The sequence below is a fragment of the Acinetobacter parvus DSM 16617 = CIP 108168 genome (assembly GCF_000368025.1).
In the GTDB taxonomy this organism is placed as follows: domain Bacteria; phylum Pseudomonadota; class Gammaproteobacteria; order Pseudomonadales; family Moraxellaceae; genus Acinetobacter; species Acinetobacter parvus.
Genome location: NZ_KB849211.1, coordinates 705,798 through 749,731 on the forward strand (window position 1 = coordinate 705,798; position 43,934 = coordinate 749,731).

The 43,934-nt window shown below is 41.3% G+C and carries 38 protein-coding genes, 1 tRNA gene and 2 pseudogenes; 17 read left to right on the forward strand and 24 right to left on the reverse strand.

Annotated features, from left to right (window positions below; translation table 11 throughout):
* Positions 1–314 precede the first annotated feature (314 nt).
* Positions 315–791, forward strand: a complete 477-nt coding sequence (locus tag F988_RS05365) for a hypothetical protein (RefSeq protein ID WP_004681591.1) — start codon at positions 315–317, stop codon at positions 789–791.
* 25 nt (positions 792–816) lie between these two features.
* On the opposite strand, the gene F988_RS05370 is transcribed toward F988_RS05365, so the two are convergent.
* The 5 genes from F988_RS05370 to F988_RS05390 all read right to left on the reverse strand — a co-directional run bounded on the left by F988_RS05370 (position 817) and on the right by F988_RS05390 (position 5,766).
* On the reverse strand, positions 817–1,377 hold the full coding sequence (locus F988_RS05370) for a hypothetical protein (protein ID WP_004681592.1): 561 nt from the start codon (positions 1,375–1,377) through the stop codon (positions 817–819).
* Positions 1,378–1,379: 2 nt separating this feature from the next.
* A complete protein-coding gene (locus F988_RS05375) occupies positions 1,380–1,958 on the reverse strand; it encodes a ComF family protein (RefSeq protein WP_004681593.1) in 579 nt (192 codons plus the stop codon).
* Between the two features lie 251 nt (positions 1,959–2,209).
* Positions 2,210–3,175 carry a YagK/YfjJ domain-containing protein gene (locus tag F988_RS05380; protein ID WP_004681595.1) on the reverse strand — a complete coding sequence of 322 codons (966 nt, stop codon included), beginning with the start codon at positions 3,173–3,175 and terminating at the stop codon, positions 2,210–2,212.
* A gap of 264 nt (positions 3,176–3,439) precedes the next feature.
* Positions 3,440–4,897 carry a hypothetical protein gene (locus tag F988_RS05385; RefSeq protein ID WP_228127115.1) on the reverse strand — a complete coding sequence of 486 codons (1,458 nt, stop codon included), beginning with the start codon at positions 4,895–4,897 and terminating at the stop codon, positions 3,440–3,442.
* A 272-nt stretch (positions 4,898–5,169) separates the two neighbouring features.
* Positions 5,170–5,766, reverse strand: coding sequence for a hypothetical protein (locus tag F988_RS05390; RefSeq protein WP_004681597.1), 597 nt, complete (start codon positions 5,764–5,766; stop codon positions 5,170–5,172).
* A 487-nt stretch (positions 5,767–6,253) separates the two neighbouring features.
* Between F988_RS05390 and F988_RS05395 the strand changes: the two genes are divergently transcribed.
* Complete coding sequence (locus F988_RS05395) at positions 6,254–7,372, forward strand: Fic family protein (protein WP_004681598.1); 1,119 nt, start codon at positions 6,254–6,256, stop codon at positions 7,370–7,372.
* A 289-nt stretch (positions 7,373–7,661) separates the two neighbouring features.
* Positions 7,662–7,736, forward strand: a pseudogene (locus F988_RS15750) (integrase arm-type DNA-binding domain-containing protein); the annotation flags it as partial.
* Between the two features lie 244 nt (positions 7,737–7,980).
* Here the strand turns inward: F988_RS15750 and F988_RS05400 are convergent.
* The 3 genes and pseudogenes from F988_RS05400 to F988_RS05410 all read right to left on the reverse strand — a co-directional run.
* Positions 7,981–9,714, reverse strand: coding sequence for a bifunctional protein-serine/threonine kinase/phosphatase (locus F988_RS05400; RefSeq protein ID WP_004681601.1), 1,734 nt, complete (start codon positions 9,712–9,714; stop codon positions 7,981–7,983).
* Between the two features lie 63 nt (positions 9,715–9,777).
* Positions 9,778–10,587 (reverse strand): formate/nitrite transporter family protein, encoded by an 810-nt coding sequence (locus F988_RS05405; protein WP_004681602.1) that lies wholly within the window; start codon positions 10,585–10,587, stop codon positions 9,778–9,780.
* Between the two features lie 179 nt (positions 10,588–10,766).
* Positions 10,767–11,125: pseudogene (locus tag F988_RS05410) on the reverse strand (DUF6607 family protein); the annotation flags it as partial.
* A gap of 436 nt (positions 11,126–11,561) precedes the next feature.
* Here F988_RS05410 and F988_RS05415 point away from each other — a divergent pair.
* Both F988_RS05415 and F988_RS05420 read left to right on the forward strand, forming a co-directional pair.
* Positions 11,562–13,052 (forward strand): long-chain fatty acid transporter, encoded by a 1,491-nt coding sequence (locus tag F988_RS05415; protein ID WP_004681604.1) that lies wholly within the window; start codon positions 11,562–11,564, stop codon positions 13,050–13,052.
* A gap of 252 nt (positions 13,053–13,304) precedes the next feature.
* Positions 13,305–14,531 carry an OmpP1/FadL family transporter gene (locus F988_RS05420; protein ID WP_004681605.1) on the forward strand — a complete coding sequence of 409 codons (1,227 nt, stop codon included), beginning with the start codon at positions 13,305–13,307 and terminating at the stop codon, positions 14,529–14,531.
* 89 nt (positions 14,532–14,620) lie between these two features.
* On the opposite strand, the gene thrH is transcribed toward F988_RS05420, so the two are convergent.
* Entirely contained in the window at positions 14,621–15,238 is a 618-nt protein-coding gene (gene thrH / locus F988_RS05425) for a bifunctional phosphoserine phosphatase/homoserine phosphotransferase ThrH (RefSeq protein ID WP_004678194.1), read from the reverse strand.
* Positions 15,239–15,409: 171 nt separating this feature from the next.
* Between thrH and F988_RS05430 the strand changes: the two genes are divergently transcribed.
* Together F988_RS05430 and F988_RS05435 are read left to right on the forward strand one after the other, a co-directional pair.
* Entirely contained in the window at positions 15,410–16,138 is a 729-nt protein-coding gene (locus F988_RS05430) for a phosphoadenylyl-sulfate reductase (protein WP_004681607.1), read from the forward strand.
* Between the two features lie 279 nt (positions 16,139–16,417).
* Positions 16,418–17,803, forward strand: coding sequence for a WS/DGAT/MGAT family O-acyltransferase (locus F988_RS05435; RefSeq protein WP_004681608.1), 1,386 nt, complete (start codon positions 16,418–16,420; stop codon positions 17,801–17,803).
* 36 nt (positions 17,804–17,839) lie between these two features.
* Here F988_RS05435 and F988_RS15050 read toward each other — a convergent pair whose 3' ends face one another.
* The 6 genes from F988_RS15050 to F988_RS05460 form a co-directional block, all read right to left on the reverse strand.
* Positions 17,840–18,013: a PA1571 family protein gene (locus F988_RS15050; protein ID WP_004681609.1), complete on the reverse strand. Its 174-nt coding sequence runs from the start codon at positions 18,011–18,013 to the stop codon at positions 17,840–17,842.
* 135 nt (positions 18,014–18,148) lie between these two features.
* Complete coding sequence (gene rng, locus F988_RS05440) at positions 18,149–19,603, reverse strand: ribonuclease G (RefSeq protein ID WP_004681611.1); 1,455 nt, start codon at positions 19,601–19,603, stop codon at positions 18,149–18,151.
* A gap of 56 nt (positions 19,604–19,659) precedes the next feature.
* Entirely contained in the window at positions 19,660–20,226 is a 567-nt protein-coding gene (locus F988_RS05445) for a Maf-like protein (protein WP_004681613.1), read from the reverse strand.
* Complete coding sequence (gene mreD, locus F988_RS05450; protein ID WP_004681615.1) at positions 20,214–20,705, reverse strand: rod shape-determining protein MreD; 492 nt, start codon at positions 20,703–20,705, stop codon at positions 20,214–20,216. Before mreD ends, F988_RS05445 begins: the two co-directional genes overlap by 13 nt.
* Positions 20,692–21,549, reverse strand: a complete 858-nt coding sequence (mreC, locus tag F988_RS05455) for a rod shape-determining protein MreC (RefSeq protein ID WP_004681616.1) — start codon at positions 21,547–21,549, stop codon at positions 20,692–20,694. Before mreC ends, mreD begins: the two co-directional genes overlap by 14 nt.
* A gap of 17 nt (positions 21,550–21,566) precedes the next feature.
* Entirely contained in the window at positions 21,567–22,607 is a 1,041-nt protein-coding gene (locus F988_RS05460) for a rod shape-determining protein (protein ID WP_004678210.1), read from the reverse strand.
* 133 nt (positions 22,608–22,740) lie between these two features.
* Here F988_RS05460 and gatC point away from each other — a divergent pair, with 133 nt between their 5' ends.
* The 4 genes from gatC to F988_RS05480 all read left to right on the forward strand — a co-directional run bounded on the left by gatC (position 22,741) and on the right by F988_RS05480 (position 27,083).
* Positions 22,741–23,058: an Asp-tRNA(Asn)/Glu-tRNA(Gln) amidotransferase subunit GatC gene (gene gatC / locus F988_RS05465; protein ID WP_004678212.1), complete on the forward strand. Its 318-nt coding sequence runs from the start codon at positions 22,741–22,743 to the stop codon at positions 23,056–23,058.
* A gap of 53 nt (positions 23,059–23,111) precedes the next feature.
* A complete protein-coding gene (gene gatA, locus F988_RS05470; protein ID WP_004681619.1) occupies positions 23,112–24,590 on the forward strand; it encodes an Asp-tRNA(Asn)/Glu-tRNA(Gln) amidotransferase subunit GatA in 1,479 nt (492 codons plus the stop codon).
* Positions 24,590–26,059 carry an Asp-tRNA(Asn)/Glu-tRNA(Gln) amidotransferase subunit GatB gene (gatB, locus tag F988_RS05475; protein WP_004681620.1) on the forward strand — a complete coding sequence of 490 codons (1,470 nt, stop codon included), beginning with the start codon at positions 24,590–24,592 and terminating at the stop codon, positions 26,057–26,059. The genes gatA and gatB overlap by 1 nt, the downstream gene beginning before the upstream one ends.
* Positions 26,060–26,141: 82 nt before the next feature.
* The gene (locus F988_RS05480) at positions 26,142–27,083 is read left to right on the forward strand and encodes a DUF5655 domain-containing protein (protein ID WP_004681623.1); all 942 of its coding nucleotides are present in this window, start codon (positions 26,142–26,144) and stop codon (positions 27,081–27,083) included.
* Between the two features lie 230 nt (positions 27,084–27,313).
* Here F988_RS05480 and F988_RS05485 read toward each other — a convergent pair whose 3' ends face one another.
* Positions 27,314–28,390, reverse strand: coding sequence for a DUF1176 domain-containing protein (locus F988_RS05485; RefSeq protein ID WP_004681624.1), 1,077 nt, complete (start codon positions 28,388–28,390; stop codon positions 27,314–27,316).
* Between the two features lie 125 nt (positions 28,391–28,515).
* Between F988_RS05485 and F988_RS05490 the strand changes: the two genes are divergently transcribed.
* Complete coding sequence (locus F988_RS05490; RefSeq protein WP_010589284.1) at positions 28,516–29,265, forward strand: DUF4850 domain-containing protein; 750 nt, start codon at positions 28,516–28,518, stop codon at positions 29,263–29,265.
* Between the two features lie 52 nt (positions 29,266–29,317).
* Here F988_RS05490 and sbmA read toward each other — a convergent pair whose 3' ends face one another.
* The 5 genes from sbmA to F988_RS15195 all read right to left on the reverse strand — a co-directional run bounded on the left by sbmA (position 29,318) and on the right by F988_RS15195 (position 34,813).
* Positions 29,318–30,514 (reverse strand): peptide antibiotic transporter SbmA, encoded by a 1,197-nt coding sequence (gene sbmA, locus F988_RS05495; RefSeq protein ID WP_004681629.1) that lies wholly within the window; start codon positions 30,512–30,514, stop codon positions 29,318–29,320.
* Positions 30,515–30,724: 210 nt separating this feature from the next.
* Complete coding sequence (locus F988_RS05500; protein ID WP_004681630.1) at positions 30,725–31,702, reverse strand: patatin-like phospholipase family protein; 978 nt, start codon at positions 31,700–31,702, stop codon at positions 30,725–30,727.
* 135 nt (positions 31,703–31,837) lie between these two features.
* Entirely contained in the window at positions 31,838–33,313 is a 1,476-nt protein-coding gene (locus F988_RS05505) for an alanine/glycine:cation symporter family protein (protein WP_004681632.1), read from the reverse strand.
* Between the two features lie 91 nt (positions 33,314–33,404).
* Positions 33,405–34,640: a sodium/glutamate symporter gene (gltS, locus tag F988_RS05510; RefSeq protein ID WP_004681633.1), complete on the reverse strand. Its 1,236-nt coding sequence runs from the start codon at positions 34,638–34,640 to the stop codon at positions 33,405–33,407.
* 17 nt (positions 34,641–34,657) lie between these two features.
* On the reverse strand, positions 34,658–34,813 hold the full coding sequence (locus tag F988_RS15195) for a hypothetical protein (RefSeq protein WP_004681636.1): 156 nt from the start codon (positions 34,811–34,813) through the stop codon (positions 34,658–34,660).
* A 422-nt stretch (positions 34,814–35,235) separates the two neighbouring features.
* On the opposite strand from F988_RS15195, the gene F988_RS05515 reads away from it, so the two are divergent.
* Positions 35,236–35,943, forward strand: coding sequence for a nitroreductase (locus tag F988_RS05515; protein ID WP_004678233.1), 708 nt, complete (start codon positions 35,236–35,238; stop codon positions 35,941–35,943).
* Positions 35,944–35,964: 21 nt separating this feature from the next.
* Here the strand turns inward: F988_RS05515 and F988_RS05520 are convergent, their stop codons facing one another.
* Positions 35,965–36,585, reverse strand: a complete 621-nt coding sequence (locus F988_RS05520; protein WP_004678235.1) for an MFS transporter — start codon at positions 36,583–36,585, stop codon at positions 35,965–35,967.
* Between the two features lie 149 nt (positions 36,586–36,734).
* Between F988_RS05520 and yccS the strand changes: the two genes are divergently transcribed.
* The 4 genes from yccS (at position 36,735) to F988_RS05540 (ending at position 43,260) form a co-directional block, all read left to right on the forward strand.
* Complete coding sequence (gene yccS, locus F988_RS05525; protein WP_004681637.1) at positions 36,735–38,909, forward strand: YccS family putative transporter; 2,175 nt, start codon at positions 36,735–36,737, stop codon at positions 38,907–38,909.
* A 105-nt stretch (positions 38,910–39,014) separates the two neighbouring features.
* Positions 39,015–39,599, forward strand: a complete 585-nt coding sequence (locus F988_RS05530) for a YcxB family protein (protein WP_004681639.1) — start codon at positions 39,015–39,017, stop codon at positions 39,597–39,599.
* A 207-nt stretch (positions 39,600–39,806) separates the two neighbouring features.
* Positions 39,807–42,344 carry a PepSY domain-containing protein gene (locus tag F988_RS05535; protein WP_004681641.1) on the forward strand — a complete coding sequence of 846 codons (2,538 nt, stop codon included), beginning with the start codon at positions 39,807–39,809 and terminating at the stop codon, positions 42,342–42,344.
* A 130-nt stretch (positions 42,345–42,474) separates the two neighbouring features.
* Positions 42,475–43,260 (forward strand): YdcF family protein, encoded by a 786-nt coding sequence (locus tag F988_RS05540; RefSeq protein ID WP_004681642.1) that lies wholly within the window; start codon positions 42,475–42,477, stop codon positions 43,258–43,260.
* Between the two features lie 32 nt (positions 43,261–43,292).
* Here F988_RS05540 and F988_RS05545 read toward each other — a convergent pair whose 3' ends face one another.
* Together F988_RS05545 and F988_RS05550 are read right to left on the reverse strand one after the other, a co-directional pair.
* Positions 43,293–43,763 carry a DUF2750 domain-containing protein gene (locus tag F988_RS05545; RefSeq protein ID WP_004678249.1) on the reverse strand — a complete coding sequence of 157 codons (471 nt, stop codon included), beginning with the start codon at positions 43,761–43,763 and terminating at the stop codon, positions 43,293–43,295.
* 94 nt (positions 43,764–43,857) lie between these two features.
* A tRNA-Val gene (locus tag F988_RS05550) sits at positions 43,858–43,933 on the reverse strand.
* Position 43,934 lies beyond the last annotated feature (1 nt).

The following is a 43,934-nucleotide window of genomic DNA, read 5'->3' on the forward strand; positions in this document are numbered from 1 at the left end:
TGACCAGCTACCACAACAAAATAAGGTAGCTTAACTAGAGCAGAATATCACTTATAAATAAGCTTTTAGTTGTTCAAACATGTGGGACCACCTCTATATCTCTTTTAAAGGATGTAATTTCCAAAACAAATAATAAAACTATTAAGACTGAAGATGTTCTAGAGTACCTAGAAAAAGCGACAAAATACTTCTCAATTGCAGAGAGTTATTCACATAAGATTCTTAATGACAAAGCTGCGCTAAAAGGTTTTGCTGTTAGTAGTTTTGCAGATGATTGCTTTGCAATCTTAGAAACTTATTTACTGCATATTACATTGTTAAAACAATTATTTAACTCTCATATCTCTCATATTGATCTTAGCAAAGCAATTTCGGAGAAAGCACTAACTAACACTCAGAGAATAACAGTACAATATTCAAAAAAAGGGGTTCCTGAATTAAAGCAACGCTTTAAAGATTTAGAACTAAGCACAAATGGCTTTGATACCAAAGCAACAAAAAGTGAGTTTAATCTAAGCATGTCTGATCGTTTATCACTTATTATTGGCGGTGTTGGGCTAGCACTCATACTTATCATTTCTTTATTCATTCCAAGCCCTACTAACTGGCAACAGGTAGTACTAAGAGCTATACTCTCTTTAACTATAGGAATACTTATTTCAACTGTTCCAGGTTTTTTACATATTAATTTAACGGGGAAAATACTTGATAATAGATATAAAATTATAGCAACGGGATCTATCGCTGCATTTGTTATTATTTATATGTTCAACCCAGCATTTGTAAGTTAATTTTTATAGGGCTAACTATTGAGCCCTATAAAAAACTTGGTTGCATATTGCTCTTTCTAAGTAATTCAATATTTTTAGAAATATTAATTTTTTTATCTGCATTTTTCAGGGATAACTCTGACATTTTTTGAGTAATTAATAAGAACTCATCAACATTATAAACACGTTGGAATTTCTTTTCTTGTTGAAGAAAAACTGTAACTTTTTTATTTTGCTTAATAAGCTCAATAATATTCTTTAATGTCCCTGTACTTTTTTTATCCCAAAGCATAACCCCAATGTCTGCATCATTTGCTAAAGCTACATCCTTAGCAGTAAAAAAATCTCTTGTACCAAATTTATAATTTGTAGCTATTGATTTTGTAGACCAATTGCCTAGATTATTTCTTACTATAGTACCACTATGGTAAATAGTGACTTTACTATACGTTTGAATATTAAGATAATTTTGTACAGCTTTATCAATTCCATCAGCATCACCAAGGATAATTTCATATCCTTGGTTGATCATCTTATCAATACGTTTAGTTACTGATTCATCTAGTTTTTTAATACTGATAGAACCAGCAATAAAAATTTTTTTCACTGCTATTTCCAAGTTAATGCTGCTACATATATATCTTTAACTTTAGGATATGAGCTTAACACATTACAAGCAGCCTCCATAGTAGCCCCTGTATCAAATAGATCATCTATAAGTAACACATTCCAACATCCAGCATTTCGAATGCCATCATAGAGTGAAAAACTATTAGCTAAGACTGACTCTTTTTCCTCCCTTGTTTGTAAATCCTTAAGAGAAGTTCCATTTTTTGTTTTATGTAAAATATTAGTAAATACTGGTATATTTAGAGCTTGCCCAAGCCCTTCTGCTAACCCATATACAGGCTGGCGATCACGATTATTAGATGCAGGCATAGGAACAATGAATCCTATCTTTTCACTAAAATGTTCATTTATTACTGAAGATAGAGAGTCAACTAAAGTAGGTATCTGATTCCAATCATTTCTATATTTTAATAAAAATAATGATTGACCTATGTCAGATCTTTTAGTGTCAAACATAGGACGACCATATTCATTTTCACCAAGATATTCACTCTTTAGAACATGCTTATCTAAAACAATTCCTTTTTTCCAAGGACCATTGATTTCCTTAACATTCATATGACTATTGATCTCTAATCAAAACCAGATTGATAACTATGCAAAATACAATTAAAACATAAATTACTAAAAACAATTTAACATAAAATCTACCAGCAAAACATAAATTCAAACCTACATAGAGCATCTAAATTTCGCCCATAGGAAACGAGCCAGATACGGCTCATTTCCTTAGAAACTCCAATTTGCATTTTTAGCTAATAGTATATAACTCTATCCTACTGTATTGAGATGTATAGCCTTGTCCTCAATCAACATGAAGAACAGCCGAAAGCCCTCATACCTTTCACACGAACTCTAAGCCGTTGGTCAATCTTTTTAGCGGTTATACGAGCTAAATAGCTATACACAGCTTTAAGCCTTTCTAATCCTATTGGATCGTCACGACTAATCATACCCAGCCCATTCAAATACTTGTAACGTTGAGCTTCTTGTCTACGTCCTGTATTTACTCGCTGTGTGTCATTCTCTTCTAAATCTTCATCCGCATGTTTACAGGTATGACAATTCCAATAATAACCAAGCCCTTCCGTGATTTTATCCATCCATACCCTACCCACCCATCTAGCAAGCTTGCAGTCATACGTAGATGTAGAACCATCATAGATCAAAAATAAATGAACGTGATAACTGCCTTCTGGTGCCTGCTCTAAACACCAAGCATTCAGTTTCAGGTTTTTAAAACACTTATCCTTATTTGCCATACGGTTACGAAGCCTTTGAACGTGTCGATTAAACATTTCAATATCAACCATATGCTGTTTATCCACGTGATACTTCAAATCCACCCTGACAATAAGATTACGGCTATAACGATGGAATAATCTCTCTACAGCTGTTCGAAGTTTTCCTAATCTCCTCTTAACACCAAACTTATACTGACGAAGATCACTCAGGACTTTTTTCTTATTAACTTGGAATGACCAACTATAAGCATCTAATAACCAATCACTTATTTCTAAAAGAGATGCATATGTGTATTGACCATCTTGAATGTGCTTAAAGCTATAAAACTCATAGCTAGCTAAAAACTCAAATAAACCAACGTAGTCTGCATATACATGATTACAGGAATAAACTTGTTCAAAGGCATCTAGCAATCTAACCAGTTCAGGTAGGTCTTTTCTCTTCAAACCTTTGTTAATAATCCTTTTTGTAAAAGATTCAATTTCAATCAGCAATCTTGGTTCATGGAGAGTGTGTTGGTGAATGTTCATGATGACTAATTCCGTAATATGCTCATCAGATCAGGTGTTTGAGTATTTTTTAATTCTTAATCTTTAGTTATATAATTCATATATATAATATCTACTACAGCTTTTCAGACAAAAAAATGCCCTAGGATTCATTGGAATATAGAAACATTTCAATCTATTTACCTTAGGGAATGTTAGGAAATTGATCATTTTGAGCAAAGCTAAAGTTATTCAACGCTTATGGTCAAATCTCAAGGAGGAATCACATTGAGCATACGTTATCAATCATGATGATTGGCTGCCCTCTGTGGTTGAAATTTTCTTAGATTTTGGTTCCTGTCCTTTCGTATAACGTTTGATTTTCTTACCATTTTCCATATCCACCCATAGTATAAACAAGTCCAAAAAGTAAAAATAAGGTAAATAGTATTTCAGGAAGCTTTTCCGAAGGTCTTTATCAATGGTTTCAATTTTTAAAACCTCATGTCTTAACTCGGCCTTTGGAGCAAAAATATTGCAACTACGCATGCTGTAATGTATTTCATTCGCTGAGTTACTCAGTTTGTTCTTTTCGTTATAGCGTGCGATAAATTTACCCAAATACCGCCTTAGCTTCTCTGGCAAATTGGCATCTTGCAGCTTGGGTTGATATTCAAAAAACAAGGTTAAATCCGCATAAGTTTGTCTGCTCTGCCGCTGTACACAGTCATATTGATCCCAACGCAACAAATAGCCTCTAAGCCAACTTAGTGGTTGTGCTGACTGACCCACTCGTAAGAATTCAGTCAGAATCGATGATTGCTCTGTCTGATTCAAACTTTTGTTTGGGATAGTGAACTCGATACGGATACGCAAGGCATAAACATCTTTGGCTAGCAAATAACGAGTGTACTTGGTGAGTTTTTTTAAATTGCCATCTAAACTTGTTTTAGATTTTATAAAATCGTGATGTGATAGCTCATTCTTTAAAATGCTCATTTTTTCATTAAGTTGAACTATGATTACGTCATTCAATGGCGGAGATTGAAGCTCTTTCAACTTACTCCAATTTGCCTGCAAAAAACTTAAAAAGGACAATACATTTTGAGAACGGAATTGTGCTTTTAACACGTACTGAAAGAGATCTGGCTCATTAAGTAAAGTTTTAAAAATACTCAACCACATCCGACCCAATCGAGTGTGCATTTTTGAATATTCTTCAGGTGAGAAAAAACCAAACAACACTTTGTTCGGAATAATAAATAATTCAGGTTTCACCGCTTTTAGGGTTTCGCAAAACACTTCTATTCGCCCCAACAGATAACCTATCGTTAAATGCCCACCTTCATTGACTGGCAAATATGAATATTCTGAATAAGTAAGGTCAGCGTAGCTCAAATATTGCTGTGCAGGTTTTGCTAAATGTTTTCGATGAGCAAATATCCTTGTATCCTGTTCACTTAGGTCATTGAGGATACAATAGCCTTTGGATAGCGACTCTAAATTCTTAGAAGTAGGTAAAGATGATGATTGCAGAGCCAAACATCCATCTTTTATCCGATGTGGGTTAAAACCTAAATTAAATTTAAAAACCTGTTCTACAGCAAAGAAGTAGCTAAATATCCAGTACCAACTTTCGTTTACGGCTGCTACATCACTTTTTTTGATGAAGCCAACTGCCTTTTTATTAAAGTGTTTGCGAACAACATCATTCCAATTTCTAACAGTGTACTTATCCGACAAAGTAGAAAAAATACCTGCCAACTCTTTCTTGAATTTTAGGATAAATGTATTCTCAGGAAAGTGCTGTGTTTCCTTAAGAATCAAAACAAAATGTAGATTGATGCCAAATTCCTGACTTGGTTCCAGTTTAAACAAGTAATGAATAAGTGTGTTTAATCCATCAACTTTCTGCAAGATCGCTTTTATTTTATCCTCAAAGTCTGAATACAATTTTAGGTAATCATCCTCCCCCTTTGGTTGATCTCGATGAATTGTCACATCGAAGCAAAAGACATAAATCTGCTCATGTTCATCTAAATTTTTTTGAATGTTTGCTCGTACTGCTCCTCACAAACATCTAGGCCCAATTGTTCATCAACAGAAGAGTCTGCTAATACTTTCGGCTTCAATCTTTCTAAGAAATCAAAAAAAATATCCAGCTCATAATCTTTAAATTCGCTTGCTACAAGCGGATGAGAATCAACACACAATCTCATTGCACTTTGCCCTAAGCGCATATTCAAATTTCGTATTAGACCATGATTGCATTGATCAAGCTCATGATTAAAACCTAGATATTGTGAAATTTTTCTAAAGATAAAAAAATCAAAATGATCCCGTTCAGTTAAAACATCACGAGGATATCTCAGACCATTAATCCATTTATTCAGCCCTACACGCTGCCCAACAGTCAAATATGGAAGTTCATCAAGTGTTGGTTCCAGATCATTCTTGAGCACCAGCAACAACTGATCATAGTTTTCCAATAGATCAATTGTCTCTCGAAAAATAACAACTTCATGTTGCTGATTTCTTTTTGACACTCGTTGAAACCACAAAGGATATTTATAGCGAAGCACCTTATACAAATCATTCTTTATTATTCGTTTAAGATAATTGTACTTTTCCATACTAATCCTTTATATTTAGACGACTATAATAAAGTCTTACTTTTATTAATCAGTATTTATTTTACATTAAAATCATTATTTTAATAGATCATTATTCACTATAAAAAATGAATATTAATTAACACCAAAAACAACAATTCTACGTATAAAAACTGGCTATATCCGTTATTGCTTGGAGTAAAGAGTAATGGAGGCCTAAGACCTGAACCAAACTTTCAAAAAGTAAGTGAGTTATGCTTTTAAAGTATGGTAGAGAGCAATCAAGAAATTTGATAAAAGATAGGCTTTGCAATAGATGTGAATTGGCCTGAACAGTTATTATTTACTATTTCTAATTAAAAAAAGTGATTCAGCAATAATGTACCCCTCATTCAATAGAGGTACATGAGTATAAATGAGCTCATTAAACATTACATTCAACTCATTTATTGAGCCGAATATGTGTTATATTTAGCTCACCTTGGAAAGACTCTAAGTGGAGATTAAGATGCAAGATTGGATTTGGCAAAGTGACAACTGGGTAAACTTCACATGGGAAGATGAAATCATCTTACCCAAAACCAGACAAATTCATCAAAAAATTGGAATCCTACTTGGGCAAAGTCAACATGATTTAGCCAAAGAACAATTCACTTTAGATACTCTACTTGCCAATCTTGTAGCGTCATCAGCGATTGAAAATGAGACCTTAAATGTGTATTCATTACGCTCCTCACTTGCTCGTCGTTTGGGTGTTACCCTTGAACAACCTTACCCAAGTTCAGACCGATCTGAAGACTTAACCAACATCATGCTGGATGCGCTTAATAACGTAAAGCAACTACTTACTGTTAAACGTCTTATGCAATGGCACCAATGGCTTTTTAATGACCCTGATTGGACAATGCAGCGTTTACGTATTGGTCAACTCAGAGGTTCAGAACCAATGCAGGTTGTCTCTGGTCGATTGGACTATCCGACCGTTCACTTTGAAGCACCTCCTAGAGAAGGACTAGAAGAACGTTTAGAAGCTTTTATAAATTGGTTTAATCATAGTCTAACCGATGCGTTGCTTGACCCACTACTTCGTGCAGGCATTACTCACTTATGGTTTATCACACTTCACCCTTTTGATGATGGTAACGGTCGTATTACACGTACCCTCACAGACCTTGCATTAGCACAAATGGATGAACAGAGTATACGTTTGTATGCGATGTCCCCCGTTATATTAAATAAACGCAAAAGTTATTATGAAATATTAGAACAAACCCAAAAAAATGATTCCAATATCACCAATTGGCTTGTCTGGTTTTTAGATACTTTAAATGACAGCCTTGAAACGACGCTAAAGCAAATTGATCGAACATTGTTTAAGAGCCAGTTTTGGCATAAATATTCAAACTTAGATCTTCATGAAGGACAACGCAAAGTATTGAATCGTTTATTGGATGGAGGGGAAAATGGTTTTGAACATGGTATCAGTGCCTCACAATATCAAAAGGTTGCTAAAGTCAGTAAAGCAACGGCTACTCGTCACTTATCTGACTTGCTCGGAAAAGAGTGTATAATCAAATTGGAAGGTGGTGGGCGCAATACTCGCTATCAGATCAATACTCAATTATAAATAGAGTACTTTTATTTTTTACGGTATAGTTTGCGGTAAAATCAATTTAATTCATAAATTATAAACTTAAAATTCAATTATACAACATAATAGTTCGAGTCCCGCAGGGCGCACAATCACAATAAACAAATATAGAAAAATATATTTAAAAGCCTTTGATATATAACAATTTAACCAAAACAACATGACAAAATATACAATAATAAATAAGGATACCGTTGCAAAAAATGAGGATATATCCAGTTCTATCAACTTTTGTATCCTCATTCGCTATGGCTAAACACATCCCCCCCTAACAGATTCAAAGTGTTCAAGTGCAAAACCAAAAGAGAAAGACTATTCCCTATACGATGGTCATGGGTTAAGCTTCTGTTAAATCACTGCAAATCACAGGGATGACATCATACACCTCAACATTGGCTTGTTCATGCTTGCCGCCCAGTAGCACCAGATACAACGACTTCATTTAAATATCCAAAATAAAAATTATGATTCAAAAAATTAAATTAACCGCAAGGTAAAATAATCTACAATATTTTAGGAGATTCGTGCTAAACACCAGTTATGAGAAGTAGAAATCAACGCTACAGAAAACTAATAAAAAACAACTAATTGCCGTGTAATAGGGAAAGTAGGCCCAAAAGCAATAATAACAGGATTGCAGATAGCATTTTCCAGAATAAAACAGGGTCCCTATCTACAAATGATTTACGTGCTGGCTGCACAAACAGAGGATTAGAATAATTTAAATCATAAATAAACTCTGAGATGTCCTCATAACGCTGCTCAGGATCAGGTCGAACCGCCTTTTCCAATGCCAGATCAACCCAGATCGGAATATCTTTGCGATATTCAAAGACCGAAAAATAATACAGCTTCCTCAAGTCTTTTCTGGATTTACATTTGGCAATATTGGTCTGGTAAGGTAAATCCCCTGTCAATAAATAATAGGTCAATACGGCAAGCGAATATTGGTCTGATCGGGCTGAAACAGGTTCCAGTAAAAAATATTCAGGTGCCATATAGGCCAACGTTCCCAAGGCAGCATCCTGTGTTTCCCGTTGCATTTCGCGAATGCCTGCAACACGACAAGCCCCAAAATCAATGATTTTTACCGTTCCAAAGCGATCCAGCATAATATTTTCTGGGCGAATATCCTGATGCAACATTTCCAGTCGATGCATTGCCTGTAAACCCTTGGCAACTTGCGCAATAATTTGACGTACTTGATCCAATGCAATCGGTTGTTGCTGATCCAGCATCCATTGCTTTAAGGTCTGTCCCTCAACATAATGCATGGTATGGTAAATATAATGTCGTGGTCGGGTTTGAGGATAGGCGCTCAATACATGAGGACTATGAATCCGCTTGGCAATCCATTCCTCCAGTAAAAACTGTTCAGCCAAATATTGATCATGCTGCACCTCAGAGGCAGGCACTTTGATTACCAGCAACTGTTGCCGATCTATTTCATGTGCCAAATATAAAATACTACGGTGGCTGGTATAGATTTCCCGAAGCAGTTGATAACCATCAAATTGCGTAGGCACATTTAACGCTGGCACAAAAGCCAGTTGTGCATATTCAGGCAAAATATCCTGTGCTTCAATTTGAGGCAGTTTTTGCACTTGAATAATCTGAATGGTCAGGTTATCGGTACTGCCCTGCTGATAGGCATGTTCCACAATGTGCTGAGCAATTTGATCTAAACTGGTATTTGTTTGAGTTAAAAACTGAATGAGTTGCGCTTGGGGACAATATTCATACACCCCATCGGTCATCAAAATAAAAATATCGCCCTCATATAAGGCATAGTTTTGATAATCAATCTCTACCTTGGCATTAACCCCCAAGGCTCGGCTTAAATAGCTTTCTTGTGATGATAACCAAATCCGATGATCTGTCGTCAGTTGTTCCAATTGACCCGATTGCAGCCGATAAATTCGACTATCGCCAATATGGAACAGATGGGCAATCTGCCCTTTCAGCACCATAGCACTCAAGGTACAGACATAACCACGATCTTTATCAAAGCGATACTGGCTCTGTTGAGTCTGTGCGTATAACCAGCCATTGATTGCGGTCAGTACCCGTTCCACCGAGGTTTTGACGGTCCATGTTTCTGGCGTGGAAAAGTAGTCTGATAGCAATCCTGTAACGGCGGTTTGACTGGCAATGTGGCTGACATTGCTGCTGCTAATACCATCCGCCAAGGCAAATGCCATGCCCTTATGCTGCAATAGATAGTTTTGCGGTAAAGTTGCGGCATAAAAGTCCTGATTGAGCTTTTTACGACCTTGATGAGAATATTGCCCCAGTTCAACCTGTAATTGTTGTGTCATTTTTATCTCAGTATTGAACGGGAATCACTCCCTGATCCCCTTATGCCATTCAATAGCAAATCATTAGAAGCTACGTTTTGGTGCTGTTTTAACATGCGTGGTATAGAGCGCAAGACCTGTCAAAGCCAGACCACCCACTAAATTCCCCAATGCAACTGGAATCTCATTCCATAGGAAATAATCCATAATTGAAAAATCACCACCCATCATCATGGCAAATGGGAACAGGAACATATTCACCACAGAATGCTCAAAGCCCATGGCAAAGAACAGCATCACAGGCATCCACATGGCAATGAACTTACCACTCACCGAGGTCGAGACCATCGCACCAATCACCCCCAGTGAAACCATCCAGTTACACAGCATGCCGCGAATGAAAATTGTCATCCAGCCACCAAAGCCATATTCCTTATAGCCAATGGTTCGGTTTTCACCAATATGCGCAATTTTATTACCAATTTCATTTGGTTCAGTGGCAAATCCATAAGTATAAACAGCTGCCATCAACACAGCGACGGTTAATGCACCCGCGAAATTACCTAAAAACACCCAGCCCCAGTGTTTCAGGATTCTTGGAATGGTCACCCCTGGACGCTTGTCGATCCATGCCAATGGCGTTAATACAAAAACGCCCGTTAATAGGTCATAACCCAATAAATACAACATGCAAAATCCCACTGGGAACAACAACGCACCAATAAGTGGCACACCTGTTTGAATCCCAATCGTCACCGCAAATACAGCCGCAATCGCAAGGATTGCCCCTGCCATATAGGCACGAATCATCACATCCCGTGTTGCCATATGCAGTTTTGATTCGCCTGCATCAACAACCTTGACCGCAAACTCGGATGGCGCAATATACGACATAAACAATCCTCTATAGTTTCTTTAAAAATTTTTATAAAAAAAGGGCCTAAAGCATCTTTCAGCTTTAGGCCCCTTTGCCTATAAAAACGTAGTGATTAATTGAAATAGGCATCTTTGCCTGTCTAATTATTTAAAAGCAAATGGCATGCCAGAAATAAAAAAGACCTAAGTATTGATTCACCCAATTTGCGTGCCAGCGCAGTATGGTCTTGCTATCAAACTTGATATTGTCCTGTTCATGCACCCAACCCGTTGCTGTCAATGCATGGCGGTTGGTCCCAATAATCACATCGTAATCATTACGAATCGTATGCTCACGGCGTGGCAATGGACGATAGGTTTCATTTGAAGTCCATTCCGTTACCCCATTATCTTTGGTCCAACGCCCCAAACCTGCATAACATGGAGAGTCATCCACCTGCCATACTGTCTGCAACCATTTCCCTTGTGCATCCTGTTGTTTTAGCTAAATACTTTTCCATTTATAGTTACCAATATAGCGCCACATTTTTGTTGGTTCATATTCCCAATCTTGTCGCACCTCATGTTTGAATTCGCCATAAATTACGTATTCAGCTATAGAGCAGAATATTACTTATAAATAAGCTTTTAGTTGTTCAAAAAAGTGGGACCACCTCTATAAAAATTCTATTTTTTACAAAAAACCCTTCACCTTACAAAAAATTTTTTTAGTAAAAATGCAAAAAATTGGCTCTATCATCTTAGAATAATAGTTTATATTTTTCATCATATTATCAATAAAAACACATATGTATATAATTATTTATAGCATTTTTTTATCCATTTTCATGCAATCATTCGTACTGGATAGTTCATTTAGAATATTTACTCTTATTCTAATTATGGTATTTTTGTTACATGAAGTTATAGCCAAATACATTTAATAATCAGTTTGGCGTGCCAATCATAGCTTCTTTACTTAACAAATCTTGAAATTCAAGGAAAGATTTAAAATGAAATTAAAACATCTTAGCACTGCCATGATCTTAGCGACGCTACCTGCAACTGGAGTTTTTGCAGCAGCACTGGATCGTTCAGGTCAGTCAATGTCTGCTTTTTTCCAACCAGGTAACTACTTCGAAGCTGGTCTTTCGGTTCTAGACCCAACAGTGAAAGGCCAAGAAGCTGGCACATCATCAACAACACGAAAAATTGGGGATATGGCGGATGACTATTATTTCCCTAGCGCAGCATTAAAATTACAACTGACTGACAACGTTTCTTTCGGTTTATTATACGACCAACCTTATGGTGCAAATGCTCAATATTCTGGAAACAACGTTTTTGTATCGAATCCTGGCTCTGATACTGTTCTACCTGTTGAAAAAACAAATGCTTTAGTACAAAAGAAAGTAACTGATTATTTAAGCTCTCCAACAGGCCAACAGCAAATTGCTGGACTTGTGCAAGGTGGTATGACCCCTGCTCAGGCTCAAGCAGCAGTCACTCAAGGCTTCTTAAATAGTGCACCAGTAAAAGCATTACAAAAAGGTCTTGCTGATGCAAATGCAGCTTTAGGCGAAGGTAATACTTCAGTAAAAGTAGATACGCAAAATATTTCTCTTGTTTTTGGCTATCAACCAGTTAAAAACATCAACCTGTATGCTGGTGGTGTTTACCAAACAGTTAAAGGTAATGTAAACCTACGTGGTACAGCTTATAGTATCTACAATGGCTATGATGCGAATATCAAAGAAACTGGCGGTGCTGGTTGGTTAGTCGGTGCAGCTTATCAAATTCCTGAGATTGCGCTTAAAGCATCTTTGACATATCGTTCAGAAATCGATCACAAAGTAAATATTAATGAAAATTTCTCTGTAACCTCTGCGTTGGTTAACAACCCAGCCGTGTTAGCAGGTTTACTGGGCATTACTCCTGCTCAAGCATTAGCTCAAGCACAAGCACTTGAAGAAGGCAGTGCGGGTAAAAAGACCAAAATTACAACGCCACAGTCTGTTAACTTAGATTTCCAAACAGGTATCATGGCGAATACAGTTGCGTTTGCAAACGTTCGCTGGGTCAACTGGAAAGACTTTGCAATCCAACCATACAAGTTCGGTTTATTGTCTCAACAAATCGGTGGTTTAGTTGGTCGTCCAAACGGTTTCAACTTAGTTGAATATTCTGATGATCAATGGTCTGTTAACGCAGGTGTTGGCCGTAAGCTAAGCGAACAATGGGCTGGTAACGTTTCTGTAGGTTGGGACTCTGGTGCAGGTAACCCTGTAACAACACTTGGTCCTACAGAAGGTTATTGGAACGTGGGTGTCGGTCTTCAATTTAGCCCGACGCCAGCAACCTTTATTGCTGCTGGCGTGAAATATTTCTGGTTAGGCGATGCTAAAGCACAAACTGGTGCTCAAGCAGGTGGAAATGAATATGTTGCAGAGTTTAAAGACAACAATGCAATCGCCTATGGCTTAAAAATGGGCTATCGCTTCTAATCCACAGTTTTCAATAAAAGGTCATCTTGGGATGGCCTTTTTTTATACAACTTTAATAAATAAAATCAAAATCATAACTAAATAAATCAGCAGTGATACAAAGTTTAAAACCATCAATAAAAACCGTGAATGCTCAAGTATTTTCAGTGACTTTACCGTTCATTTATTGACATTTGTAAATTATTTAAGCGAATAAAAACTATGTTACTTTTCGCGCCATTCTGTTACAAAGTGATTTGAGAGAACATATTAATGAAGCTGAATGCTATTCAAACGGCTCTTCTACTTAGCTTAGTTCCAACAACAACATTCGCCGCAGCACTGGATCGCTCAGGTCAATCAATTGCCGCTTTTTTACAGCCAAATAACTATTTTGAAGCAGGTATCACCGTTCTAGATCCGAGTGTTTCGGGTAAAGACACATCTAAAAATAATACAGGTGATATGGCCAATCACTATTACGCGCCCAATGCAGCCTTAAAAATTCAAGCCACAGAAAAACTTTCGATTGGTTTGATTTATGATCAGCCCTATGGCGCAGATGCAGAATACACGGGCAAAAGTAACTTTATCGAAAGCCGCCCTGTTCCATTTAAAGGCGGCACATCAGTTACAGTTGATACTGAAAACTTAAATCTGCTACTCGGTTATCAACCGAATCAAAACTGGAATATTTATGCGGGTGCGGTCTATCAAACCCTAGATAGTACCGTACTGTTACGTGGCAAAAGTTATAATGCCTACAGTGGTTATGACTTCAAAACAGGCAAAGATGAAGCAGTTGGCTGGTTAGCGGGTGTTGCTTATCAAATTCCTGAAATTGCACTCAAAGCTTCTTTGACTTACCGTGCAAAAATCAAGCATGAAATGAATGCTTATGAAAATCATGGTATTGCAGGCATGACTGGCAGTGCAGGTTTGGATGCAGTTCTAAATAAAATTAATCATTCAGAAGGTACAACTGAAATCACCACCCCACAATCGATCAACCTCGATTTCCAAACTGGAATTATGGAAAACACCGTTGCATTTGCCAATTTACGCTGGGTGAACTGGAAAGACTTCGCTATTCGTCCTTATAAATTTGGGGCAGCCTCCATCCTCCCTCCTATTGTTGCCTCAACAGGGAAGAAAGACGGTTTTGACCTTGTAGCCTATACTGACGATCAATATTCAATTACCACGGGTGTGGGCCGTAAACTGAATGATCAATGGGCGGGTAATGTCTCTGTAGGCTGGGACTCTGGTGCAGGTAATCCTGTGACCACACTTGGTCCAACGGAAGGTTACTGGAACCTTGGTCTGGGTGTTCAATACAACCCTACCCCAGCAACATTCATCGCAGGTGGAGTGAAATATTTCTGGTTAGGTGATGCAAAAGCCCAGTCAGGCTCTCAGTTCAACACACCAGGTTATGTGGCTGAGTTTAAAAACAATGATGCAATCGCGTACGGTTTAAAAATTGGTTATAAATTCTAATTTTGACCGATCAAAACAAAGGGCACATGATGTGCCCTTTGTTTTATCCAGTTTTCTATTATCACAGTTAAAAACAGAAAATCTTGGGTTTATTCTGGAATATTACGCTGAGATACTGAACGAATCGCCTGCTTTAATGCTTCATAACCATGCAGTGGTGGAAACTGTGGAAATTCAGCAATTACATTGTCTGGCGCATCAAACAGGAAACCGTGATCAGCCTCACCCAGCATGGTTGTGTCGTTATAGGAATCACCAGCAGCAATCACGCGGAAATTCAAACCATGTAATGCTTTTACAGCTTGACGCTTTTGATCTGGTTGACGCAGTTTATAGGCAGTAATCATGCCATTTTCATCGGTCTCAAGTTTATGACAGAAAATTGTTGGCCAGCCTAACTGCTTCATCAATGGATGGGCAAACTCATAGAATGTATCAGATAAAATAATCAGTTGAAAATGAGTACGCACCCATTCCACAAATTCTCTCGCACCTTCAAAAGGCCCCATGTCTGCAATAACGTCCTGAATGTCATTTAAACCCAAACCATGTTGTTTAAGGATGTTTAAACGCTGGGTCATTAATACATCATAATCTGGAATATCACGAGTTGTTGCCTCGAGTTCTTTAATGCCAGTTTTCTTTGCAAAATTAATCCAGATTTCTGGAACCAAAACCCCTTCAAGATCTAGGCAGACGATTTCCATGAATGCTTCCAATGTTGGTTAAAAATTGCTGTATCATACCATTAACATTTTCAATTTTGCGCTGTTGTTGAATAAAACGGTTTTATTCTGCAAGATTAAAACCACAAGCAGGCCAACAGCTTTGCTTATAATGATTTACAATTGTGCCCAAGCCTATCGCCAGGAACATTCATGACTGTTATTCCTACTATTGACCTTGTAGATGCGCTCGCTGCTGAATACGCAGACAAATCGCCACGAGAAATTTTAGAACTCGCACTTAGCCAGCAAGGTGAGATTGCAATTTCATTTTCGGGTGCGGAAGATGTTGTGCTGATTGATATTGCCTCACGTCTTGGCAAACCCTTTCGTGTGTTTAGTCTGGATACAGGTCGTTTGCATGCGGAAACCTATCAATTTATTGAAACGGTCCGTAAGCACTATAATATCACTATTGAAATCTGCTTCCCTGAATCCGCAGCAGTACAACAACTGGTTAATGAAAAAGGGTTGTTTAGCTTTTTTGAAGATGGGCATCAGGAATGTTGTGGTGTTCGAAAAGTGCAGCCTTTGCGTAAGAAACTTGCCACTTTAGATGGCTGGATTACAGGGCAGCGTAAGGACCAGAGTCCAACTCGCAGTGATGTTCCTGTGGTTCAAGCCGATGTCGGTTTCTCTGGCGAGGGCAAACAACTAATTAAATACAACCCGCTTGCCAACTGGAGCAGCGCGGATGTATGGAGTTACATTCGGATGATGGAGATTCCATACAACCCACTGCATGAGCGTGGTTTTATCTCGATTGGTTGTGAACCATGTACTCGCCCTGTACTTCCGAATCAGCATGAACGTGAAGGTCGCTGGTGGTGGGAAGAAGCCACACACAAAGAATGTGGTTTGCATGCAGGCAATCTTAAATAATAGTGCCTAGCAGATTTGGTATATAAAAACCACTGATTCGTCAGTGGTTTTATTTTTTCTGACTCCTCTGTACAAAGTCATATTTTAACCAGACTAAACCGTATATACTTCACACAACGGTTCAATAATTCTAATAAGAATTATAGGGTGTGTTGGATGCGATCTTGCGAGCTATGTTCCATTGCGATATAGCACATTGTTTAGACTATGCACGGCATGATTGAAGTGTCATCAGACCCTACAAGTATCTTATAAAAAATGCAAGGAGAGGCTATATACATGCGCCCATTACACCCAATCGATTTCATTTTTCTTTCTTTAGAGAAAAGACAGCAACCTATGCATGTAGGTGGCTTGTTTTTATTTGAGATTCCAGAAAATGCATCGCCTACTTTCGTTCATGACCTAGTTCAAGATATCCGACAATCAAAAAGTATTCCTGTTCCACCATTCAACAACCAGCTTAATGGGCTATTTTGGGGAGAGGATGAAGAGTTCGATATTGACCACCATTTCCGCCATATTGCCTTACCAAACCCAGGCCGTATCCGTGAATTGCTGGTCTATATCTCGCAACAACATAGCTCACTGCTTGATCGTGCAAAACCACTTTGGACCTGCGATGTGATTGAAGGAATCGAAGGAAATCGTTTTGCGATGTATTTCAAAATTCATCATGCGATGGTCGATGGCGTTGCAGGTATGCGTTTAGTGGAAAAATCGCTTTCAAAAGATCCGAATGAAAAGCATGTCGTGCCATTATGGTGTGTCGAAGGAAAGCGTACTAAACGCTTGAAAGCACCTAAAACCCCTGCTGTCAGTAAAATCAGGGGAGTTCTGGATACGATTAAATCCCAGTGTGAAATTGCACCTAAAGTGATGCAGGAACTTTCACAAACACTGTTTAAGGAAATTGGGAAAAACCCTGACCATGTGTCAACATTTCAGGCACCACCGTCAATTTTAAACCAACGTGTAAGCTCTTCCCGCCGTTTTGCTGCCCAGTCTTTTGAGCTGGAACGTTTCCGTCGTATTGCCAAAACACTGGGCGTTACCCTTAATGATGTGGTATTGGCGGTATGTTCTGGTGCATTACGTGAATATTTGATCAATCAAAATAGTTTGCCGAAAAAACCGTTAATTGCAATGGTGCCTGCTTCATTGCGTACAGATGATTCTGAGTTCAGCAACCGTATCACCATGATTCTGGCAAATTTAGCCACCCATATTGCGGACCCAATTGAACGTTTAGAAATTATTCGCCGTAGTGTGCAGAACTCAAAACAGCGGTTTAGCCGCATGAGTGCAAACGAAATCCTAAACTATAGTGCATTAGTCTATGGGCCAGCAGGTTTAAACATTGCTTCAGGCATGCTTCCAAAACATCAGGCATTTAATCTTGTGATCTCGAATGTACCAGGCCCACGTGAACCTTTATACTGGAATGGTGCGAAACTTGATGCGCTCTACCCTGCATCTATCGTCATGGATGGTCAAGCACTCAACATCACCATGACCAGTTATCTGGACAAGTTGGAAGTCGGTTTAATTGCGTGCCGTAATACTGTACCAAAAATGCAGACACTTCTTACGCATTTAGAGGATGAAATTCAGCGTTTTGAAAAGGCGATTCGGGACTTGCCAGAACAGAAAGTTGCGAATTAAGTTCGCAGAAAAAATTAAGGGGCTTTACATAGCCCCTTATTTTTTAATTGCACGGCAACGTTGTAAAAGCTGATGACAAGCGGAACGAATCATGGCCGTGGTAATCTGAACCTCTTTACCTTGGCTATCAACCATATAGCACGTATTTACGGGATTACTGTCCAAAACATGCTTAAAACCGTGATTCACTAATCTTTCACTGACATTCATAGTTATATACCTCTTATATTTTGCTAAGACACCCAATAGTGCCTATGGCTCATTTTATTGTTCTAGTATTTAAAATTTGTGATCGAAAGTAAAATTTCAGTTGTAACAAGGATTAAGCGAAATATTGTTACAACTTTAGCTTAAAATGATATCGTATTGCTCTTGCGTATACAGATTTTCGACCTGAAATTTAATCACGCGATTAATGAAATGTTCCAGATCCGCCACGGCTGGGGCTTCTGCTGTGAGTAGCCGATCAATGACCGCTGGATGTGCAACGACAGTAAAGCCACCCTTGGAATCAAATGCACGGGCATAGCGCAGGATTTCTCGAAATATTTCGTAACATACTGTCTCCGCCGTCTTCACATAACCACGCCCCTGACAGGTTGGGCATGATTCACACAGTAAATGCTCCAGAGACTCGCGAGTACGTTTGCGGGTCATTTCAACCAGACCAAGTTCCGAAACCTGGGTAATCTTGGTCTTAGCATGATCCCGTTCCAGCATCTTTTCAAACTGGCGCATCACCTCGTCACGGTGTTCGGCTTCCTGCATGTCAATGAAGTCAATAATAATAATCCCACCAAGATTACGCAGACGTAGTTGTCTTGCAATGACCTGTGTGGCTTCCATATTGGTCTTAAACACAGTGTCTTCTAAACTACGACCACCCACATAAGAGCCTGTATTGACATCAATCGTGGTCATGGCTTCGGTCTGGTCAATCATCAGGTAACCACCAGACTTGAGCGCCACCCGAGTCTGCAAGGCTTTCTGTAGATCATCCTCAACGTTATATAAGTCAAACAGTGGTTTTTCACCAGGATAATGAATCAAACGATCATGCATGCTCGGCATAAATTCATCAATAAATTCTTGCAGCTTGCCGTAGATTTCCCGTGAATCGACATAAATTTTGGCAGTTTGTTCACTGGCCAGATCACGCACCACTCGGCGCGGCAAAGGCAATTCCTCAAAGATCAGGGATGGAACAACGGTACTTTGCTGGGTACGTTGAATATATTCCCAAAGCTTGGCGAGATAGCACATGTCCTGCACAATCGCCGCTTCATCCACTCCCTCTGCGGCAGTACGCACAATCACGCTGCCTGGTAACTGGTGTTCGACCTGAATACGCTCAATCATGCTGCGTAAACGGTCACGCTCCTCTTCGGACTCAATGCGCTGGGAAACCCCAATATGCTTGCCAAAAGGCATCATCACCAGATAACGGGATGGGATAGAAAGGTCAGTGCTAAGTCGGGCGCCTTTAGTGCCAAGCATGTCTTTCATGACTTGAACCGTCAGGATTTGCCCAGGATGTAGCAACTCAAAAACGTTGGGAGTTGGCTGTGAACGGGGCCACACCATATCATTGATATGTAAAAAAGCGGTTCTGGACAAACCAATATCAACAAAGGCGGCCTGCATTCCTGGCAGCACCCGCACCACCTTGCCCTTGTAGATATTACCCACTAAACCACGCTTTACCGTACGCTCAACGAATAATTCATTAACCGTTCCATTTTCAATCAAGGCCACACGACATTCCATCGGTGTGACGTTAATCAGCAATTCTTCTGCCATAACCAACTCAAAATTTTATAAAAATTCTTATATCCGAAAGTATCAGCCTGGTAATTTTATACGGAGGCCTTAACGCTTTCTAATAACTGTACTGTCTCATATAAGGGTAAGCCTACAACATTACTGTAACTTCCACGAATCTGTGGAATATATTGCGCCGCAATTCCCTGTATCGCATAGGCACCTGCCTTACCAATAGGTTCGCCAGTAGCCCAGTATTTTTCCATTTCCACATCACTCAAACGTTGGAACTCAACCTGGGTACGCACTACTGTACTCAAGATTTTCGAGCTGCTTGCCACACAAATTCCAGAGTAGACATCATGCCACTGTCCAGAAAGTGCTGACCAAATTTCAAAGGCATGCTGCTTTGACTCTGGCTTTCCAATAATCTTTCCAGCACAACTTAAACTGGTATCCGCTGCAATCACAATCGCTTCTGGGTACTGGTTTAAAACAACCTGAGCCTTGTCCCTTGCCAAGCGTTCAACATACTGTTCAACAGTTTCACCGTCCTGCACAGCCTCATCAACATCTGGACTATAACTATCAAAGTCCAAACCGAGTTGCCTTAACAGCTCCTGCCGACGGGGTGAGCTTGATGCGAGAATTATATGCGCCATTTGTGTAAACAATAATAAACCAGAGGCCACGTCACGATACTGGTCAGCACGGGCTGCCAATGACGCGCAATCGAAAAATGTGTCCCTGCAATGGTCTGGCTAATCCACAGAAAAATGATATGCGTCACAATCGCAATCACCGCAATCACCCATGAGTTTCCAAAAGTCAGGATACGGCGTTCACGAATAAAATAGCGTGTCGCAAAGGCAATAAATACAAAACTCAGTGCATTTAAACCGAAAGGTGCATCCAGCAGCAAATCAACGAACAGTCCCATGCCGAATGCAAACCAGACACCACACCAGACAGGCTGGTAAAGAATCCAGAACAGCATGATCATCAGCATCAATGATGGCCGCCACCCTGAAGCTTCATAGGCAATTGGGTAGACCATCAGGATTGATCCGATCACGATGGAAATGATGATCATCCAAAGCGGGTCTTTACGTTTTTCATAATTCAGCTTAGCGATCGGCATACGGTTGCTCCTGCGCCAAGGATTCAGAGAACAGCACCACCACATGATGACCACTTGCAAGCTGGGCCGCTGGTCTCACATCAATTTCGGCAAACTCACCCGAAGTATGACGGCTCACCTTAGACACCGTTCCCACTAAATAACCTGCTGGAAAATTTTCACCCAAGCCTGAACTGAACACCTTGTCCCCCACCTGAATATTGGCACTGGTAGGTACATACTCCATTTTGAGCTGTCCCAAATCCCCTGTACCCGAGACGATTGCACGCATCCCCGTACGTTCCAAACGTACAGAGAGAGAATGTTCTTTATCAGACAGCAACATCACCCGCGAACTGTGCGGATAGACACTAATCAACTGCCCCATAATGCCTTTATCATCCAGAACAGTCTGGCCCACCTTTAAATGGTCCAGTGAACCACGGTTGATAATGATGATATGACGCAAAGGGTCAGCATCTGTTCCAATCACTTCTGCAATTTGCATACGACCATCAATAATCAATGGCGTATCCAAAAGCCCCCTTAAACGGTTATTTTCCGCAGAGAGTTCTGAAAGTTTTTGGAGTCGAACCTGTGCCTGTAAGAGTTCAGCCTGCATCGCAGTGTTTTCACGGCGCAGTTGGGTTTCAGACTTGGTTTGTTGGTTCAGCCATTCTCGCGACAGTACAGGATAGCTTGCCAGCGCATAAATCGGATTATACGCGGCGTACAGAACATCCCTTGCAGGCTGGATGACATAGGGCATGCGCCAGTCAAAGAAAAGCACCACCAGACATGTAATGACCGCAATGATAAAGGAGCGAAAAGATGGCGGTTGTCTTGAAAAAAGATTCGGTTGCACCGCCTGATCCTTATGGTTTAACCAACGAAAAGCATGTCATGGTTTGGATTGTCAAAAAACTCTAAGACTTTACCGCCACCACGGGTGACGCAGGTTAAAGGATCATCAGCAACAATCACAGGTAAACCTGTTTCTTGGGCAAGGAGTTTGTCCAGGTTACGCAGCAATGCACCACCGCCTGTTAAAACAATGCCACGTTCAGCAATATCAGAAGAAAGTTCAGGTGGAGTTTGTTCTAAAGCAGATTTTACAGCGCTGACAATACTTTGTAGTGGATCAGAAATCGCCTGAGTAATTTCATCAGAAGTTACGGTAATCGCACGAGGAACACCCTCAGCTAAATTACGTCCACGCACTTCTATTTGTAGCGTTTTGCCATCAGCAATCGCCATACCCACTTCTTTCTTGATCGTTTCAGCCGTTGTTTCGCCAATCAGGCAACCGTGTGCCTTACGAACATAGTTGATAATCTGTTCATCAAAGACATCACCACCGATACGGAGTGAATCTGCGTAGACACAACCCTGTAATGAAATGATTGCGATCTCGGTCGTACCACCGCCCACATCCACCACCATTGAACCACATGCCTGTTCAACGGGCATACCCGCACCAATTGCGGCAGCCATTGGCTCTTCAATCAAACGCACATCACGCGCGCCTGCATTAAACACAGCCTCACGAATGGCACGGCGTTCAACCAATGTCGATTTACATGGCACACACACCACCACACGCGGTGCTGGTGGAAACAGACGCTTTTCGTGCACCTTGCCAATAAACTGGTTCAACATGGTCTCAGTGACTTCAAAATCAGCAATCACACCGTCTTTCATTGGACGAATTGCTGAAATATTCGCTGGTGTACGGCCTAACATTTGTTTAGCATCAATCCCTACAGCCGCCACAATCTTTTGTGAGCCGCTGTGACGAATGGCCACAACTGTTGGTTCATTTAATATAATGCCACGGCCTGGTGCATAAATAAGGGTATTTGCAGTACCTAGATCAATGGCTAAATCCGGCGAAAACAAGCCAATTAGTCGTTTTAGAATCACGGGGGCGTTCTCAATTAAACTTTGTGTGAATACAAGGTGGCAACTTTAACGAAATGTGATGCTTTGAACAAGTCAATCGCTTATTATAACGCACGATATTTTGCAATTTTTTGATACTGAATTAGGTAAAGTTATGTCTACATCATCAGATGCTCAGCAGACGACGGACTTAAATGCACAAACCGTTTCAGGGATTGCGCATCTTGCCCGTTTATCCCTAGATGAAACGCAATCTGCTGAATATGCTCAAAGTTTAAATAAAATTCTTGGCATGATGGAAAGCTTGAAAAACATTAATACCGATGATGTTGAGCCTTTAAAAAGCCCATTTGACCATCCACAGCCTTTACGCGCCGATGTGGTGAGTGAAAGCAATCACCGTGATGAATATCAGGCGGTCGCCCCTGCAACAGAAGCAGGTCTGTACCTTGTACCTCGCGTAATTGAATAAGATTTATTCGATTAGTCAATATTTTATATTTAGAATGTAAAGAAATTTTTCATATGACAGATTTACATCGCTTATCAATCCGTGAACTTTCCGAGGGCTTAAAACAGGCCCAGTTTTCATCACGTGAATTGACCGAACATTATTTAAAACGTATTGCCCACCTTGACCCAAAAGTAAAAAGTTATGTGACGGTGACGGCAGAACAAGCACTTGCTGAAGCTGATGCGGCTGATGCTGCACTCAAAGCAGGTAACGCACATGCGCTAGCGGGTATTCCACTTGCCCACAAAGATATTTTTTGTACCCAGGGTATTAAAACCACTGCGGGTTCAAAAATGCTGGATAACTTTATTTCACCTTATGATGCAACTGTGGTTGCCAAAGCCAAAGCTGTAGGTCTTGTGACTTTAGGCAAGGTGAACATGGATGAATTTGCAATGGGTTCAACCTCTGAAAACTCTTACTTCGGTGCAACCTCCAACCCCTGGGCGCTTGATCGTGTTCCAGGAGGGTCGTCTGGTGGTTCCGCAGCGGCTGTGGCTGCGGATTTAGCACCGATTGCCACAGGAACGGATACTGGTGGCTCGATTCGCCAACCTGCTTCATTCTGTGGCTTAACGGGCTTAAAACCGACCTATGGTCGTGTGTCTCGCTTTGGTATGATTGCCTATGCATCATCACTGGATCAGGGCGGTCCAATGGCACGATCAGCAGCAGACTGTGCTTATTTGATGAATGTGATTGCAGGTCATGACAGCAAAGATTCTACTTCAGTAAATAAAGATGTGGACGATTACGTTGCCAAACTAAACGGTACGGCAGTCAAAGGCTTACGCATTGGTATTCCAAAACAGTACTTCAATGTGGCTGGTTTAGATGCAGACGTGAAAGCGCGCGTTGAAGAATCATTGAAAAAGCTTGAAGAGATGGGTGCAATCTTGGTTGAGATTGATCTCAACATGACTGAAGCCTATGTGCCGACTTACTATTTGATCGCCCCTGCGGAAGCATCTTCCAACCTATCACGTTACGATGGTGTTCGTTATGGCTATCGCTGTGACAATCCAAAAGACATTTTAGACCTGTATAAACGCTCACGCTCTGAGGGTTTTGGTGCGGAAGTGCAACGCCGTATCCTGATTGGGACTTATGCCCTTTCTGCGGGTTACTACGATGCGTACTATGTCAAAGCACAAAAAGTACGTCGTTTGATTCAGCAGGATTTCCTTAAAGCATTTGAAAATGTCGATGTGATTGCTGCGCCATCTGCACCAACCACTGCATACAAAATCGGCGCAAACCTCAGTCCGACTGAAATGTATTTAGGCGATATCTACACCCTTGCCGTGAACCTGGCAGGTCTACCCGCCATCAACGCACCTGTAGGTTTTGATAAAGACAGCCTGCCTGTGGGCTTACAGTTGATTGGTAATTACTGGTCAGAATCACAATTGCTTTCGATTGTGCATCAATATCAACAAAACACAGACTGGCATACCAAACGTGCGGCAATTGCTGAGGAGAATGTATAATGACTGAAGCTCAAAAGTTAAAGCTTATTGACGGTTGGGAAGTCGTTATCGGGATCGAGATCCACACTCAGTTGGCGACCAAGTCTAAAATCTTCTCTGGTTCATCGACTGAATTTGGTCAAGACCCAAACACCCAAGCCAGCCTTGTTGATTTGGCCATGCCAGGCGTATTGCCAGTATTGAATGCTGAAGTGGTTGATCTTGCGATTCGCTTTGGTTTGGGCATTGATGCTTACATCGACCAAGCCTCTGTGTTTGCCCGTAAAAACTATTTCTATCCAGATTCGCCAAAAGGCTACCAGATCAGCCAGATGGACAATCCAATTGTGGGCTTGGGTCATATCGACATTCAACTTGAAGATGGTACGGTGAAGCGTATTGGCGTAACTCGTGCCCATCTTGAAGAAGATGCTGGTAAATCCATCCATGACCAATTTGAGGGCATGTCAGGTATCGACTTAAACCGCGCTGGTACGCCATTGCTTGAAATCGTGTCTGAACCTGATATGCGTTCAGTTGAAGAAGCTGTGGCTTATATCAAGGCGATTCATACATTGGTGCGTTGGTTAGGTATTTCTGACGGTAACATGGCCGAAGGTTCATTCCGTGCTGACTGTAACGTGTCTTTGCGTCGTCCAGGTCAGCCATTCGGCACTCGTTGCGAGTTAAAAAACCTCAACTCATTCCGTTTCATTGAGCAAGCGATCAATGTTGAAATTGAACGCCAAATGGAAATTTTGGAATACGGCGGCACAATTGATCAGGAAACCCGTTTGTTCGATCCGAACAAGATGGAAACCCGTTCAATGCGCTCGAAAGAAGAAGCCAACGACTATCGCTACTTCCCTGATCCAGACTTGTTACCAGTGATCATTTCAAATGAACAAATCGAAGCTGCTCGTGTGGCGCTTCCAGAATTGCCTGCTGCACGCCGTGCCCGTTTTATGGCTGACTTTGGCGTAACGGAATATGATGCACATGTACTTACACTTTCTCGTGAAATGGCAGACTTCTACGAGGCTGTTGTAGCTGCTGCTGGCGGTGAGAAGCAAGGTAAAGTTTCAGCAAACTGGGTGATGGGTGAATTCTCAGGCGCTTTAAACAAAGCGGGCCTAGAATTGGCGGACTCTCCAGTTTCTGCTGAGCAGTTGGGTGGCATGATCGCGCGTATTGTGGATAACACCATTAACGGTAAAATTGCCAAGCAGGTGTTTGGATTTATGTGGGAAGCAGAGGGTAAATCTGCGGATGACATTATTGCTGAAAAAGGCTTGAAGCAAGAAACCGATACAGGTGCGATTGAGGCGATTATCAAAGACGTGCTTGCAGCCAATGAAAAAATGGTTGAAGAATACAAGTCTGGTAAGGAAAAAGCCTTTAATGGTCTCGTTGGTCAAGTCATGAAAGCTGCAAAAGGTAAAGCTAATCCAGCTCAAGTAAATGAATTAATGAAGAAATTGATTGGTTAACTTATTAGCCAATTTATTGATTTCATGTTATAAAACCTCGTATTGATACGGGGTTTTATTTTTTAAATAAGGTTTTATCGTCATGCCAATTTTCGATATAAATAATAATTTACAATTACGCACTGTGCAAAAAACCAACTTCCCTTTAGAAAAAGATTTGCAAACTTTAATTGAAAACAACCTAATCACTGTTTTTAACTGCCGTTTTATCGCAAGTGAATTTTCAACGGGTGCAATTCATGCTGGTCGAATTGATACTCTAGCTCTATCTGAAGATAATAATCCTGTCATTATTGAATATAAAAAAGTAGAGTCCTCAGAACTCATAACACAAAGCCTATTTTATCTTCATTGGATTCAAGATCATAAAGGTGATTTTGAAATAGCAGCTCAAAAAGTACTAGGAAACAATATAGAAATTGACTGGTCAGATATTCGGGTCATTTGTATTGCACCAAATTATAAAAAATACGATCTACATGCAGTACAAGTTATGGGAGCAAATATTGAATTATGGCGTTATCAACTTTTTTCAAACCAAAGTTTGTATCTTGAGGAAGTTTTTCATAACACAACATCAAATACGCCAGTAACTCTCAATCAAACAGCGAAAAACCCTGTCATGGTTGCAGCGGGAAAAAAGGCTGCTATTACACGAAATATCGGACAATACACCACAGAGAGCCATCTACAAAATAAATCTAAAGAAGTTATTGAGCTCATGGAAGCATTACAAGATATGATTATGGGTTTTGATGACTCGATTGAGGAAATTCCTAAAAAATACTATATAGCCTATAAAAGCACACAAAATATTTTAACTGTGGAAGTTCGCTTACGAAATTTAAAAATTTATTTAAAATTAAAACCTGAGGATATTCCTGTAAATACTCCAAATTATCGTGATGTTTCCAATATAGGGCATCATGGTATTGGCGATGTCGAGTTTACGATAACCAACCTCAATGAACTGATAGATACCAAACCATTTATAGAGTTAGCCTATAATAGGATTGGCGGTTAATTGTACTCAATCAATGAAAATTCTCGGTAAAAAAATTTACAATTCAGCAAATTTATAATCCTGAATATTGTGAGTAGTTATTGTCATACAGCTAAAAATTAAAGCAGCGAAATGCTGAGTTATTTTTAGCAATTTATTTTAGTTAATGAATAAAAATGAAATAATCACTGCCCCCTTAACACACCCGAAAATCTTATTTTAAGTTGAGATTGGCGTATATATTCAAAATGCTATTTTACAACTGCTTCAATTTGGTCCAGTTCCCATACCCCACCTGCAGCAAGCCCTTTACACATGCCTGTCCACATATCTTTAGTATGTACGAATTTCTGCCCATCCCAAACCCATTCATCACTTGACCAGCAGTCTCCAATTCCCCGTCCTTTTTGTGAGCTACTGATTATCCCATCCCCAACATCGGAGGCATGTTCAGTCACAAAAATTGCTTTTCCTGTTAAAGACTCATCCAGCACCCAAACTCCATACCCCTCATTATATGCTCCACGCCAACATAGGGTCGTTGCCAATACTTTTTTATTGCTTAATTTGTAGAGTTCAATCGACTGAGGTTTTACGCCATCACTGCTATAAACTCCCTCACAAAAACCATCTTGTTTGGGTGTAGGTTGTGCTGCCATCAATGATTTATACACGGACTGATACTGCTTGCTGTTGGGCTGCAAAGTTAGATAAGGTTTGCTGGCTGTTTTAACCTGTTTCACCACCAATTTCGGTTGAGCCGCTAAAACTTTTGCTTCGCTCATTTTCCCTTTTTTGACCAAGGCGCCTGTCGTTCCAACACGTTTCTGAAAATCATCCATTTTCAATAATGTTGCAGTCATACCCGCATCCGAAATATTCCATTGCAGACGGTTATTTTTAAATACAATGTCTGCTTTTCCACTGGCCTGCTGCAACAATCCATTCACCTGTGCTGCGGTCAATCTACCCATAAGTGGAAATTCAGTGCCATCCACCAAAACAGCCCCTAAATCCTTGCCATTGACATAAAAATGAATATTTTTAAGCTGATTTTTAGGAATTTGAGGTTCGGTAAACCCATCACCCAAAGCAAACTCGCCTGTGACTTGCTGAGCTTTGCCCGCCTGACGTGTCAATAAGATTGATGCTGGATAATCATCACTAGATTCATTGTGATAGCCCGCAGCTCGACAGGTTCCTGTATTGCTACAGTAAATTTCCCAATCTTGATGTGAAAATGAAATACCTTTGATTTCTTGTGCGAAGCTAGTAGAACTTAGTGCCATAAAGCAGCAAACTGAAAGTATATTCTTCACTGGTATCATTCTGTATTACTCATATTTATTATCAAACTTGAAAACAGTTTAAAGGACTGATCTACACTTGTCATATGTCATTTTATTGCAGAAGATATTAGCTTAAAGCAAACTGAGTTTGGTCAAATTTAAAAATGAAAAGAACAATTTTATTTCCCACGATTTTAATGAGTATGTTCTCCTCAGCCATTCATGCTGAGATTACAGTATTTAAAGCAAATTTCCCTCAGTTTTCAAATAGTGCAAAAGAACGAAAAGCAGAAAATCAAATTTACCCTCTCGGTGAAGCTTCTTTTGCAAATGATGTTCGAGTGCCTTTTTACGGGGTAACCGCACTCAACCCTGTGGAAGATGGTTTATTAAAAGACTTTAAATCATGTTCCGCAAAAAGCTGTCATTTCGATTTTAAATTAGATGCTAAACAAGCTGAACAACTCAAGTTATGGGCTATTCCTGAAATAGGAATTGTACTTGTACCTAGAGATTGGCAAGACATACAATCAAGTGCAGGAGCGAATGGTACTGGATCTGCCTTAATCATGAGTCCAAATCAGAAACAAGCAATTCAGCTTTATGATTCATCATTTTGTGTAGGTTGCGGCATGCCAAATGCGACGCTTTATTTTCCACATCTTTTAAAACAAAGTGTGGAATATGAATACGGTGGTTATCAAGATCCGCTTAAATTAATGAAGATCGTACACCCTTCAAAACAAATCGCTTTCTTTAGTTATCAAATTCCTAAGCTGAATAACAGAACACATGGCGTAGCCAAATATCAAGATGAAGACACGTTTAACTTTAGAGAAATCAAAGTCACCGTTGATCAATCCCAACAGCATTTAGTTGGAACTATTCTAAATTTTTACAATGCGACTCATTAATCAAATCATGGACACAAAAAAACCTGCTAGTTGCAGGTTTTTTTAATCACACTTATTTTTTTAAAATTGACTCGAAAGCTTTTAAACGTTTATAAATTGAGAGTAATTCAATAATCGTTTTCCAAGAACTGATGAGATATTGAAATGATTCACGAACTTTATCAAAGATGTTACTAATTTGGTTGATCAAGCCTAAAGTCATTTTACCTGCGGCAATTGCAGGAAATAGCACCACCAGACTATATAAAACATCCAGTTGCTTATACCAAATCGCGACAAGGTTAAAATAAGCATAGTGAAAATAAAGTCTAAAATAATTTACACGTACTCGAGCAAATAACTCTTTTAATGTGAGTGGATCAGCACGATTCTCATGGTCTTCACCATAAACCAACTCTTTACGGTAGGCTGCCTCAACCTTTTGATTATTAAATTGTAGGCCTGGTAATTTCTGACCGACAATCATTAACACCACAGTTCCAAAGACCGCCCAGACAATTGCAGCCCATACCAGTGAATGTTCAATCTCACCCACGATTGGAAGCACTGGCACTTTCTCTGAGATTTTAAATAATAACGGCAGGAACGCGATCAGCACCATCACTGACTTAATCAGTTCAACCCCCAAGTCTTCCATAATGGTGGCAAAACGCATGGTATCTTCTTGAATACGTTGCGAAGCCCCTTCGACATGACGAAGCCGATCCCAGTTTGCAGTGTAGTATTCATTCATGGCGGTACGCCAGCGGAACACATAATGGCTGGTAAAGAATGCATTGATTACGGCGAATGTGACGGCAACCATTGCAATATAAAGAAAAGTCAAAGTTCCATTATATAGGTCATTAATATTACCGCCGCCATCGCTTAGCATCTTTTGAATCATGTCCCAGAATGGTCCATACCAAGCATTGATTGCAACACTGACCTGCACCCCAAACCAGATATTAAACAAGATAAATGCTGACCCCCAGACTGACCACTTCTGCCATTTGTGATCAGAAAGGAATCCCCAAAAACCTGCAAATAAGGCGGTTGAAAGGAGAAACCAGAGATAGAACCAAATAAATGCAGGCGACCAGAAACGGCTCACCCCAATTTGCAACTCTGCTTCAGCATAGCCCTTTGGGAATCCCAAATATCCCCCCCATCCATGGCCACCCGTATACCAGAGCAACATATTCAGGGCCATCCATACAACCACTGAAATAAAAAATGGACGTGGGTTGGGAAAAAATGATTTAAACATCGTGCTTAACAATCCTTGTTGTATTGCAATTGACGCAAGTACGTCATGCTATAACCTTAAACTTAACTTTGTCTGATAGAAACTTTGGTAAGTTGTAGTTATTTACATGCTTTTCCAAAATTTTCATAGCATTTTGATGAGTATTTACAATTTGTTTAGGACATCGAAACGATTTTAATGCTGTTACGACTCTCTGTGGCCATATAAACCTTAAGGATGTGCTGGAAAGGTCTTTAAGGCAAAATCTTGCTGATCAGGTTGTACAAGGTTTTTCTTACTTTGAATGGCAAGTTCAATTTCAGAAAGCTTTGACTGAGCCGCATCAATCCCTGCCTGCATAGTCATTTCACGCCCCTTAACATCAAAAATATGGGCCTTTTCACGCAGATCAGGTTGAATCACCACATCGGCATCTTTCAGTTCTTCTTCAGCCAGACGGCCCTGCATAATATTAATGTTCTGGTTAAACAGCCCCCAAACATTGCTGGTTTCAGTATGAATCGGCTGGGCCAGAATATCCACTGCAATCACTACATCCGCTCCCAGTTCACGTGCAACCTGAACAGGCACAGGACTGACCAGCCCACCATCTACATATTCAACATCATGAATTTTGGTGGGTACAAACATGCTGGGGATTGAGGCCGAGGCACGAACCGCCTGTCCAGTATTGCCATAGTTAAAGACTGTTCTGCTGCCATCCTTAAGTTCAGTTGCCACCACATACATTGGAATCTTGAGTTGTTGCAAGGGTGTGTTGCGCACCTGCTGGTTGATGTAATCCTCAACCTTTTTACCATTAAAGAACCCTTTCAAGCTGACATTGACATCACGAACGTCATTGGCTTTCAGCTTTAGGGCAATGTCACGCAACTCAGCGGCGGTTTTGCCGCTGGCATAGATTGAGCCAACGATACTCCCTGCACTAGTGCCTACAATAAAGTCTGGACGAATCCCCTGTTGTTCCAGCACTTGTATCACCCCAATATGGGCATAGCCACGTGCACCACCACTCCCCAAAACCAAAGCGATTACGGGACGTTTTTGCTGTTGTTTGATATAGCTAAAAGGCTGGCTCAGCACCCGTGCCTGGGCATCTTCAATTGCTGGACGTAAATGTGAGGTTGTTTGGCAACCTGTTAAAATGATTACTGATAGTCCGAGTATGCATGATTTAAGCCGTTTCATATGCAGTTGTTGCCATATTTACTGTGTTTCCAGCTTAAATTTTAGCTCTTCCCAGCCTGAAATGCTGTATCAGTTTTTTTGCTGCTGTGACTGCCAATCCATAAAAAAGCCCCTCGAAAGGAGCTTTTATCAAGATCACCAGATATCTGAACCAACTTTTTTCTTTAGTTCAGGATATTGATCAATCTTGAACTCTGGTTCCTTAATACCTTTCTTTAACTGAGATGTGTAGTCTTTCAATAAAATCAATGCTATCGGAGTCAGCAATAGAATTGCGATCAGGTTAATAGTTGCCATCAATCCCATCGACAAGTCTGCCATAGACCAAACCAATGGAACGCTAGTGATTGCACCGAAGTACACCATAACCAATACTAAAATACGGAAAACAAGCATGATTTTAGGATTGTTATTGATAAACTGCACATTACTTTCAGCGTAGGCATAGTTACCAATAATCGACGTAAAGGCAAACAGGAACAGAATAATCGCCAGAAAACCACCGCCCCAGCTACCAATTTGGCTCTCCAAAGCTTTCTGGGTCAATGTCACGCCTTCAAAGCCAGCTTCGTGATAGAGACCAGACACCATAATGATGATCGCGGTACATGAACACACCACGAAGGTATCGACAAATACACCTAGCATTTGGACCAGACCCTGATTCACAGGGTGTTTCACATCAGAGGCCGCAGCGGCATTTGGCGCTGACCCCATACCTGCCTCGTTGGAAAACAAGCCACGTTTGATCCCCATCATCATTGCCATAGAAATCATCGCACCGAAGAAACCACCTGCCGCAGCCTCAAACTGAAATGCCTTGCTAAAGATCAATTTAAAGATCTCAGGCAACATCGGCAAGTTGGCTATCGCAATATACAAAGCGACCATGATATAAAGCAATGCCATGAAAGGAACGATACTTTCAGCAACTTTAGCGATACGCTTGATCCCACCAAAGATAATCAATGCCGTCATAATGACCAATGCAATCCCAACCCATGACACTTCGAGATCAAGACCACCAAGCCCCAATACAAAATTGGCTTTATCCCATCCCCAGGCATGTGAGGTCGCACCAATAATCGCATTTGCCTGCACGGCATTAAATACAAAGCCATAAGCCAGAATGAGTGACAGTGCAAAAACAATCCCCAGCCATTTTTGTTTTAAGCCCTGAGTAATATAGTACGCAGGGCCACCACGGAACTGCTTGTTTTGATGGTCTCTCACCTTAAACAACTGGGCAAGCGATGATTCAACAAATGCAGAACTCATACCAAGAAAGGCAGTGACCCACATCCAGAACACGGCACCAGGACCACCAATTGCGATTGCAATCGCAACACCAGCAACATTACCCACGCCCACACGGCTTGCAAGCCCAGTGACAAAAGCCTGAAATGGTGTAATGCCATGTTCATCCTGCGTTTCTTTACGACTGCCTTTCATCACACGGATACTATGCAGGAACAAGCGAAGCTGTACCGCACCCGTAACAAATGTGTAAAATACCCCAACCGCAACCAGTAATACGACCAGGAAATTCCAAAGCGGATCATTCAAGAACTGTACCCACGACATCAGCGTGGCATTTAATTGTTCATTCATCACTTATTCACTTAACAATTTTATGTGCGTCAATCACATATTCAAAAAAATGGATGAATCAAAAAAGCCCCGTATGGGCTTTTGATCTAACTTAGATAAAGAATTTCAAAATTAATTGAATTACTGTTGCATTAATTAAATCAACAAAGAACGCACCACAAAGCGGAACAATTAAAAATGCTTTATGTGATGGTCCATACATGTTGGTAATTGCTTGCATGTTAGCAACAGCTGTTGGCGTTGCTCCCATACCAAAACCACAGTGACCCGCTGCCAACACGGCTGCATCGTAGTTTTTACCCATGACACGGAACGTCACAAACGCAGCATAAAGCGCCATTGTCAATGTTTGCGCGCCAAGAATCACAACAAGTGGACCAGCCAAATCAGCCAGTTGCCATAATTTCAATGAAAGCAAAGCCATTGCCAAATACAGTGATAATGATGCATTACCAAATACATCAATTGCACGGTCAAAAATATCAACCTTTAATATGCTTTCCAGAATGTTGCGCAAAACCACACCACCGCCCAATGCCCAGACGAAAGTTGGCAGCTCAAACCATGTGCCTTTACTATAACCTGTCATGAATTCAGCAAATGCCAAACAGGCAGCAAACAGACCAAGTGTGGTAATGGCATTATCCGCAGTGATTAAACGAACTTGATGCGGATTTTCGAATGGTGCAAGTTCATCAGGGTGCTGGTCGAGATGAGTATCACGATCCTTGATCTCGGAAGAGGTTTGGGCATGGGCAAGGCTGTAACGGTTAATCAGCAGCTTGGCCAATGGACCGCCGATAATCCCACCAATAATCAGGCCGAAAGTTGCACTTGCCATACCCAATGCCAAAGCGCCCTGAATACCATGCTGAGTTTCAAGGATTTCACCCCATGCACCTGCGGTTCCGTGACCACCTGTTAGTGTGATTGAACCTGCGATCAAACCGATCAGAGGATCAATACCCAACAAGGTTGCCAGACTCATCCCAACCGCATTCTGCACCACAATGAATGAGGCGACACAGACGAGAAAAATGACTAATCCAATACCACCCTCCTTGAGCTTCATAAAGTTTGCACTTAAGCCAATCGAGGCAAAAAAGATCAACATAAAACTGGTTTGCAACTGACTGCTGAAAACAATACTGTAGCCCCAGAGCGAATGCACCAGCAGGGAAACCACTGCTGCCACCAAACCGCCTGCGACAGGTTCAGGAATGTTGTAGCGTCTTAAGAAATCAATTTTGTTGACCAGTAAACGTCCCAATAACAGAACGATCACTGACGAAATTAGCGTGTAGAAACCATTAAAAGTAAATTCCATATTTTATTCCATTTATTCTATTTGTTATGTAGATGAACAAGCGCTGTAACGATGGGGCGAAAGTGCTGTATCTGTTGTTGCCTACGGGCAGCATAGGCATTGTTCATCATGGAAGTTGCAACGGTGATTGCCATGTCCTGAATAAATGGCTTACGGATGAGAGGTAAACTCATGAGAAGCTCCTGTATCTGGTGTATATTTCAACATTTTCCACAGGCATAAAATTGGATAAATTCGATATGCCTGAGCTAGAAAATCCCCCTCACCGTTTCAGCAAGGAAAGCCTAATCAATTTTAAAAAAGGGCGTATTATGCATAAATTTAGAATATTGTGTGTATTTTTTTATTCTAGGGGCAATCACAGCCCCAATATATATCAATAAATATTAAATCTATTTCATTGTGTTACAAATACATTTAATTTTCACATAAAGAAACAAAATACAAATGAAATACAATACTGGTAGGTCTCATCTACATATCGCTTACTTTTCACTCAAAACTCCAATCTACGACTTAAAAAGTATCTGCAAAAGCTATTTATTACTTTATAGTCTCATTCCATGAGAAAGATCATAAATGATGAGGAATTTTTATGAACACGGAACAAGTCCGCTACGTCGATGATGCCATTACATCGCGCCATTCAGTACGTGCGTTTCTGGATACCCCTGTTGAAACCCAAACCATTAAGGATATTTTGGCGGTTGCCAGCCGAGCACCGTCTGGCACGAATACACAGCCGTGGAAAGTGTATGTGCTGACAGGTAAAAAACGAGCTGAAATGATTAACCGTGTTTGTAATGCACAAATTGAAATGTTTCAAAAGCCAGAACTCGCTGGACAGTATCAGGAAACCTTTGCCTATTATCCTGAAACCTGGATTTCACCTTTTATTGACCGCCGTCGTGAAAATGGCTGGGGACTCTACGGTTTACTAGGAATTCAAAAAGGTGAAAAGGAAAAAATGGCGGCACAGCAATTGCGTAACTACCAGTTGTTTGATGCCCCTGTTGCCCTGTATTTCACCGTGAACAAAGCAATGGGGATTGGTTCAAAAATGGATATTTCCATGATGATCCAGAATGTTATGGTTGCAGCTAAAGCACGCGGTTTGGATACCTGCCCGCAAGCCGCATGGAACCATTTCCATCCAATCGTACTGGATGTGCTTGGCGCACCTGACGATGAAGAACTGGTGTGCACTGTTGCCTTGGGCTATGCAGACCCTGATCACATCGTAAATACATTTATTACGCCTCGTGAGCCTGTGGAAAACTTTACTGTATTTTTAGATGAATAATTCATTTATTGGACAGTATCTCTAGCTGAAGATACTGTCTTGCTGTTTCCCCACCTTAAAAATTGCAAATAGTCCCGCACTGGTAAACATCAACATCATCAATCCCATATTGAGTGATGCTTTCCAAATCAGGAAGTTTAAGATTACCCCGCCCAACAAGCCACAGGCGAATTGCATACTCCCCATAATGGCACTGGCTGTTCCTGCCCTTGCACCCTGTTTCGACATGGCCAAAGCCATTGCATTGGGTCCAGTTAGGCCAATCCCAGAAACAACTAGAAATAAGCCTGACATTAACAGCCAAAGTGGCGCGTGGTTCATCAAGCCAGCACTGACCACAATGCTCACAAAAACACAGGCCAAACTGGCAACCACATACAAGGCCAAGCCAAAATATAAGGGGGTTTTGCGTCCAATACGGTCACTTACAGGCCCATAAATCAGTTGTCCAATCGCAAGTCCTAGAAAATATGCGGGTAAGGTATTGGCAATCATCTGCATACTTACCCCAAACTCATCCGCCATTTGTGGCAGCGCGGGTAAATACATATCAATCGATAATGGACCTAAAGCTGTCAATAAAGCCAGCAATAATATCCATGCTGTTGAATATTGACGCTGACGAGCTTGCTCTGCCTGCATAATACTGTACTTTTCATGTTAATCACGTTTGCAAGCTTAGCATCCTCACTGTATTTGTGCATAATATGAGTGATAAAATCGATAGCATATTAGCCGATAACGCAAGGCATGGCTGAAATGTCAACAGACCCTATAAAAAAGGATCAACCTTGAATCCCTGGTTCGGACGTTTAAAACAGGCAACCTACAACACCACGTTTATGTATAACGTGCGTATGCTCATTGCCTTTACAGGCACGGCTTTTGTTCCCTATCTGCTCAATTTTCAACTCGCCACCATTCCACTGACATTGGGTGTGGTTGCCGCAGGTATCAGTGACATTGATGACCGTTTTTCCGTGCGCATCATGAACCTGATTTATACCTATATCGGTTTCTTTATCACTGCGGCATCGGTTCAGTTGCTGTTTCCCTATCCTGCTGCCTTTGCAATCGGGCTGATTGTTTCCTGTATCGGCTGGATTTTACTGGGTTCACTCGGTCGGCGTTATGCCACCATTGCCTATGGCTGTCTGGTGGTTTCGGTCTACTCAATGCTAGGTGTACACCTGTTCGAACAATGGTATCTACAACCAGCCTTATTGGTAGCTGGCGCAGCCTGGTACGGACTGCTTTCCACCATTAGCTTCCTGTTATTTCCTGTTCGTAAATTGCAGGACCAGCTCTCTGCCTCTTATCATGCGCTGGGAAGCTTTTTATTTGCCAAATCCAATCTGTTCGATGTCGATATGACGCCATCAAGCTATCAGCAAAGCATGATTGATCTAGCGTTGGAAAATGGCAAGCTGATCTCCATCTTCAATGACATGCGTATGGCGCTGCTGACCCGCCTCAAGGGTGATCGGGGCCAGAAAGATACACGGCGTAGCTTGCAGTATTATTTTGTTGCGCAGGATATTCATGAGCGGGCGGATTCAGCTCATATCGACTATCAGAAACTGGCCAAGATTTTTCAGCACAGTGATATTTTATTCCGCTTCCAGCGTATCCTGACCATTCAGGGCAAAGCCTGTCAGGACTTGGCGAACTGTATTTTAACCCGTACCCGCTATGTGCATAACAAGCGCTTTAAGCACAGCTTTGAAAACTTAAGGCTGTCGCTGGAAAAGTTGCATGCAGACCAAGTCTATGATCAGGTGCGGATTAATGCCCTTTTTGCGCTTTATCAAAACTTAAAGTCGATTGATGCGCAGCTCCAGAATCTGGAGACTGAACGTAACATGCAACTGATCAATGCCCAGCAGGCGGAAAACCAGCTCAAGGATGATGACCTGAAAGGCTGGAATGACATGATGGTACGGGTCAAGCAGCATCTCACTCCCGAATCGGTGTTATTCCGCCATGCGGTGCGTCTCTCCATTGTGCTGTTTATCGGTTACATCTTCATTCAGTTAACCCATATTGCCTATGGCTACTGGATTCTACTGACTGCCCTGTTTGTCTGTCAGCCAAACTTTAACGCGACCAAACGCCGCCTGTATTTACGAATTGTCGGCACCCTGATTGGAATTATTGTCGGTCTGGCGATTATTTACTTTATTCCGTCACTTCAGGGGCAATTGGTCATGTTGGTGCTCAGTGGCGTTTTATTTTTCGAGTTGCGTAGTAAACAGTATGCCCAGGCAACCGCCTTTATCACCATTCTGGCCTTGATCAACTTTAATCTGGATGGTTCCGCATTTGCCGCAGGTTTGCCACGCCTGATCGACACCATCATTGGCTGTGCACTGGCATGGTTTGGAGTCAGCTTTATCTGGCCCGACTGGAAGTTCCGCCGCCTGCCACGCACCATTCAACGTTCACTGCAAGCCCAATGTAAATATCTGGCGGAAGTGGTAACCCAATATCATGAAGGGCGTAATAATGCCCTGAACTATCGAGTGGTCCGACGGGCGGCACATAATAATGATGCGGAAGTTGCATCACTCATTTCCACCCTTGCAACCGAACCCAATATTGATCCCACCAAGAAAGCACAGGCATTTGAGTTTCTCTGTTTAAGCCATACCTTTCTCAGTTATATCGCGGCCTTGGGTGCGCACCGTGAACGTATTGATGAGCCTGCGATATTAAGCCTGTTGGATCAGGCACTGGATGATATTCAGGGTGCACTGTTACGAGATGAAGTACCTGACCTGTCTTCACAAAATATGCTACAAAGCATACGCGAACGCCTGAGCCGCAATGATGAAAACGACCAGAAATCGCTGATTATTTTGCAGCAGCTCTCCCTGATCCTGAGTATTTTGACCCGTTTAAGTATGTTGAAACAGAGTTTAAGCTATGAACCCCATGAAGATGGGACCGAGTTTGCTTCACTTTAGGGGCTATTGGTATTTTAATCGTCCCTATGATTCGCTATTGGCCTAATATCTTTGCATGCCAATCAATGATAAACTTAACCCAGTTCTAAACTCATTTTTTAAACTATGACCGCCAAAACGCTATACGCTTATACGCTACAACCCGTTCCCTACGAAGTTTCTGAACAAGAACAACGTCAAGCCCAACTTATGATTTGGCGTGGTACCAATAAGTTCAGCCGCAAGGCCTGGCTGATTATGATTGCACTTGTGGTGCTTTCACTGGTTACAGCAGGCCTGATCAAGTATTACTCCACCTACTCAACCGCGATTTGCTGGGTGGTGATCATTGGTGTGGTACTGTTCTACCTCATCAAGAAGTTTGGTCTGGAATGGTATGTGAAACGTAAAATGAACGAATTTCCTGTACAGGAAATCAAGGGGATTCGTTTAGGTGTACAGCCCCACGGGATTGTGATGCGCCAGAAAATGGGACTTCAGGAAGGTACAGCGACCATCGGCTGGAAAGACATTTACGAATGGTACAATACCCCTGATTTTATTTTGGTTAATTTCAAGGTAAAGACACCAAAAGGCGAAGTTCAGCAAGGTGCCTATATCCTGCCAAAACGCATGGATTCAAAGAATTTCTCATTTAATACAGTACGCAAGCACTTAAAAGAGACAGTTGGTGAGGCTAAACCGTTGTAATCGGATACGGTCATCAGCAATATAAAACAACCCAGCCCAAGCTGGGTTTTTTCTTAAAATGGCACTTCCCTCGTTTAGGTTTAAGCCAGATTTAAATCACTTAATTTGAAAATAAGAATCAAAATCAATATTATCTACAAAATCCTTATTCTATTCTTATTATTGGGTTATATTTACAGAAACTTCTTCATCTTTCCATTTTTTCCCATGTTTAAAAAAGTATTCTTCCAAATCCACTGGTTTTTAGGGATTACGGCTGGTTTAATCCTCTCCATCATGGGAGTGACAGGAGCCATTTACTCCTACGATCAACAAATCTTAAAAATGATTAATCAGCAAAGTTATGTGGTACAAGCCGCAACAACTCCCAAGCTGACACCAGCGCAACTTTATCAGCATTTCAACCAGCAACAACCTGAGATTAAGATCAACAGCATCACCCTCTCTGCTGACCCTACCGCATCCTCTACAGTCAATATCAAGAAAGATGGCGAACGGCGTGGCTATAACATGATGGTCAATCCCTATACTGCCGAGGTTCTGCCTGAGATCAAGGGACAGGAGTTTTTTCAGTTTATTCAGCGTTTGCACCGTTATCTAACGATGGGTGATTTTGGCAAACAGTTGACAGGTGCCTCTGCGTTGATGCTGATTTTCTTTGTATTGAGTGGACTTTATCTGCGTTTTCCGAAGAAACACTCTTTTAAACAATGGTTTTTTATCAAGCCCAAGCTGAAAGGCCGTAATTTTATCTGGAATTTACATGCCGTTGTGGGCACTTGGGCGGCGGTGTTCTACCTGTTGTTTGCATGTACAGGCTTATACTGGTCGTATGACTGGTGGCGTGCAGGCATGTTCAAGGTGATGGGAGTCGAACAGCCACAACGCAAAGAGCATGACAATGAGGCTGGCCAAGCCAAGCAACCTGAATTATCAAAACAACAGATCAATACAATTCTTGAGCAGACATGGACAAACGTCAATGCACAGATTGGCGGCAAATACTCTGCCCTCACCCTAAATATTCCCAAGCATGATGACGCAAAGCTAGAGCTATCATTCGTTGACCATATTCCACAGCATGAACGTGCACGCAATCAGGCTGTCTATAACTATCAGCAGCAAAAAATTGAAAAATTAGAATTATATGAAGATAAAAAGCTTAATGAGAAAATCATGAGCAGCATGCTACCTGTGCATCGGGGTAGTTTCTTTGGTTCGACCTACCAGTTTATTGCCTTGCTGGCCTCTCTCAGCATGCCTTTATTCTTTGTGACAGGCTGGATGCTGTACCTCAAACGCCGTCAACAGAAGAAACTGACTTTGGCAGCGCGTCAATCCCAAACATCACAACAGGTCGATCCAAATGCAAAACCATGGTTGATTACTTATGCGTCTCAAACAGGTGTTGCTGAACAGTTGGCTTGGCGCACCGCCACCAGCCTACAGGAGGCACAGCAGCCGACTGTAGTGAAACCCATTCAGCAACTTACCGAGCAGGACTTACAGCAGGCGCAGCAGGTTCTATTCGTGGTCAGCACCTATGGCACAGGTGAAGCACCCGACCTGGCAACAGGGTTCTGTAAAAAGCTCATGCAACAGAGGCCTAACCTCGGTCACATGCAATATGCGGTATTGGCGCTCGGTTCCAGAGAATATCCAGACAGTTACTGTAGTTTTGGCTATGCAGTTGATAAGTGGTTAAAACAATGCAATGCGGAGGCATTTTTCGAGTTAATCGAAGTGGACAATGCAAATGCCAATGACATTCAACGCTGGAATCAAGCCTTGTCTGCGGTGACTCAGCATGAACTGCATGCCATGAATATTGAAAAGGTCTTCGATCAATGGACACTCAGTAAACGCCATGTACTTAATCCAAATAGTTTGGGACAGGCAGCCTATAATATTGAACTGACAGCACCTTATGACATTAGCTGGCATGCGGGAGATATTGCCGAGATTCAACCAGCCAATAGTATGGCTGAGATTGAAGCCTTTCTGGCCAAGCATCAAATTCCTGCCAACATTCAGGTTGCTTCACTCAAACAACCGATTGAACAATGGCTGTGGAATAAAAACCTACGCACTGAGATTCAGCCATTTACCAAGCTTGAGGAACTGCTGCAACAACTTCCTACCCTGCCAACACGGGAATACTCGATTGCCAGCATCCCGTCACAGCAAGTTCTACGATTGGTGGTGCGTCAACAACGTGATGAAAATGGCCAATTAGGACTAGGTTCAGGCTGGCTCACCGAGTTTGCATCCTTAAAGCAAACCATTGCCTTACGCATTCGTAGCAATGAATCTTTCCATTTGATTGACGACAACCGCCCTATTATCTGTATCGGCAATGGTACAGGCATTGCAGGACTAATGGGCCTGTTACAGCAGCGTAACCGTCAGAATTACACCGCCAACTGGCTGATCTTTGGTGAACGCCAACGCGAACATGATTTCTTCTATCAGGAAACGATTGAAGCATGGAAAAATATGGGCACGCTCAAACGCCTTGATCTGGCTTTTTCCAGAGATCAGGCGCAGCGCATCTATGTGCAGGATATCGTGCGTGAACAGGCTGATGAGTTAATTAGCTGGCTAGACCAGGGTGCGGTCATTTATGTCTGTGGTAGTATTGATGGCATGGCTTCAGGTGTAGATCAGGCACTTACCGATATCCTAGGTGAAGAAAAAGTGGATGCACTTCGTCAGGCAGGACGTTATCGTCGGGATGTCTATTAACTCGTAGTTCACTTTCCTCCAAGAACAACGGGTGTTTTCACACCCGTTTTTTATACAACAGCATCAAAATTTGCCTTTCGCCTAAATTTGCATACACTTAACACGATTCAAATCGACCACAATTCAAATTATGCAACTCAGTTCATGGCTTCGTCTCTTATTTGCCCTTGTCGGTTCAGTCCTGTTCATTGATGGTGCGGTGCTGATCGCATTTAAAAAGATTCATATTGGGACAGTGCTTCCACTGCTGCTTGGCCTTTTTTTCTGTGTATATGCGTTCTTTTATTATCATATTGAACGTTTCTTTTTCTATCATTTCCGCCTACATTCCATTTGGCGCTTTGGCTGGTTATGCTTCTGGATCTGGTTGATTAGCTTAGGCTATTTTTTTAATTATCTGGCAGAGAACAATTCAGAAACCCAGACCACACCCCCAGTACGGGCAATTATTGTGTTGGGTAGTGGTGTTGAAAATGGGCAGCCATCCGCCACCCTTGCCAAGCGACTTGATCGAGCTGCTCCAGTGGCCCTGGCCCAACCTAATGCAAAACTGGTTTTGACAGGAGGTATTGATTTTGGTGAAACTCAAAGTGAGGCTGAGGTGATGTCCAGCTATCTACAGCAGAAGCACCACATTCCCGCTTCGCAAATACTTTTGGAGGATAAGAGCACCAGCACTGAGCTGAATCTTCAAAATAGTCAGCCTTTGTTGCAGGCACAACACATTAATATCCAGCAACCAATTGCAATCGTGACCAGTGATTTCCATACACTGCGGGCGGCCGCAATTGCGCGAAAACAGGGATATCGCCATATCAGCATGCTGGGTGCCACCACACCTTTAGCCACACGTTATAATGCATGGCTAAGGGAGTATTTTGCCTACGCAAGTGGCTGGTTACTGGATGAGTATTGACAGGGTTATCCCTATCAATTTTATCTTATTGCTTATTGATGCAGGCGAATGTCCCGTGGTAACGGCAACTGCAACTCAGCAAAAACCTCTGGGCGCTGCAAATAGAGCTGATACAGAAAATTCTTAATATCCAATAATAATGAATCAGGGCTAACCAGTAGGTTATTCCCCTCAGGCGTTAGGTCCAGAGAAAGTATGGTGTTATTTTCCTTTAAAAAAGGAATCATCTTTTCAATGAATGCCATCAAGGGCAATTCTTGAACCTCGTAATTGGCCCAATTGTCCTTGATCAGTAACTTTGCCATTCCCTTGTTCTGCCAAATAGACATGGCATGCTGTCCTGTTGGCGTTGCACATAGTGCCCAACCCTCATGATACAGGGCAACCACACGACGCTGGACAATAATATTTTCAATAAACTGGCGATAAAGCTGTTTAGGCGGTGAATTGGATATCGTAGTTTGAGATTTCGACGCAGCCTTGCGTTGATATGGATTTTTCATAATAAATGACTTCAATATTAGAATGATTATCGCGGCACATGATAAATCAAGCTTGAAGTGATTACAATGAATTGATTTTTAAGATGATGGGATATGGTGGGCGCTGACGGGATCGAACCGCCGACATTCTGCTTGTAAGGCAGACGCTCTACCAACTGAGCTAAGCGCCCT

Bases quoted from the DNA above. Each gene is read 5' to 3' on its own strand.
- F988_RS05375 (WP_004681593.1), bottom strand. From the start codon at position 1,958: ATGAATGTTAAGGAAATCAATGGTCCTTGGAAAAAAGGAATTGTTTTA.
- F988_RS05380 (WP_004681595.1), bottom strand. From the start codon at position 3,175: ATGAACATTCACCAACACACTCTCCATGAACCAAGATTGCTGATTGAA.
- F988_RS05390 (WP_004681597.1), bottom strand. From the start codon at position 5,766: ATGGAAAAGTACAATTATCTTAAACGAATAATAAAGAATGATTTGTAT.
- F988_RS05395 (WP_004681598.1), top strand. From the start codon at position 6,254: ATGCAAGATTGGATTTGGCAAAGTGACAACTGGGTAAACTTCACATGG.
- F988_RS05400 (WP_004681601.1), bottom strand. From the start codon at position 9,714: ATGACACAACAATTACAGGTTGAACTGGGGCAATATTCTCATCAAGGT.
- F988_RS05405 (WP_004681602.1), bottom strand. From the start codon at position 10,587: ATGTCGTATATTGCGCCATCCGAGTTTGCGGTCAAGGTTGTTGATGCA.
- F988_RS05415 (WP_004681604.1), top strand. From the start codon at position 11,562: ATGAAATTAAAACATCTTAGCACTGCCATGATCTTAGCGACGCTACCT.
- F988_RS05420 (WP_004681605.1), top strand. From the start codon at position 13,305: ATGAAGCTGAATGCTATTCAAACGGCTCTTCTACTTAGCTTAGTTCCA.
- thrH (WP_004678194.1), bottom strand. From the start codon at position 15,238: ATGGAAATCGTCTGCCTAGATCTTGAAGGGGTTTTGGTTCCAGAAATC.
- F988_RS05430 (WP_004681607.1), top strand. From the start codon at position 15,410: ATGACTGTTATTCCTACTATTGACCTTGTAGATGCGCTCGCTGCTGAA.
- F988_RS05435 (WP_004681608.1), top strand. From the start codon at position 16,418: ATGCGCCCATTACACCCAATCGATTTCATTTTTCTTTCTTTAGAGAAA.
- F988_RS15050 (WP_004681609.1), bottom strand. From the start codon at position 18,013: ATGAATGTCAGTGAAAGATTAGTGAATCACGGTTTTAAGCATGTTTTG.
- rng (WP_004681611.1), bottom strand. From the start codon at position 19,603: ATGGCAGAAGAATTGCTGATTAACGTCACACCGATGGAATGTCGTGTG.
- F988_RS05445 (WP_004681613.1), bottom strand. From the start codon at position 20,226: ATGGCGCATATAATTCTCGCATCAAGCTCACCCCGTCGGCAGGAGCTG.
- mreD (WP_004681615.1), bottom strand. From the start codon at position 20,705: ATGCCGATCGCTAAGCTGAATTATGAAAAACGTAAAGACCCGCTTTGG.
- gatC (WP_004678212.1), top strand. From the start codon at position 22,741: ATGTCTACATCATCAGATGCTCAGCAGACGACGGACTTAAATGCACAA.
- gatA (WP_004681619.1), top strand. From the start codon at position 23,112: ATGACAGATTTACATCGCTTATCAATCCGTGAACTTTCCGAGGGCTTA.
- gatB (WP_004681620.1), top strand. From the start codon at position 24,590: ATGACTGAAGCTCAAAAGTTAAAGCTTATTGACGGTTGGGAAGTCGTT.
- F988_RS05480 (WP_004681623.1), top strand. From the start codon at position 26,142: ATGCCAATTTTCGATATAAATAATAATTTACAATTACGCACTGTGCAA.
- F988_RS05485 (WP_004681624.1), bottom strand. From the start codon at position 28,390: ATGATACCAGTGAAGAATATACTTTCAGTTTGCTGCTTTATGGCACTA.
- F988_RS05490 (WP_010589284.1), top strand. From the start codon at position 28,516: ATGAAAAGAACAATTTTATTTCCCACGATTTTAATGAGTATGTTCTCC.
- sbmA (WP_004681629.1), bottom strand. From the start codon at position 30,514: ATGTTTAAATCATTTTTTCCCAACCCACGTCCATTTTTTATTTCAGTG.
- F988_RS05500 (WP_004681630.1), bottom strand. From the start codon at position 31,702: ATGAAACGGCTTAAATCATGCATACTCGGACTATCAGTAATCATTTTA.
- F988_RS05505 (WP_004681632.1), bottom strand. From the start codon at position 33,313: ATGAATGAACAATTAAATGCCACGCTGATGTCGTGGGTACAGTTCTTG.
- gltS (WP_004681633.1), bottom strand. From the start codon at position 34,640: ATGGAATTTACTTTTAATGGTTTCTACACGCTAATTTCGTCAGTGATC.
- F988_RS15195 (WP_004681636.1), bottom strand. From the start codon at position 34,813: ATGAGTTTACCTCTCATCCGTAAGCCATTTATTCAGGACATGGCAATC.
- F988_RS05515 (WP_004678233.1), top strand. From the start codon at position 35,236: ATGAACACGGAACAAGTCCGCTACGTCGATGATGCCATTACATCGCGC.
- F988_RS05520 (WP_004678235.1), bottom strand. From the start codon at position 36,585: ATGCAGGCAGAGCAAGCTCGTCAGCGTCAATATTCAACAGCATGGATA.
- F988_RS05530 (WP_004681639.1), top strand. From the start codon at position 39,015: ATGACCGCCAAAACGCTATACGCTTATACGCTACAACCCGTTCCCTAC.
- F988_RS05535 (WP_004681641.1), top strand. From the start codon at position 39,807: ATGTTTAAAAAAGTATTCTTCCAAATCCACTGGTTTTTAGGGATTACG.
- F988_RS05540 (WP_004681642.1), top strand. From the start codon at position 42,475: ATGCAACTCAGTTCATGGCTTCGTCTCTTATTTGCCCTTGTCGGTTCA.
- F988_RS05545 (WP_004678249.1), bottom strand. From the start codon at position 43,763: ATGAAAAATCCATATCAACGCAAGGCTGCGTCGAAATCTCAAACTACG.